At 70.7% G+C, this 56,324-nt stretch carries 50 protein-coding genes (1 of these 50 only partly in view); 22 read left to right on the top strand and 28 right to left on the bottom strand.

The features are described from left to right. The first annotated feature begins 116 nt into the window (after window positions 1-116). Window positions 117-1,691 carry a GMC oxidoreductase gene (locus EAH89_RS08585; RefSeq protein WP_140882388.1) on the top strand — a complete coding sequence of 525 codons (1,575 nt, stop codon included), beginning with the start codon at window positions 117-119 and terminating at the stop codon, window positions 1,689-1,691. Window positions 1,692-1,693: 2 nt separating this feature from the next. Then, window positions 1,694-2,665 (top strand): VOC family protein, encoded by a 972-nt coding sequence (locus EAH89_RS08580; protein ID WP_140882387.1) that lies wholly within the window; start codon window positions 1,694-1,696, stop codon window positions 2,663-2,665. Here EAH89_RS08580 and EAH89_RS08575 read toward each other — a convergent pair. Further along, on the bottom strand, window positions 2,617-3,096 hold the full coding sequence (locus tag EAH89_RS08575; protein WP_140882386.1) for a DoxX family protein: 480 nt from the start codon (window positions 3,094-3,096) through the stop codon (window positions 2,617-2,619). The genes EAH89_RS08580 and EAH89_RS08575 overlap by 49 nt on opposite strands. Window positions 3,097-3,204: 108 nt before the next feature. Here EAH89_RS08575 and EAH89_RS08570 point away from each other — a divergent pair, with 108 nt between their 5' ends. Together EAH89_RS08570 and EAH89_RS08565 are read left to right on the top strand one after the other, a co-directional pair. Then, window positions 3,205-3,654, top strand: a complete 450-nt coding sequence (locus EAH89_RS08570) for a cupin domain-containing protein (RefSeq protein ID WP_140882385.1) — start codon at window positions 3,205-3,207, stop codon at window positions 3,652-3,654. Window positions 3,655-3,656: 2 nt separating this feature from the next. Further along, on the top strand, window positions 3,657-4,562 hold the full coding sequence (locus EAH89_RS08565) for an SMP-30/gluconolactonase/LRE family protein (protein ID WP_140882384.1): 906 nt from the start codon (window positions 3,657-3,659) through the stop codon (window positions 4,560-4,562). Window positions 4,563-4,643: 81 nt separating this feature from the next. Here the strand turns inward: EAH89_RS08565 and EAH89_RS08560 are convergent, their stop codons facing one another. Both EAH89_RS08560 and EAH89_RS08555 read right to left on the bottom strand, forming a co-directional pair. Then, window positions 4,644-5,585 (bottom strand): formylglycine-generating enzyme family protein, encoded by a 942-nt coding sequence (locus EAH89_RS08560; protein ID WP_140882383.1) that lies wholly within the window; start codon window positions 5,583-5,585, stop codon window positions 4,644-4,646. Next, on the bottom strand, window positions 5,582-6,523 hold the full coding sequence (locus EAH89_RS08555; RefSeq protein WP_161993518.1) for a LysR family transcriptional regulator: 942 nt from the start codon (window positions 6,521-6,523) through the stop codon (window positions 5,582-5,584). The genes EAH89_RS08560 and EAH89_RS08555 overlap by 4 nt, the downstream gene beginning before the upstream one ends. Window positions 6,524-6,707: 184 nt before the next feature. Between EAH89_RS08555 and EAH89_RS08550 the strand changes: the two genes are divergently transcribed. The 3 genes from EAH89_RS08550 (at window position 6,708) to EAH89_RS08540 (ending at window position 10,696) form a co-directional block, all read left to right on the top strand. Next, window positions 6,708-8,159, top strand: coding sequence for a sulfatase-like hydrolase/transferase (locus EAH89_RS08550; protein WP_140882381.1), 1,452 nt, complete (start codon window positions 6,708-6,710; stop codon window positions 8,157-8,159). Between the two features lie 11 nt (window positions 8,160-8,170). Continuing rightward, window positions 8,171-9,136, top strand: a complete 966-nt coding sequence (locus EAH89_RS08545; RefSeq protein ID WP_140882380.1) for a Bug family tripartite tricarboxylate transporter substrate binding protein — start codon at window positions 8,171-8,173, stop codon at window positions 9,134-9,136. Window positions 9,137-9,232: 96 nt separating this feature from the next. After that, a complete protein-coding gene (locus EAH89_RS08540) occupies window positions 9,233-10,696 on the top strand; it encodes a sulfatase-like hydrolase/transferase (RefSeq protein WP_140882379.1) in 1,464 nt (487 codons plus the stop codon). Here EAH89_RS08540 and EAH89_RS08535 read toward each other — a convergent pair whose 3' ends face one another. The 4 genes from EAH89_RS08535 to EAH89_RS08520 form a co-directional block, all read right to left on the bottom strand. Beyond that, window positions 10,697-11,566 carry a tripartite tricarboxylate transporter substrate-binding protein gene (locus tag EAH89_RS08535; protein ID WP_161993517.1) on the bottom strand — a complete coding sequence of 290 codons (870 nt, stop codon included), beginning with the start codon at window positions 11,564-11,566 and terminating at the stop codon, window positions 10,697-10,699. Window positions 11,567-12,180: 614 nt separating this feature from the next. Continuing rightward, window positions 12,181-13,041, bottom strand: a complete 861-nt coding sequence (locus EAH89_RS08530; RefSeq protein WP_140882377.1) for a hypothetical protein — start codon at window positions 13,039-13,041, stop codon at window positions 12,181-12,183. A 1,865-nt stretch (window positions 13,042-14,906) separates the two neighbouring features. Beyond that, the gene (locus EAH89_RS08525) at window positions 14,907-15,887 is read right to left on the bottom strand and encodes a Bug family tripartite tricarboxylate transporter substrate binding protein (RefSeq protein ID WP_140882376.1); all 981 of its coding nucleotides are present in this window, start codon (window positions 15,885-15,887) and stop codon (window positions 14,907-14,909) included. A gap of 19 nt (window positions 15,888-15,906) precedes the next feature. Beyond that, window positions 15,907-17,298: an MmgE/PrpD family protein gene (locus EAH89_RS08520; RefSeq protein WP_161993516.1), complete on the bottom strand. Its 1,392-nt coding sequence runs from the start codon at window positions 17,296-17,298 to the stop codon at window positions 15,907-15,909. A gap of 145 nt (window positions 17,299-17,443) precedes the next feature. On the opposite strand from EAH89_RS08520, the gene EAH89_RS08515 reads away from it, so the two are divergent. Both EAH89_RS08515 and EAH89_RS08510 read left to right on the top strand, forming a co-directional pair. Further along, complete coding sequence (locus EAH89_RS08515) at window positions 17,444-18,418, top strand: Bug family tripartite tricarboxylate transporter substrate binding protein (protein ID WP_140882374.1); 975 nt, start codon at window positions 17,444-17,446, stop codon at window positions 18,416-18,418. A 46-nt stretch (window positions 18,419-18,464) separates the two neighbouring features. Continuing rightward, entirely contained in the window at window positions 18,465-19,250 is a 786-nt protein-coding gene (locus EAH89_RS08510; RefSeq protein ID WP_161993515.1) for an SDR family NAD(P)-dependent oxidoreductase, read from the top strand. 5 nt (window positions 19,251-19,255) lie between these two features. Here EAH89_RS08510 and EAH89_RS08505 read toward each other — a convergent pair whose 3' ends face one another. The 3 genes from EAH89_RS08505 to EAH89_RS08495 all read right to left on the bottom strand — a co-directional run bounded on the left by EAH89_RS08505 (window position 19,256) and on the right by EAH89_RS08495 (window position 22,054). Then, entirely contained in the window at window positions 19,256-20,071 is an 816-nt protein-coding gene (locus EAH89_RS08505; RefSeq protein WP_140882372.1) for an IclR family transcriptional regulator, read from the bottom strand. Between the two features lie 65 nt (window positions 20,072-20,136). Beyond that, a complete protein-coding gene (locus EAH89_RS08500; protein ID WP_140882371.1) occupies window positions 20,137-21,054 on the bottom strand; it encodes an NAD(P)-dependent oxidoreductase in 918 nt (305 codons plus the stop codon). Between the two features lie 7 nt (window positions 21,055-21,061). After that, on the bottom strand, window positions 21,062-22,054 hold the full coding sequence (locus EAH89_RS08495; RefSeq protein ID WP_140882370.1) for an aminopeptidase: 993 nt from the start codon (window positions 22,052-22,054) through the stop codon (window positions 21,062-21,064). 318 nt (window positions 22,055-22,372) lie between these two features. Between EAH89_RS08495 and EAH89_RS08490 the strand changes: the two genes are divergently transcribed. From EAH89_RS08490 to EAH89_RS08475, 4 genes are read left to right on the top strand one after another with little or no spacing between them, the layout of a single operon-like run. After that, the gene (locus EAH89_RS08490) at window positions 22,373-23,641 is read left to right on the top strand and encodes an acyl-CoA dehydrogenase family protein (protein WP_140882369.1); all 1,269 of its coding nucleotides are present in this window, start codon (window positions 22,373-22,375) and stop codon (window positions 23,639-23,641) included. Window positions 23,642-23,652: 11 nt separating this feature from the next. Next, window positions 23,653-24,708, top strand: a complete 1,056-nt coding sequence (locus EAH89_RS08485; RefSeq protein ID WP_140882368.1) for an alpha/beta hydrolase — start codon at window positions 23,653-23,655, stop codon at window positions 24,706-24,708. Window positions 24,709-24,760: 52 nt separating this feature from the next. Continuing rightward, window positions 24,761-25,753, top strand: coding sequence for a Bug family tripartite tricarboxylate transporter substrate binding protein (locus EAH89_RS08480; protein ID WP_140882367.1), 993 nt, complete (start codon window positions 24,761-24,763; stop codon window positions 25,751-25,753). Window positions 25,754-25,798: 45 nt separating this feature from the next. Next, window positions 25,799-27,565, top strand: a complete 1,767-nt coding sequence (locus EAH89_RS08475; RefSeq protein ID WP_140882366.1) for an FAD-dependent oxidoreductase — start codon at window positions 25,799-25,801, stop codon at window positions 27,563-27,565. Between the two features lie 18 nt (window positions 27,566-27,583). Here EAH89_RS08475 and EAH89_RS31135 read toward each other — a convergent pair whose 3' ends face one another. Then, window positions 27,584-28,321, bottom strand: a complete 738-nt coding sequence (locus EAH89_RS31135) for an IclR family transcriptional regulator (protein WP_161993514.1) — start codon at window positions 28,319-28,321, stop codon at window positions 27,584-27,586. Between the two features lie 373 nt (window positions 28,322-28,694). Between EAH89_RS31135 and EAH89_RS31130 the strand changes: the two genes are divergently transcribed. Continuing rightward, window positions 28,695-29,579 carry a Bug family tripartite tricarboxylate transporter substrate binding protein gene (locus EAH89_RS31130; protein ID WP_161993513.1) on the top strand — a complete coding sequence of 295 codons (885 nt, stop codon included), beginning with the start codon at window positions 28,695-28,697 and terminating at the stop codon, window positions 29,577-29,579. 129 nt (window positions 29,580-29,708) lie between these two features. Here the strand turns inward: EAH89_RS31130 and EAH89_RS08460 are convergent, their stop codons facing one another. The 3 genes from EAH89_RS08460 to EAH89_RS08450 form a co-directional block, all read right to left on the bottom strand. Beyond that, complete coding sequence (locus EAH89_RS08460) at window positions 29,709-30,716, bottom strand: Bug family tripartite tricarboxylate transporter substrate binding protein (protein WP_161993512.1); 1,008 nt, start codon at window positions 30,714-30,716, stop codon at window positions 29,709-29,711. Window positions 30,717-30,787: 71 nt separating this feature from the next. Then, the gene (locus EAH89_RS08455; RefSeq protein ID WP_140882363.1) at window positions 30,788-31,591 is read right to left on the bottom strand and encodes a class II aldolase/adducin family protein; all 804 of its coding nucleotides are present in this window, start codon (window positions 31,589-31,591) and stop codon (window positions 30,788-30,790) included. 431 nt (window positions 31,592-32,022) lie between these two features. Next, the gene (locus tag EAH89_RS08450; protein WP_140882362.1) at window positions 32,023-33,069 is read right to left on the bottom strand and encodes a LacI family DNA-binding transcriptional regulator; all 1,047 of its coding nucleotides are present in this window, start codon (window positions 33,067-33,069) and stop codon (window positions 32,023-32,025) included. 225 nt (window positions 33,070-33,294) lie between these two features. On the opposite strand from EAH89_RS08450, the gene EAH89_RS08445 reads away from it, so the two are divergent. From EAH89_RS08445 to EAH89_RS08425, 5 genes are all read left to right on the top strand, one after another. After that, window positions 33,295-34,728 carry a sulfatase family protein gene (locus EAH89_RS08445; RefSeq protein WP_140882361.1) on the top strand — a complete coding sequence of 478 codons (1,434 nt, stop codon included), beginning with the start codon at window positions 33,295-33,297 and terminating at the stop codon, window positions 34,726-34,728. Window positions 34,729-34,775: 47 nt separating this feature from the next. Continuing rightward, window positions 34,776-35,690 (top strand): formylglycine-generating enzyme family protein, encoded by a 915-nt coding sequence (locus EAH89_RS08440; RefSeq protein WP_140882360.1) that lies wholly within the window; start codon window positions 34,776-34,778, stop codon window positions 35,688-35,690. Next, window positions 35,687-36,493: an ABC transporter permease gene (locus EAH89_RS08435; RefSeq protein ID WP_140882359.1), complete on the top strand. Its 807-nt coding sequence runs from the start codon at window positions 35,687-35,689 to the stop codon at window positions 36,491-36,493. The genes EAH89_RS08440 and EAH89_RS08435 overlap by 4 nt, the downstream gene beginning before the upstream one ends. After that, on the top strand, window positions 36,490-37,260 hold the full coding sequence (locus EAH89_RS08430; protein ID WP_140882358.1) for an ABC transporter ATP-binding protein: 771 nt from the start codon (window positions 36,490-36,492) through the stop codon (window positions 37,258-37,260). Before EAH89_RS08435 ends, EAH89_RS08430 begins: the two co-directional genes overlap by 4 nt. A gap of 65 nt (window positions 37,261-37,325) precedes the next feature. Beyond that, the gene (locus tag EAH89_RS08425) at window positions 37,326-38,297 is read left to right on the top strand and encodes an aliphatic sulfonate ABC transporter substrate-binding protein (RefSeq protein ID WP_140882357.1); all 972 of its coding nucleotides are present in this window, start codon (window positions 37,326-37,328) and stop codon (window positions 38,295-38,297) included. Between the two features lie 342 nt (window positions 38,298-38,639). Here EAH89_RS08425 and EAH89_RS08420 read toward each other — a convergent pair whose 3' ends face one another. The 3 genes from EAH89_RS08420 to EAH89_RS08410 form a co-directional block, all read right to left on the bottom strand. After that, the gene (locus EAH89_RS08420) at window positions 38,640-39,413 is read right to left on the bottom strand and encodes an SDR family NAD(P)-dependent oxidoreductase (RefSeq protein ID WP_140882356.1); all 774 of its coding nucleotides are present in this window, start codon (window positions 39,411-39,413) and stop codon (window positions 38,640-38,642) included. A 506-nt stretch (window positions 39,414-39,919) separates the two neighbouring features. Then, on the bottom strand, window positions 39,920-40,801 hold the full coding sequence (locus EAH89_RS08415; RefSeq protein ID WP_161993511.1) for a Bug family tripartite tricarboxylate transporter substrate binding protein: 882 nt from the start codon (window positions 40,799-40,801) through the stop codon (window positions 39,920-39,922). 256 nt (window positions 40,802-41,057) lie between these two features. Then, window positions 41,058-41,315: a substrate-binding domain-containing protein gene (locus EAH89_RS08410; protein WP_277753789.1), complete on the bottom strand. Its 258-nt coding sequence runs from the start codon at window positions 41,313-41,315 to the stop codon at window positions 41,058-41,060. A 95-nt stretch (window positions 41,316-41,410) separates the two neighbouring features. Between EAH89_RS08410 and EAH89_RS08405 the strand changes: the two genes are divergently transcribed. Then, window positions 41,411-42,865, top strand: coding sequence for a sulfatase family protein (locus tag EAH89_RS08405; RefSeq protein ID WP_140882353.1), 1,455 nt, complete (start codon window positions 41,411-41,413; stop codon window positions 42,863-42,865). Between the two features lie 103 nt (window positions 42,866-42,968). On the opposite strand, the gene EAH89_RS08400 is transcribed toward EAH89_RS08405, so the two are convergent. From EAH89_RS08400 to EAH89_RS08390, 3 genes are all read right to left on the bottom strand, one after another. Next, window positions 42,969-44,090, bottom strand: a complete 1,122-nt coding sequence (locus tag EAH89_RS08400) for a sensor histidine kinase (RefSeq protein WP_140882352.1) — start codon at window positions 44,088-44,090, stop codon at window positions 42,969-42,971. Between the two features lie 320 nt (window positions 44,091-44,410). After that, window positions 44,411-45,367: a Bug family tripartite tricarboxylate transporter substrate binding protein gene (locus EAH89_RS08395; RefSeq protein WP_140882351.1), complete on the bottom strand. Its 957-nt coding sequence runs from the start codon at window positions 45,365-45,367 to the stop codon at window positions 44,411-44,413. Between the two features lie 35 nt (window positions 45,368-45,402). Beyond that, a complete protein-coding gene (locus EAH89_RS08390; protein WP_161993510.1) occupies window positions 45,403-46,386 on the bottom strand; it encodes a Bug family tripartite tricarboxylate transporter substrate binding protein in 984 nt (327 codons plus the stop codon). A gap of 91 nt (window positions 46,387-46,477) precedes the next feature. Here EAH89_RS08390 and EAH89_RS08385 point away from each other — a divergent pair, with 91 nt between their 5' ends. Further along, window positions 46,478-47,251 (top strand): carboxymuconolactone decarboxylase family protein, encoded by a 774-nt coding sequence (locus EAH89_RS08385; protein ID WP_140882349.1) that lies wholly within the window; start codon window positions 46,478-46,480, stop codon window positions 47,249-47,251. Window positions 47,252-47,265: 14 nt separating this feature from the next. Here EAH89_RS08385 and EAH89_RS08380 read toward each other — a convergent pair whose 3' ends face one another. From EAH89_RS08380 to EAH89_RS08370, 3 genes are read right to left on the bottom strand one after another with little or no spacing between them, the layout of a single operon-like run. Next, the gene (locus EAH89_RS08380) at window positions 47,266-48,069 is read right to left on the bottom strand and encodes an HpcH/HpaI aldolase family protein (RefSeq protein WP_140882348.1); all 804 of its coding nucleotides are present in this window, start codon (window positions 48,067-48,069) and stop codon (window positions 47,266-47,268) included. After that, a complete protein-coding gene (locus EAH89_RS08375) occupies window positions 48,066-48,989 on the bottom strand; it encodes a hypothetical protein (protein ID WP_140882347.1) in 924 nt (307 codons plus the stop codon). The genes EAH89_RS08380 and EAH89_RS08375 overlap by 4 nt, the downstream gene beginning before the upstream one ends. Then, window positions 48,986-49,807: an MBL fold metallo-hydrolase gene (locus EAH89_RS08370; protein WP_140882346.1), complete on the bottom strand. Its 822-nt coding sequence runs from the start codon at window positions 49,805-49,807 to the stop codon at window positions 48,986-48,988. The genes EAH89_RS08375 and EAH89_RS08370 overlap by 4 nt, the downstream gene beginning before the upstream one ends. A gap of 648 nt (window positions 49,808-50,455) precedes the next feature. Between EAH89_RS08370 and EAH89_RS08365 the strand changes: the two genes are divergently transcribed. Further along, on the top strand, window positions 50,456-51,436 hold the full coding sequence (locus EAH89_RS08365) for a tripartite tricarboxylate transporter substrate-binding protein (RefSeq protein ID WP_140882345.1): 981 nt from the start codon (window positions 50,456-50,458) through the stop codon (window positions 51,434-51,436). Between the two features lie 6 nt (window positions 51,437-51,442). Here EAH89_RS08365 and EAH89_RS08360 read toward each other — a convergent pair whose 3' ends face one another. The 5 genes from EAH89_RS08360 to EAH89_RS08340 form a co-directional block, all read right to left on the bottom strand. Beyond that, entirely contained in the window at window positions 51,443-52,189 is a 747-nt protein-coding gene (locus EAH89_RS08360) for an SDR family NAD(P)-dependent oxidoreductase (protein WP_140882344.1), read from the bottom strand. 301 nt (window positions 52,190-52,490) lie between these two features. Further along, window positions 52,491-53,492, bottom strand: coding sequence for a Bug family tripartite tricarboxylate transporter substrate binding protein (locus tag EAH89_RS08355; protein ID WP_140882343.1), 1,002 nt, complete (start codon window positions 53,490-53,492; stop codon window positions 52,491-52,493). Continuing rightward, on the bottom strand, window positions 53,489-54,325 hold the full coding sequence (locus EAH89_RS08350) for a polysaccharide deacetylase family protein (RefSeq protein WP_140882342.1): 837 nt from the start codon (window positions 54,323-54,325) through the stop codon (window positions 53,489-53,491). Before EAH89_RS08350 ends, EAH89_RS08355 begins: the two co-directional genes overlap by 4 nt. A 343-nt stretch (window positions 54,326-54,668) precedes the next feature. After that, entirely contained in the window at window positions 54,669-55,469 is an 801-nt protein-coding gene (locus EAH89_RS08345; protein ID WP_140882341.1) for an SDR family NAD(P)-dependent oxidoreductase, read from the bottom strand. Window positions 55,470-55,505: 36 nt separating this feature from the next. Then, window positions 55,506-56,324, bottom strand: partial view of a Bug family tripartite tricarboxylate transporter substrate binding protein gene (locus tag EAH89_RS08340; protein ID WP_140882340.1) — the 3' portion only. The gene runs 159 nt beyond the window's last position; 819 of the gene's 978 nt are visible here — the last part of the coding sequence; its start codon lies off the right edge, out of view; its stop codon occupies window positions 55,506-55,508.

Genomic DNA, 56,324 nt, shown 5'->3' with positions numbered 1-56,324 from the left:
GCGCTCGCGGCAATCTTGATGAGCCGAACCGCCGCCATCAGTCCTTTTGAGGAGTTTTCAGCGCTGGGGTCGGACGAGGCGGCCTGAACAGGGCTGCTGCGAGAGGGCAGGATTGCATGTCGGACAGCCATTACGATCTCATCGTTATCGGCAGCGGTCCGGGGGGGGCTTCCCTGGCGCACCGCCTGGCTCCGACGGGCAAGCGCATCCTCCTGCTCGAGCGCGGGGACTACCTCCCACGCTCGCGCACAAACTGGGATTCCAAGGCGGTCTTCGTCGACGGGATCTACCAGGCGACGGAAACCTGGTACGGCGCCGATGGCTCCGAGTTCCATCCTGGACTGCACTACTTCGTCGGCGGGAACTCCAAGGTCTACGGCTCCACGCTCATCCGCATGAGGGAGCGGGATTTTGGAGAGATGCAGCACAAGGACGGTGTGTCGCCGGCCTGGCCGCTAGGATACGACGCCTTCGAGCCCTACTATACCGAGGCTGAGGCTCTCTACCACGTGCACGGCCTGCGCGGCGAGGATCCCAACGAGCCCTGGTCCAGCTCGCCCTACGCCTATCCCCCGATCCTTCACGAGCCTCGCATCCAGGAGCTCAGCGACCGCCTGACGGGCCAGGGGCTCCATCCCTTCCATCTACCGCTCGGCATCAAGCTCGACCAGAACCCGGACGGCAGCGCGACGACCTACAGCCCCTGCATCCGTTGCGATGCGTTCGACGGCTTCCCCTGCGCAATCAACGCCAAGGCCGACGCGCAGGTCATCTGCGTCGACCCGGCGCGCGCCGCCCACCCGAACTTCACCCTGCTGACCGGCGCCCTCGTGACGCGGCTGGAGACGGATGCCGGCGGGCGCAGCATCCGGCACGTCCATGTGACGCGAGGCAACCGCCCGGAGGTATACTCTGCCGACATCGTGGTCGTGGCCTGCGGCGCCCTCAGCTCCGCGCTGCTTCTGCTTCGATCGGCGAGCGAGGCGCACCCGCGCGGCCTCGCCAACGGGTCCGACCAGGTCGGGCGCAACTACATGCGGCACAACATGTCCGTGGTCATGGCGCTGATGCGGGAGAGCAATCGCACGGTGTTCCAGAAGACCCTCGGCATCAGCGACTACTACTTCGGGGCTCCGGACTGGGAGTATCCCCTCGGCCTGATCCAGATGTGCGCGACGTCGCACAGCGAGCAGATCCGGGGAGAGGCGCCGCTGCAGCCCCTCATGCACCTGATGCCGGACTGGCCGCTCGAGAAGATGGCGGAGCACTCCATCGACTTCTGGTTGCAGAGCGAGGACCTGCCGCGCCCGGAAAACCGCGTCTTCTACGACGGCGACCGGGTGGTGTTGGACCTGACCGAGAACAACATGGAGGCGGCCCGTCGGCTCCGCGCGAAGCTGCAGGACATGACGGGGTTCATCGGCGCCCTGCCGGTGCTGTTCGACCGCGGCCTCTACCTCGGCAGGAAGATCCCGATCGGCGGTACGGCACACCAGGCCGGCACGCTCCGCTTCGGGACGGACCCCGCCACCTCCGTGCTCGACCTCGACTGCAAGGCGCACGAGCTGGACAACCTCTACGTGGCCGATGCGGGGTTCTTTCCCTCCATCGGCGCGGTGAACCCGACCCTCACGATCATTGCCAACGCCCTCCGCGTCGCGGACCGCATCAAGGAGAGGCTGGGCGCCTGAGCATGCGGCTGGACCTCCTTCTTCTCGCAGGCCTCCTCGGCAGGGCGGCGTGGCGGGCCCGTCCCGCTGCCCGCGTTCGGCGGGTGCTTCGGTTCAACCGCGTGGTGGCGGATCTCGACCGCGCCGAGGCCTTCTACCGCGACGCCCTTGGCTTCCGTCGCGTCGGACGAGGCCCCGCGGACACGCGGGTCGCGCGGCTCCTCGGCATCGCGGCGGCCGAGGGGGAGGAGGTCGTCCTGCAGCTCGGCGCGGAGCGGCTCGCGCTCCTGCGCTTCCGCCAGCCGCCGGCGCCCTACCCCGCGAAGGGGCGGAGCGACGACCCGTGGTTCCAGCACCTCGCGGTCGTGGTGCGCGACATGGGGGAGGCCTTCGAGGTTCTCTCCTCCCGGGCGGCCCGGGCCATTTCGACCGGCGGGCTGCAGCGCCTGCCGCCGTCGAACGGGTCGGTGACGGCCTTCAAGTTCCGCGATCCGGACGGGCATCCGCTGGAGCTGATCCATTTCCCGCCGGGGCAGGGGCGAGGGGTTTGGCAGGATCGCCCGGGCCAGAGCCCCTTCCTGGGCATCGACCACACCGGCCTTGTGACCGGCTCGACCGCCCGCAGCCTGGCCTTCTACCGGCGCCTCGGTTTCCTCGTCGTCGGCCGCTCCAGGAACAGCGGGCCGGCCCAGGAGCGGCTGGACGGGCTTGAGCATCCCGACCTGCGGATCTCCTCCCTCCGTCCGGACAATCCCGATGGGCCGGGCTTGGAGCTGCTGGATTACCGGCCCCCCAGCCGCCGGGCCGCGCGGCTGCCCGCCAATGGCGTCGCCACGGAATGGGTGACCGTCGCTGTGCGCGGCCTGCCCCACGGGACCGCCCTCGGCGGCGGTCGCCGGGCCCTCGCGCTTCGCGACCCGGACGGCCATCGGCTCCTGCTCGTGGATCAGGGCGGGGAGGGGGCGACCTCACCGGCCTTGGGACCGACGACGTAGGTCGAGGCCAGGGGGTCCCGAAGCACCTCCGTCGCGGGCAAGGTGCGCGGCGCCAGGACGACGAGGCCCAGCCCGCCGACCAGGCCGAAGTTCTTCAGGAACTCCCAGAAGTGCTGGAGGCCTTCCCCTTCCTGGAAGCGCCAGAAATCCGGGTAGCGCCAGAATGGATGGTAGAGCAGGGCCGTGACGACGCAGAAGCCGGCGAGCACGAAGGCCGCGAGCCGGTCGTGCCAGCCGAGCACGATGCAGGCGGGCGCGACGATCTCCACGATGATGGCCGCCACCAGCATGAGGGGAGCCAGGACGGTCGATCCAGCCTGCTTCATCGCCGACGGCCAGTTCACGATCTTGTCCAGCGCGCTGAAGGGAAACAGCACCACCAGCATGATCCGCAGGAGCAGGGGCGCGTAGTCGTTGAGCAGCGAGGCCATGCTGAAGCTCCTCACGCGAATGAAAGCCGTGCCGAGGCTCCTGGCATGGAACAAGGGTGGCGGCCGAAGGTTTTAGGGCATGCCGCGGGAGACGCGGGGGAGTTCGGCATGTCGGACCAAACGGGCCCTAGCCCCACTGTTCCCTACTGGCACCTCTGGCGGGATGCGGAGGGTGTCAGCCATCAGCGCCAGTGCGCGCTGACCGCGTTCGAGCTGAAGGGCGTGGGGGACGCGGCGCCGCAGTGGAACAACCGCCACGAGCGTTGCGAATCGACGGTCGTCGTCACCGTGCAGCCGGTGGGCTGGGTGGGCGAGTGGCACGAGAACCCCGCCCCCCAATGGATCGTGGTGCTTTCCGGCCGCTGGTGGATCGAGAGCATGGACGGCACGCGCGTCGAGCAGGGCGCGGGCGAGTTCTCCTTCGGCGAGGACCAGGGCTGCCGCAGCGTGGACGGGCGGAAGGGGCACCGTTCCGGGACGGTGGGCGACCAGCCGGCGGTGCTGATGACCGTCCAGCTCCACATCCCGCCGGTCCTCCGCCCCTGCCACAAGGCTTGAGGATGGACGGCTTCGAGGTGCACGACCCGCGCTTCCTCGGCTACGTGCTGCCCAACGCGCCGCTGGTGAAGCTGGGGGAGGGCTTCGCCTGGCTCGAAGGGCCCGTCTGGTTCGCCGACGCGGACTGCCTCCTCGTCAGCGACCTGCCGAACGACCGGGTGCTCCGCTGGACCGAGAGCGGCGGCCTGTCGACCTTCCGCCATCCCTCCGGCTTCGCCAACGGCCACACCCGCGACCGGCAGGGCCGCCTACTCAGCTGCTCCCACCGCGACCGCTGCGTCACGCGCACGGAGCTGGACGGCAGCTTCACCGTCCTCGCCGAACGCTACGAGGGCAAGCGGCTGAACTCGCCGAACGACATCGTCTGCCATTCCGACGGCGGCATCTGGTTCACCGACCCGCCCTACGGCATCAACACCGACTACGAGGGAGGCAAGCAGGCCTCCGAGCTGCCGCCCGCCCTCTACCGGCTTGATCCCCGGAGCGGCGCGCTGCGGATCATGGCGGCGGATTTCGCGGGGCCCAACGGCCTGTGCTTCTCCCCGGACGAGAAGCGCCTCTACGTCTCGGAGAGCGGCCCGCAATTCGCGCCCGACCCGCCCCGCCACATCCGGGTCTTCGACGTGGCCGGCGACGGCCAGTCGCTCGCCGGTGGAGGCGTGTTCCACGCGGTGTCGCCCGGCTTCGCGGATGGCCTGCGCTGCGACGAGAGCGGCAACGTCTGGAGCAGCGCGGCCGACGGCGTGCACTGCATCGCGCCCGACGGCAACCTCCTCGGGCGCATCAAGGTGCCCTTCACCGTCTCGAACCTTGCCTTCGGCGGTCGCAACCGGGCGCGTCTCTTTCTCTGCGCCTCGCACACCCTCTTCGCCATCTACACGAACGTGCGGGGCGCCCAGCGCCCTTGATCCGGCGCGCTTCCCGCGGCGTCGTCAGGGTTCCGCTTGATGCTTGCTGACCCAAGGGCCGACGCAGAAGCGATCAGGCGCTCAGCCGTTGTAGGCGAGGCGGAATCCCGTATGGCCGGCGGAGGTGTCGGGGGAGCGGCCGGAGCGCGCGGCGATGCGGTAGCGATAGCAGTAGCTGCGGTGGCACAGGTAGGAGCCGCCCTTCATCACGCGCTCGCGTTCCGCCTGGGCCGCCGTGTTCCGCGCCTTGGCGTGACGCGAGAGCGAGCGGACGCGGAAGGGATCCGCGCACCATTCCCAGACATTGCCGCAGGCGTTGAACAGGCCGAAGCCGTTCGGGGCGAAGCTGTCCACGGGCGCCGTGCCGGTAAAGCCGTCCAACCCGGTGTTCTGTTGAGGAAACCGGCCCTGCCAGATGTTGCAGGGGGTGGTCGCGGCGTCATCCGGCTCCGTGTCACCCCAAGGGAAGCGGGCCGCATCGTTCCCGCCCTTGGCGGCGCATTCCCACTCCGCCTCGCTCGGCAGGCGCCCGCCCGCCCAGGCCGCGAAGGCGACGGCGTCGTTCCAGGAGACGTGGACCACCGGGTGGTCCCGGCGGTCCTCCACCGAGGAGCCCGGCCCCTCGGGGCAGGCCCAGGCGGCGCCCTCCACCTTGCGCCACCAGGGCGCGCCCTCCGGCGCCTCGTGTCGCGCGCCCGGCGGCAGGAAGAGGTGGAACACGTAGGACCATCCGAAGCGCTCCGCGTCCGTCCGGTAGCCGGTGGCGGCCGCGAAGGCCGCGAAGCGACGGTTGGTCACCGCGTGCGCGTCGGTGCGGAACGGAGCGAGCACCACGCGACGGGCCGGGCCCTCCCCGTCCATGGCCAACTCCGGCCGGTCCGTTCCGACCGTGATGGGACCGCCGGGGATGGAGAGGACCGTCGCCTCGTCCCAGCCGCCGCCCGGCGCCGCGGGCCGATTGGGGCCGGCGGTCTCCCGCGGATGGTTCGGGGCGCAGCAGGAGGCGGTCGCGGCGGGGCTCATGGCCCATCCTTGCCAGCGGAACGGGCCGCGAGGGAAGGTCTCGCCGGGCCGACCGCGCCCGCGTCCTCCTCCGCCATGGCGTCGCGGACATGCCGCAGGAGCGCCTCGACCAGCTCCCCTCGGCGCTCCTCCGTTCGGGTCGCGGCCGCGTAGCCGAAGCCGAGGCGCGGCTTGAAGGGGCGTGTGACGACCCCGGCCGGCAACGAGGCCCGGGGCAGGCCGTGCGCGATGGCAAGCCCCACGCCGGCCGCGACCAGGGCCGCCGCCAGGGCCGTGCTGTTCGTGGTCGTCACCACGCGCCGCTCCAGGCCCAGCTGCGCGAAGGCGTCGTCCACGCGCTGGCGCATGAGCTTGCCGGCCTGGTGCGCGATGAACCTCTCCCCCGCTAGGTCGGCCGGCGTGAGCGCGCGGCGCTTCGCCAAGCGGTGTCCTTCCGGCAGGAAGCAGACGGCTTCCGCGTCGGCCAGCACGTCCACCTGCAGGCCCGAGGCGCCGAGCGGCAGGGCCAGGAGCCCGAGGTCGTAGCGCGCCGCGAGCAGTCCCTGCACCTGCTCGTCCCGCTCGACCTCGCTGATCTCGACGGCGGCGTCGGGCTCCGAGCGGAGCAGGGCCGCCACCGCCCGCGGCAGGACGCCGTGGGCGATGACCGAAACCGCGGCGGTGCGGACGATGCCGCGCCCGCCCAGCCGAAGCTCGCGCCCGAGGACGGCGAGGCGCTGCAGGCCGCCGAGCGAGGCTTCCGCCTCGGCCAGGTAGATGCGGCCGCGATCGGTGAGCACCAGGCGCCGGCGCTCCCGCGCGAAGACCGCGAAGCCCAGCTCTACCTCCAGGACGGACACAAGCCGGCTCACGGCGGGCTGGGTGAGCCCCAGCCGATCCGCCGCTGCCGTGACCCCGCCCGCGTCCCGCACCGCGAGGGCGGCGCGAAGCCGGTCCACCTCCGGCAAACGGGGCCCGTGTTCCGGTTGGCTTCCCATGCCCCACCCTTATGGATCCATCCGCAATCATCATTTTACAGCATCAGCAATCGCTCACTAGCCTTCCTTTGCCGGCGTTGCTCGAACCGGCCAAATCCGCATCGCCCCTGCACTGGGGCAGGGTCCTGGGGCCCGGAGGAAGCGCATGGCCGATGGTCGCAACCTGCTCGTCATCATGTCGGACGAGCATAACCCGAAGGTCGCGGGCTACGCGGGCCACCCGGTCGTGGCCACGCCGAACCTGGACCGGCTCGCGGCCCGCGGCACGCGGTTCGACGCGGCCTACACGCCGTCGCCCATCTGCGTGCCCGCGCGCGGTGCCTTCGCCACGGGGCAGCCGGTGCATCGCAGCCGCTGCTGGGACAACGCCATCGCCTATGACGGCCGCATGCCGTCCTGGCACAAGGCGCTCCGCGACCGCGGGCACCATGTGGCCTCCATCGGCAAGCTCCACTACGAGGGCCACGCCGACCAGGACTACGGCCTCAGCGAGATGATCCTGCCCATGCAGATCACGGGAGGCACGGGGGACGTGACCCTTCTCATCCGCGACCCGGAGGACGTTCGGGAGGGCGCGGCGCGCAAGCTCCTCGCCCAGTCCGGGCCGGGAGAGAGCGAGTACACGATCTACGACCGCAAGGTGGCCGCCGCCGCCCAGGTCTGGCTGCGCGAGAGCGCGCCGAAGCACACCGACAAGCCCTGGGTCCTCTTCGTCTCCATGGTGGCGCCGCACTTCCCGCTCACCGCGCCGCCCGAGCACTACTACCGCTACGCCGGGCAGGCGCTGCCCCGGCCCAAGCTCTGGGACGCCCCGCTCGAGGAGCGGCTGCCGCATCCGTGGCTGCGCAACTACGGCCGGCGCTCCGACCATTACCAGCATTTCCGCGGCGACGCGGATCTCCAGCGTGCCCTGGCCGGGTATCTCGGCCTGACCTCCTTCATGGATGAGAACGTCGGAAAGATCCTGGCCGCCCTGGAAGAGGCGGGCTTCGCCGACGACACCCGCGTCATCTACACCTCGGATCACGGCGACAACCTCGGCGTGCGCGGGCTCTGGGGCAAGGTGACGATGTACGAGGAGAGCGCGCGCGTTCCGCTGCTGATGGCAGGGCCGGACGTGCCGGCCGGCGCCACGTGCGGGACACCCGTCACGCTCTGCGATGTCTCCGCCACGATCCTCGACGCGGTGGGAGCGTCGGACGCGATCGCGGATCTCGGCCTCCCGGGCACCTCCTTGCTGAGCCTTGCCGGCGAGGCCGCGCAGGACCGCCTGGCCCTGTCGGAGATGCACACCTACTGCCCTGGCGGGGTCTTCATGCTGCGAACGCTGCGGCATAAGTACATCCACTACGTCGGCGGTCCCCCGCAGCTCTTCGATCTGGAGACGGATCCGGAGGAGCTGCACGACCTGGCGGGGGATCCGGCGCACGCCACGCTGCTTGCGAGGATGGAAGCCCGGCTGCGCGGCATGCTGGACCCCGAGACCGTGGATGCCGAGGCCGTCTCCGATCAGGCGCACAAGATTGCCGAACACGGCGGCAAGGAGCGCATCCAGCAGAGGGAGCGGATGGCCTATACCCCACCGCCCGCGGGCTAGGGAGCACGGCCATGCACCGCCGCCGCTTCCTTCTTGCCACCCCGGCTCTCGCCCTCGCCGGACCGGCCGCCGCCGTTATCGCCGACGGCCGCCCGATCAAGCTCGTCGTTGCCTACGCGCCCGGCGGCGGAACGGACCTGATGGCCCGCGCCGTCGCGCAGCACCTGGGCGCGGCGCTGGGGCAGAACGTCGTGGTCGACAACAAGGCGGGCGGCAACGGCACGGTCGGCTCCCTTTCCGTCGCCCAGGCGAGGCCGGATGGGACCACCCTGCTCTTTGCAACGGGCAGCGAGCTCTCGCTGAAGCCGCTCCTCGAGGCTGGCCTTCCCTACGATCCCGCCCGCGACTTCGTGCCGGTCGCGCTGCTCGGGATCACGCCGGTTGCGATCGCGGTGAACCCGGAGGTGCCGGCCCGCAACGTGGCCGAGCTGATCGCGCTTGCGCGGACGAAGCCAGGGGGGATCGACGTCGCCAACTCCGGCCGCGGCGGCATCATGCACCTGACGGCCGCCTACCTGGCGCTGAAGGCAGGGGTGGAGTTCGGCCATGTCTCCTACCGCGGCGCCGCGCCCGCCGTGGCGGACGCGGTGGCCGGGACGGTGGATGCCGTCGTCTCCGGCTTGCCCCCGCTGCTTGCCCAGGCGAAGGAGGGGCGCCTGCGTATCCTGGCCGTCTCCATCCCCCAGCGCAGCGGCGCACTGCCGGAGGTGCCGACCCTGGCGGAGGAGGGCTTCCCGGGCTTCGACATGTCGAACACGGTCGGGCTGGTCGCGCGGCGCGGCTGCCCGCCGGAGATTGTCGCGGCCCTGAACGCGGCCGCCAACCAGGCCATTGAGAAGCCCGATCTGCGCCGCATCTTCCTGGCGAACGGAGCGGAGCCGGTGGGGTCGACGGCCGAACGCTACGCCACCTTCATCCAGGCGGAGCGCGACCGTTTCCGGGAGGTGGTGCAGGCCACGCGGATCACCATGGAGTAGGACCGGTCCTCGAGAATCAGGGCGGCCTGCCGATAGCAGCCCTGCAAACCGGGGGCCGACCTGTCTTATCGTGCCCGAGGTTCAAAGGATCGCTCCATGGCCGAGACCGCGACAAACCTGCTGTTTATTCTGTCGGACGAGCACAACCCGAAGGCGCTGGGTTGCGCCGGGCATCCCTTCCAGCAAACGCCCAACCTTGACGCGCTTGCCGCCCGTGGAACCCGCTTTTCCGCGGCCTCCACTCCGTCGCCGATCTGCGTGCCGGCCCGGGCGGCCCTGGCCACCGGCCAGCCGTTGCACAAGATGGGCCGCTACTTCGACAACGCCGATCCCTACGACGGCGCTGTTCGATCCTGGCATCACGCGCTTCGTGATGCTGGTCATGCCGTCGTCTCGATCGGCAAGCTTCACTTCCGCGGCCTGCCAGGTGACGACCACGGCTTCTCGCAGGAACTGATGCCGATGCACGTCGTGGAAGGGAAAGGCGACCTTCTCTCCCTCATCCGCGATGACACGGCCCCCGTGCGGAACGGCGCGGCCAAGATGGCGAAGACGGCCGGCCCTGGGGAGAGTGACTATACGCGCTACGATCGCGCCATCGCCGAGGCCGCCATCCGCTGGCTTGCGGAGGAGGCTCCCAAGCAGACCCGGCCCTGGTGTCTCTTCGTCAGTTTCGTGACCCCGCACTTTCCCCTGATTGCGCCGCCGGAGCACTTCTCCAAATACCCTCCCGAGGTGGTGGGCACGCCGAAGGCCTACCGACCGGAGGAGCGGCCGGACCATCCGTTCCTGCGCGATATGGCGAACACCATTCCGTACGATCGCTCCGTCGAGAACCGTGACACGCTGTCCCGCATGCTCGCCGGCTATCACGGCCTCGTCTCCTTCATGGACGAGCAGGTTGGCCGCGTCCTGGGCGCGCTCGAGGCGAGCGGGCAGGGGCCTCGCACGCGGGTGCTCTACGCCTCCGACCACGGCGACAACGCCGGTGCCCGTGGACACTGGGGAAAGTCCAACATGTACGAGGAGAGCGTCGGCATTCCGATGATCCTCGCCGGCCCCGGCGTGCCCTCAGAGGCACGTTGCGACACGCCCTGCTCCCTGACCGATGTCTTCGCGACCATGCTTGACGCCACAGGGGTTGCCGAGAGCCCACCGGAAGGGTCCGACAGCCTCCTCCGCCTTGCCGGTGCTGGTGCCACCGACCGTGTGATCCTCTCCGAGTATCACGCCAGCGGCTCTCGCCAGGGAGCCTTCATGCTGCGGACGCGGCGCTGGAAGTATGTGGCTTACCCAACCTACCCAGATCAGCTTTTCGACCTCGAAGCCGACCCGGAGGAGTTGCACGACCTCGGTGCTGATCCCGACCACGCTGCGACTCTGGCTGAATTCGCGACGCTGCTTCGGGGACGTCTCGGCGAGGAACCCGCACGGCTCGACGCTCACGTCAAGGCGCGACAGGCGGAGATCCTTGCTGCCAACGGCGGCCGGGAGCTTGTCGAGGCCCGCGGTGACCTACCCTATTCCCCGCCGCCGGGTGTGAAGGCATCCTGGTCCTGATCAGTCCACCTTCGCGCCGCTGATCCGCACAGCCTCGCCCCAGACTTCCGCCTCGCGTCGGAGGAAAGCAGGGACGGCGGCGGGGCCGAGGCCGATCACGTTGGAGCCGTCGGCGGTCACGCGCGCGCGGAAGCCCTCGTCGGCCAAGGCCTCGCTGATCGCCGTGTCCACCCGGGTGATCACCGCGCCCGGTGTTCCCGCCGGCGCCAGGATCGCGAACCAGGAGACGAGTTCGAAGCTCGACAGCGTGCTGGCCAAGGGCGGCACGTCGGGCAGGGCATGGTTCGGTGCAGCGGAGGTGACGGCCAGTGCTCGCACCCTCCCCGCTCGCACCAGTTCGGTCGCGGTGGAGAGCGTCGGGAAGCCGAAGGCGACCTGGCCGGCCACCACGGCGTTGACGATGTCCGGCGCGCCGCGGAATGGGACATGCGTCGCACCCACCCCGGCCCGCGCCTTGAACAGCTCCGCCGCTAGATGAGCGCCCGAGCCGTTGCCGCCGGAGGCATAGTTCGCATCGCCCTGCCGGAGAGATGCGATCAGCGCCGGCGTGTCCGGAGGTCCGTTGGCGGGAACAATGAGCAGATGTGGCAGCCCGAAGGTCACGTTCACCGGCGCGAAGTCGCGGAGTGGATCATAGCCGAGCCGCCGCGAGGTGAGCGCCGGGTTGATGACAAGCGAGTTGGTTCCGAGCAGCAGGGTGTAGCCGTCCGGGGCGGACCGCGCGGCCGCCTCGAAACCGATGTTCCCACCCGCGCCGGCTCGATTTTCGACCACCATCGGCTGCCCGATCGCCGGTGTCAGCCGTTCGGACAGTTGCCGGGCGAAGACGTCGGGCGCGGAGCCGGGGATGAACGGCACGAGCAGCCGCACCGGGCGGCTTGGCCAGGGGGCACCCTGGGCCCTCGCTGACTGTGCCGAGACTGCAGCCCCGGTCAGCGCGAGCAGTCCGCGACGGCGCATCCCCTCCTCCCTCGCATTCTCCTCGAACGCTAACCTGTCTTACAGTGCTTCGCTACTTAGGTTTGGGCAGGCCGGAAACGCTCGGTCCCGCTCCAGCACACTGGCTCACCGCCTTCGCACGAGCCTTTTCCTGGCGGCGATGCCAAGTCTCGGCCGTTGAGTAACGAGCCCGAAGCGGCACTTGCCACAGGTGACGTCGGTGCAAAGGAGGTCGCGTGCCAGCATGCCATTGTGCTAGGTGGTGAGCGGATAACCACCGCCGAGCACTTTCCACCCTGCGCTTTGTGGATGGTGTTGGCTTAGGCGAGCACCAGCTGTCGAGTTGGTCGAATAAGTCGGCGCCCCAGTGGATCTCGAAGCTGACCATGCGCTCGCCCTCCTCAGGGTTGATACCGACGACCCGCTGGTCACCTTTGATGGGAATTACGAGCCGCTGGTAATTCAGTTCGTGGCCAACACCTTTTTGGTGATGGCGCTGTACTCGGCACATGTCAGCCGTCAGCCTGATGTTTGCACGGCGCTCGTCACAGATGCCAGTCGTGGGCTGGGGCGTGAGAGAGGTTACTTGCTTCGTGGCCGTGGGAATCGGTGGATGCGAGCGCTCCGTCCGATGCTGCGGGAATTTTAAAATCGTTGCTTAAATAGGGGACAAGCGGCTCTTGCCGTTGATTTACGTGTGGCTGCTTCGGCCCATCTCCGACGGAGTCCTGCGCGACGAGGTCGGCGGTCAAGTTGATTGCGATATCACTCCTGCCGTTTTCTGACCTGTCGCCACGTCCCTCAGAAGGCCAGGACGTCCCTGGAGACGTCATCGCAACATCGTCGGAAACGACAAGTGCGAGGGCGTCCGTCTTGTTTACGGGCTGGTTGTCGTGCGCCTTACGGTGGTCGGGATTGGACGGCATGTCGAGCAGTGGTGGGGCTTGCTCCGGGGACGCTGGAGTGGGGCTGTTGTCCACGGCTTTGGCGACTTGGTTTTCGTGCGCTTTACCGTGGTCGAGATTGGACGGCGTGGTGAGCAGTGGCGCCGGTGGCTGCGCGTGCTCTTGAGCGGGGGTGTTGTCCGCGGCCTTGGCTACCTGGTTCTCGTGCGCCTTGCCGTGGTCGGAGGTGGACGGTGTGTCGAGCAGTGGCGATGCGGGCTGCGGGGCCTCTTGAGCAGGGCTGTTGTCGGCGGTTTTGGCGACCTTGTTCTCGTGCGCCTTGCCGTGATCGGAGGCGGACGGCGTGTCGAACAGTGACGGTGCTTGCTGCGAGGGTACTTCATTGGGGCTGTTGTTCGCAGCCTTGGCGACCTGGTTTTCGTGCGCGTTACCGTGATCGGGTGGCGCGTCGAGCAGGGACGACGCGGGCAGCGATGGCGCTTGAGCAGAGCTGTCGTCCACGACCTTGGCAGTCTGGCCAGCGTGTGTCGCATCTCGCTGTGCCGTCACGGACGGGGCACTAACAATTTCAGGTGCTGAGAACTTTAGGTCCATGCTGAAGGCGGCTTGGGAGACAGAGCCTCGGTCGACCTGCCCGGCTTCCCTGGTCGTCACTTCGCCAGTCGCAAGCGCTCCCGCTACCGCCATTGGCCCTTCGCTCGCGTAGATACTTTTCCCGGGGCCGTGTAGTGGCTCAGGCTGCACGCTTGGCGGTACGGTAAAGGACGCAAGGTTCGCTGGAGCACCTTTGCTCTCGTGCCTCACCTCCGTCTCCGTTGGCTCCACAAGCATCGTTCTCTGAGCCGATACTGTTTCAGGCGCGGTCTGCGAAGGTGGTGGAAGGGCTGCTGGCGGTGGACCTGCGCTGCCGTTAGGGGCGGCGTCCGCACGCTCAACGTTCAGGGCTAGCCAAGTCGCCTCAAACTGAACATTTGGCTGATCAACGACGAAGGTCGGCAGCAACGAGACCGCGGGCAATCCGGGTGGCACGCCGAGCAGGTCGGAAGGGAAGGCGCTTCGGATCGAGGTATCGAACGCGAGGGGTTGCGTTTCCAGTCCGCCACTTCCGAACACATGGACGGCCATGAGCTCGCCTGACCATCCATTCGGTACGGCCAGGGTAACGTCGTTAACGCCAACCGGTGATGTGTCTACCCAGCCGTGCGCTGAGGCGGAGAGCATGACGGCGAGGAGGCCGATGCCCCCCAATCCAGCATTCTGGACATCGTGCCACCCGTATTGCGGGACCCTATTGAGAAGCTCTGATGGTGCCGCCGAGCCCGGGAAATCGGAGGCGCCGACACCAGCCAGCGCGCCCTCCAGCAAGGTCCGCGCTGGGCGCGTTGACCCGGGCACCTTGCGCTTCCGCCTGCTCCGGTTCTTCCCTGGTCTCCTTCCTGGCGTCGGCTCGACATCCTCTTCCAGGAATGGCTCATCAAGCTCTGCAAAGTGGACATCCGCCCGTAACATGGCAGGCTCTGGCGGGGAGCTCGAGGGAACGAGCATGACATCAGTCGTGCTGGTCCCGCTGGATCTTACCGACGGGCTGATAATCTCAATGCGCAATGGCAAGCATGAGCCATAATCAGCGGTAGCAACGTCAGCGCCGTTCCAGGCGCTGTCGTAAGAATCCTGCGTAGACACCAGTCACCTCGCTTTTTGCGGGGCACGAACTGCGGCGGCATCGCGGAACAGCCTGTGCGTTTTTGCGACCGGGATGATCCTGCACCGAACTATCCAAAGCCAGCACCAGACAGTACCGCTCGTATCCCACCATCCAACTCGCCTGACGGCATTCATGTTCAGCATCGCTGGGAAGTGATGGATTGTTGCCAAGGCCGATGTGACTCAAGGAATGAAAATGAATCCAGGCTAGGACAGCAGCCGCTTTGTTGCAGCTTACGCGCTCGCCGGTCATTACGGCGGGGGTTCAGCATGATGGGACGACGGCGGCTGAGTAAGTTGGGGTAGGCCGTACCATCCAAGACGGCTGTTTGTGGCCAGGGTCACCCGCGGGCGACACGCTGGTCCCTATCAGCTAACGCGACGTCCAATTGATGCTGCAGGATCATTGTGTCTTCGTGAATTAGACGACGGTGTTGCGATGAGGCGGTACAACGCTGGTCGGTGGACTGCACCTTTGGGTGGATGATCCACTCTCAGTGTCTCATCCGCGACGACAAGCGTGGCCTGGACGTGTCCGAGGCCACGGTCGACGTCGCCATGAGCGCTTCTCCCTCGCAAGGCCGCCTACCGAAGAGCGTTCAGGCGGCCGCTCAGCATGCAGGGTGGGGAGGCGCCACCGGCGGCTTGCCTCGGGCCGCTGCTTACTGCTTCGGCACTCCGGCCGAGGCGGCGATCCCCTCGACGAACCGGATCTGCTCGGGCAGCGCGGCCGCGAAGGCTACCCCGCCCGTGAGCTCCGGGATCAGCCCAGCGCCGAGCATGCGCTCGGTCATGGCCGGCGTGGAGAGCCGCTGCCGCAGCGCGCGCTCGATCGTCAGCGCCGCCCCGTCGGGCGTTCCGGCCGGGGCGAAGACGCCGATCCAGGCGGGAAACTCGAGCCCGGGCATGCCGGCCTCGGCCGCGGTCGGCACGTCGGGAAGGCCGGTGAAGCGCCGCGGCGTCATCACGGCCAGCGCGCGGATCTGACCGGCTCGGACCCCGGGCGCCGCGTTCGAGATGGAGTCGAACATCAGCCCCACCTGCCCGCCCAGCAGGGCCGTCGAGGCTGGCACCGCCCCGTTGAAGGGCACGTGCAGCAGCCGCGTTCCCGTGCGGCCCTGAAAGAGCTCCCCGGCGAGGTGCAGGATGGTGCCCGTGCCGGAGGAGCCGTAGGCGATGGACTCCGGCGCCTGGCGCGCCCGGTCCACCAGCTCGCGCAGCGTCGTCACGGGGAGCGAGGGGTGCGCCACGATCAGCACCGGCCCCTGCGCGACGAGGAGGATGGGGCGGAAGTCCCGGACGGGGTCGTAAGGCATCTCCGCCCGCACCACCGGCGCGATCACCTGGGTGGAGGAGGAGGTGACCAGCAGGGTGTACCCGTCCGGCCTGGCCTTGGCCACGTAGCCTGCCCCGATGGTGCCGCCGGCGCCCGCGCGGTTCTCCACCACGAAGAACTGCCCCAGCTCCTTCTGCAGCTCCTCCGCCGCCAAGCGGGCGACGAGATCAACCGGCGATCCCGGCGGGAAAGGGTTGACCAGGCGGACGCCCCGGGCCGGGTCGGTCTCGGCGGTGGCAGAGCCGGGCTGCCCGCCCAGGAGAAAGGCCGCCACGACGCAGCCGGCCAGTCCTGCGATCCATCGCATCACGCGTGTCCTCCCCTCGTCAGCTTCCCGCCCACTGGCGGAGCGGGTGGGCGTCCGGCGCGTCGGTGCCGGGCCTGCCGCGCGGCGCCGCCTCGGCCGGCGCCAGCCAGGCCGCGACCTCGGGCATCGCCAGCACCTTCGGCAGGAGCGGGAAGGGGCGGCCGAAGCCCTTCTCGAAGACCGCAAGGCAGCCCGCCAGCTTGGCCGCCACCGCCGCCCGTGTGGGAGGGTCCTCCGGCGAGCCGGGGATCGCCCGGCGGGCGAAGCGGGCGACGGGCGCGCCGGCGCTGTCCAGCACCTCCATCGTGACCTCGCCGGCGGTGATGTCGCCGCCGCTGTCCAGCGCCGACGCGTCCGACAGCTCGATGCGGTCCAGCAGCGGCCGGGTCGCGGCCGCGGGCGCCGTCCCGTCGAAGTGGCGAAGGCCGGGAGGGCCGTCCAGGAGGGCGGCGGCGATGGCGTAGGGCCCGGAGAACTTCGCCTCCAGCCCGTTGGCCGGACGGTCGTGGCGCAGCACCTCCAGGCTGCGCCGCGGGGCGAGCACCCTGAAGCGCGTGGCGCCCTCCGCCACGCCGGCGCCGAGTGCCGCCCGGGCGTCGAGGGCGAGGCCAATCAGGCGGTGGCTGGCGTAGCAGCAGGGATAGAGCTTGAGCGCGAGGAGGTCGGGGCGCGACCGGAAGGCGTCCTCGCCCGGATCGGCGGCGCCGTCCGCCGCCCCGTAGAGATCGGCGTAGCCGCCCGGCGCGAAGATGTCCGGGCTGCCCTGGAGGCCGGCGGCGGCCAGCCGGGCGGCGCGCACCCCGGCCGCGGCGGCGAGCCCGGCCTGCGCGGGCTTGGCCATGGTGCCGAAATTCGCCCGCAGCCCGCCCGACTGCGCGGCCGCCAGGGCGAAGGCGGAGGCGAGCTGCCGCTCGTCCAGGCGGCGAAGGCGCCCGGCCGCCGCGGCGGCGGCGAAGGCGCCGATGGTCCCGGTGCCGTGCCAGCCGCGATGGTAGTGGCCGGCCCCGAGCCGCCGGGCCACCGCGAGGGCGGCGGTCAGGCCAGCCGCGAAGGCGGCCAGGATCTCCGCTGGGTCGTCGTGGCGGTCGGCGCGGAGGATGGCGGGCAGGATCACCGCGCTCGGGTGCGTCGCGCTGTCGAGGTAGACGTCGTCGAAATCAAGCGCGTGCGCGGCGATGGCGTCGATCATGACCGCCGCGTCCTCGCCCTCCAGCGCTTCGCCGGACCAGGAGCGGGCGCTACCCCCCCGATAGGCCGACAGCGCCGCCCGGACCGCCGGCTCGCCCCAGCCGGCGGCCGCGACGCCAACCGTGTCGGCGATGGCGCGGCCGAGAAGGTCACGATGGGCCGCGTCGCCCGCCTCGCTGCCCCGAACCGCGGCGGAGAGCCGCGCGATGAAATCCGACGCCACGCCGCCCTCCCGGTGGGCCACCGGTCCGCGATGAGGGGAACCGGCGTGCATTCCTGCTTGCACATCCGCTACCACCATCTACCATGCCGTTCAACAGAAGCATTTTCCGCTGAACGGAAGATGATCGGTGAGGAAAGCGTTCGCCGTGCACCGTCGCACCCTGACCCGGCTCTCCCTGTCCGGCCTCGCCGGCGCCGCGCTCGCCCCGGCCGCCCGGGCGCAGCCGGACTACCCGGCGAAGCCGGTCACCATCGTCGTGCCGTTCCCGCCCGGCGGGGGAACGGACGTGCTGATCCGGCTGATGACCGAGCGCCTCGGGGAGGCGCTCGGCCAGCCCGTGGTCGTGGACAACCGGCCGGGCGCGACGGGCAGCATCGGGAACGACCGCGTCGCGAAGGCGGCGCCGGACGGCTACACGCTGCTGGCGCAGGCCTCCATCATCGGCGTCTTCCCGCACATGCTGCCCGGGCTTCTCTACAACCCGCTGCGGGACTTCGCGGCCATCGGCATGATCGGCGAGACGCCGACGGTCTTCGTCGTGCATCCCGACTTCCCGGCGACCGTGCTCAAGGACCTGGCGGCGCCGTCCCGGCGCAAGCCGCTGACCTTCGGCACCGCCGGGATCGGCTCCCCGCAGCATCTCGGCACGGAGCGCATGGTGCGGGAACTGGGCATCGCCGCCGAGCACGTGCCCTATCGCGGCACCGCGCCGGCCGTCACGGACCTGCTGGGCCGGCAGATCGACTTCGCGGCCTTCAGCCTCAGCTCCGTGCTGCCGCTCATCCGCGAGGGGAAGCTCCGGGCGCTGGCGATCCACCGGGCGCGGCGCTCGGCCCTCGCGCCCGAGATCCCCGCCGCCTCGGAGCAGGGGGTGGACGACGCGGGATCGAGCGTGCGGTTCCTCCTGCTGGCGCCCGCGCGCACGCCCGCGGCGACGATCGCGCGGCTGAACGCGACGCTCAACGCCGTGCTGCGCGTGCCGGAGGTGGCGAAGGGCTTTGCCGACCGCGGCTACGAGGTCATCGCCTCCACGCCGGAGGCGGCGGGGGCCGACGTGGCCGAGCAGGAACGGCTCTGGGCGCCAGTCGTGCGCCAGCTCGGCATCGCGCTGACCGAGTAAGGCGCGCGGCGGGCGGAACATTGGGGGAGGGCGCATGGCACCGGACATGAGCGGGAAGGTCGCGATCGTGACGGGCGGCGCCGGCGGGATCGGCCGCGCCACCGCCGCGCTGTTCCGCCGGCACGGCGCGCGGGTGGCGCTGTTCGACCGGGACGAGGCCGCCCTGGCCGCGGCCGCCCGCGGTGAGATGGGCGACGACGCGGGCACGATCACGGCCGTCGTGGACGTCACCGACGCCGCCGCGGCGGCCGCCGCCTGCGCGCGGGTGGAGGAACGGCTCGGCCGGATCGACATCCTCGTCAACGTGGCCGGCGGCGGCCTGCCGCAGACCCTGGGCGCCATGCCGGCCGCCGACTGGGACCGGATCGTCGCGCTGAACCTGAGCGCGCCGTTCTACCTCATCCAGGCCGTCGCGCCGGCGATGCGGCGCGCCGGGGGAGGGGCCGTGGTGACGGTCTCCTCCCTCGCCGCGCTGCAGATCTCGCTCAACAACGGGGCGAGCTACACCGCCGCCAAGTCGGGCGTGCTCGGCCTCACCCGCCACGCGGCCTTCGAGCTGGCGCGGGACGGCATCCGCGTGAACGCGGTGCTTCCGGGCCCGATCATGACGCCGCAGATGAACGCGAAGATCGACGACGCGACGCGCGCGGCGATCCCGCGCAAGGTGCCGCTCGGGCGCTGGCTGACGCCGGAGGAGGTCGCCGCGCCGATCCTGTTCCTCTGCTCCGACGCGGCCTCGGGCTGCACGGGCACGCATCTCGTGGTGGACGGGGGGCTGCACATCGGCTCGCCCACCGACGCGGCGACCTACTTCGCGCGCCGGGACGGCTGACGGCGTCAGCCGGCGGGCGGCGGGTAGGGACCCTTGTAGCCGAGCGCGCGGCTGAGGAGCCCGGCCTGCTCCGTCAGCAGCGACGCGAGGGACGGTTCCTGCGCGGCCTCGAAGCGCATCTGCGGGATGGTCAGGCACAGGCTTCCGACCACCCGGCCCCCGGTCGCGAGCACCGGCGCGCCGAGGCCGACGGCGCCGGGGATCTTCTCGCCCCAGGAGACGGCGTGTCCCCGGGCGCGGGTGGCCTGCAGGTCGGCCCGCAGCGTCTCGGGCGCGGGCGCCGGGCGGCCGTCGGCCGGCGAGGGCGTGCCGAGGGCGATGGCCGCGTCCCGCTCCGCGTCCGGCAGGAAGGCGAGCACCGAGCGGCCGGTCGCCCCCCAGAGAAGGCTGTGCGCGGCGTAGATGCCGAGCTCGTAGCGCAGGGGATGGGAGGAGTTGATGCCCTCCAGCACGCTGACCTGGTGCGTGGCGGGAAGGTGCACGACGAAGAGGCAGGCCTCGTTGCAGCCGTCTACCACCGCCTGCACGAAGGGGCGCGCGATGGTCTTCAGGCTGGAGCCCGTGGCGATGAGGGAGCTGATCCGGACCAGCTCCCCCCCGACCCCGTAGCGGCGGGAGGCGGGATCGTGCTGGACGATGCCCTCGGCGATCAGGAGCTGCAGCAGGCGGTGGACGGTGCTCGCCGGAAGCCGCAGCCGGTCCGAGATCTGGGTGACGGTCACCTCGCCGCCCGCCTCCGCCAGGACGCGCAGCAGCCGCACGACGCGCGTCACCGTGCCGGTCGATGAGCCAGTCGTCCCTGCGTCGGTCGTGTCGGGCATGCTCGCCGGTCCCCTGGAGGCGCGGAAAGCCACCGTGGATGCGATAGGAGAAAGCCTCCCGGCGTTCAAGTTTCCGGCGGCGCGGACTTGCCCCGCACGGTCACGCCGGCCCAGGCCTCGAAGTGGCGGACGAGCTCGGAGTAGTCCTGGTCCGGCGCGCCCCGCGCGACGCCGTAGTTCCAGAGCGTGGAGACGTGGTCGCCGACGAAGGTGGGCATCCCCAGCGAGCGGCCGAGCTCGCGGTAGAGGTCGATGTCCTTCGTCCCGATCGCCAGCGGCCCGCCGTAGTCGAAGCGGCGCGTGAGCACGGCCCGCGGGAACTTGTCCGCCGTCGCCGAGTTGCGGCCGGTCCCGGCGTTGACGACCTCCAGCAGGAGGTCCGCGTCCAGGCCCGCCTTCACGCCGAGGACGATCGCCTCGCAGGCCGCGAGCATGCCCGCGAAGGAGATGAGGTTGTTCACGAGCTTGGCGACCTGGGCGAGCCCGGGCGCGTCGCCCACCACGAGGACGCGGCGGGCGAGGTCCGGGAGGACGGGATCGAGCCGCGCCCGCGCCGCGGGCGATGCCGCGAGGATGGTGGTGAGGTTGCCCTCCGCCGCCCAGGCCGGGCCGCCGCTCACGGGCATGTCCGCCAGCTCGATGCCCGTGCCCTCCAGGCCGCGGGCGATGGCGGAGACGGTCGGCTGCCCGATGGTGGAGGCCTCGACATAGACCCGGACGTCGGCGCCGAGCGCGACGCCCTCCTCGCCCAGCGCGACCGCCAGGCTTGCCTCGGGCGAGGGCAGGCAGGCGAAGACGATGCTCGCCTGGTCGGCGACCGCGCGGGGCGTGGGCGCCCGCTCGGCCCCGCCCGCGAGGAGCGGGGCAAGCGCCGCCGCGTCGGGGTCGCAGACGACCAGGGCGTGGCCCTTGCCGAGCAGCCGCGCCGCCATGGCGCCGCCCATGTGCCCGCAGCCGATGAAGCCGATCCTCTCCGCTGGCATGGCCGCCTCAGTCGAGAAGGATGCGGCCGCCGCGGGTGAGCACCCGCCCGTCCACGGCGATCTCGGGCGCGCTGATCACCCCCTCCAGCCGGAGGCGGGCGTGGCAGGTGCCGCCGAGGGCGATCGTGTCGCCGATGCCGATATGGGCGGTGCCGTACTTCTTCTTGTCCGTGCGCATGCTGCCCGTCGGCGTCACCTTGGGGTTGAGGCCGATGGCCACCTCGGCGGGCGCGTTCAGGTTGTTGGGGTCCTCGTGCTTGCGGAGGATGCCGTTCCAGATCTCCGCCTCCCGCCCGCCCTCGATGGCGGTGACCATGCCCTTGCGGATGGTGAGCCGGAGCGGCTCCGCGATGCGGCCGACGGAGTGGGCCGTGAGGTCGAAGACCACCGTGCCCTCCCCGGTGCCCTCCACGGGGCAGACATGGGCCTCGCCGTCCGGGAATGCGCAGCCGCCGCCGCCGTCCGGGCGCAGGCGCAGGGGCAGGCCCGCGATAGAGCGGCCGGGGCGCCCCTGGATGCCCGCGGTCAGGTCGGTGCCGTTGTCGCAGCGCACCCGCACCGTCTCGCCCGCGGTGAAGATCGCGGCCAGCTTCCCGCCGAGGGCGTTGATGGCGTGGTAGTCGGCCGAGGCCGGCCCGTCCGGCGCCAGCATCGCCGGCGTCAGCTCCTCCATAAGGATGAAGCGCTGGCCGCGGTCCACCAGCGCGTCGGTGATCGGCGCGTGCGCCATCGCGGTGCTCGTCAGGTAGATGCAGAGGTCCACGTCGTCGCCCAGGGCCGCCCGGCGGATGGGCGCGACGGGGTCGGTGGCGTGCGTCTCGCGCGGGCTCATGATCGTGACGACCGGCTCGATCCCCATCTCCCGCGCGGCGGTGGAGAGGCCCTGCCAGAGGATCGGGTCCATGGCGGTGTCGGTAATGATGAGGATCCGGTCGCCGGCCTTCGCGTTCAGCTCCAGCGGCGTGCGGAGCATCCGCGTGATCTCGGCCAGCTCGGCCATGGGCGTCCTCTCCCCCGCTGACGCGACGCGCGGCGCTTGCCGCGAGCGTCGCATTTTCCGTTCATCGGAAACGCGTTCCAACTCTAGGATGAGCCCGTGCCAAGGGCAAGGCGCGGCAGCACCCGCTGATCGATGGTGGAGGGGCAAGGGATGAACGGGCCCTACCGCGGAGCGGGGAACGCAAGATCGTTGACACCCGGGTGCGCCGATCCCTAGCATCGCGTCAAACAGTGCACTGTATCGCTACACGGACATCCGGGCGATGCCGACAGCACGAGCCCCGCTCACCGCGACGGGCAAGCCCGGAGGAACCGCGCCTTGCAGATCTCCCTCGTCCAAGCGCCTCCTGCGGCCCGCCTCCCCGTGCCGGAGCCGGGGCTGACCGCGCACGAGCTTCTCCAGCGCGCGATCTCGCTGCGCCCGATGCTGCGCGAGCGCCAGGCCGAGCACGAGGAACTCGGCACCTACGCTGACGACGTGCACGAGACCTTCGAGCGGATGGGCTTCTACCGCATCACCCAGCCGCGGATGTTCGGTGGCTACGAGTTCCCGCCCTCGGTCTTCTTCCGCACCATGCTGGAGGTTTCCCGCGGCGATCCCGGCGTCGGCTGGTGCCTGACGCTCGCGGCCTCGCACGCTTTCCTGCTTGCCTCCCACTGGCCCGAGCGGGCGCAGCGGGAGATCTTCGGCCCGGATGGGCACTTCATCGCGCCGCACCGCGCGCAGCCGCTCGGCACCGCGACGGCCGTGCCGGGCGGCTACCGGGTGGAGGGGCGCTGGAACTACTCCTCCGGCGTCCCGCACGCGACGCACTTCATCGGCACGGCCACGCTCCAGGCCGAGGGGGAGGCGCCCGCGCCGGTGCTGGTCGTGGTGCCCCGCGCCGAGTGCACGATCGTGCCGGACTGGGGCGGGGACGAGATCCTGGGCCTGCGCTCCTCGGGCTCCAACACGGTGGTCGTGGAGGGCACGGTCATCCCCGCGCACCACGTCGTGCCGTTCAACGCGCAGTTCTGCCGGCCGGACGAGATGGTGGACGGCACGCCGGGCACGCGGCTGCACGGCAACCCGATGTATCTCGGCCGGATCATGGGGCTCTACCACGCCTCGCTCGTCTCCGTCGTGATCGGCGCGGCCTGGGCGGCGATCGACGAGTACGAGGCGATCATCTCCCGCTTCAAGATGCCGACGGACGCGAGCCTGCTGCGGGCGGACCATCACGACTCCCAGCGCGCGCTCGGCCTCGCCATCGCGCGCGCGGACGCGGCGGAGGCGATCCTCGTCCGCACGCTCGACCGCTACATGGAGCTCTGCGAGCGCTGGGCCGCGGACGGCACGCCGATCAGCGTGGAGGAGAACCTGCGGCTGCGCGGGGTGCTGCAGCAGGCCGGCGCCATGGGGTCCGACGTCGTGGAGCCGCTGATGCGGTCCGCCGGCGCCTTCACGACGAAGAAGGGCAACCGGCTGCAGCGCTACTTCCGGGACGTGACGATGTACCGCACCCACAGCTCGGCCCAGCAGGAGGAGTTCGCGACCTTCGTCGGGCGCGCGCATCTCGGCCGTCCCATCGGCATGCGCGGCCTGTAGGGGAGCGCGCCGTGGACGGCGTGACGCCCCCGCCGCCGCCGGTTCTGGCCAGCGAGGGGTTCTTCTGGGTCGGCGTGCAGCACCAGGCGCTGCCGCACGGGACCGGCGCCGCCGGCCAGATGTACGTGAGATTCCAGGTGCCCGCCGACCGGCGCCACGCCCTTCCCCTGGTGATGGTGCATGGCGGCGGGGGGCAGGGCCTGGACTACCTGGGGACGCCCGACGGGCGCCCGGGCTGGGCCTCCTTCTTCCTGCGCCGGGGCCACGCCGTCTATGTCGTGGACCGCACCGCCCACGGCCGCTCCCCGGCCCATCCCGACCTGCACGGCAAGCCGGGGATGCCGCCCTCCTACGAGGCGATGATCCGCCGCTTCGTGGCGCCCGAGACCGAGCCGGACGCCTACCCGCAGGCCCGGCTGCACAACCAGTGGCCCGGCGGCGCGGCGATCGGCGACCCCGTGCTGGACCAGTTCCTGGCGGGGCAGGGGCCGCCGATCGACGACCTCGCCCGCGTCCACGCGGGCATGCGGCGCGGCGCGGCCGCCCTGCTGGACCGGATCGGCCCGGCCGTCCTCATGACCCATTCCGCCGGCAGCCCCTTTGGCTGGCTGGTCGCCGACGAGCGGCCCGCCCTGGTGCGCGCCATCGTGGCGGTGGAGCCCCAGGGGCCGGCCTTCACCGAGGGGCCGGGCGGGATGCTGAGCTGGGGGCTGACCGCCTCACCCATGACCTACGACCCGCCGGCCGCCGCGCCGGAGGAGCTGGCCCGGGCCTTGCGGCCGGCGCCGAGCCCCGAACTGCGCGACTGCTGGGTGCAGGCTGAGCCCGCACGGCAACTGCCGAACCTCCGGGCGGTGCCCATCGCGGTGGTGACCGCCGAAGCGTCGTGGAAAGCGCAGATCGACCACGGTACCGTGGACTTCCTGCGGCAGGCCGGCGCGACCGTGGAGCACCTCCGGCTGGAGGAGCACGGGCTGCACGGCAACGGGCACATGATGATGCTGGAGCGCAACAGCGACGAGGTGGCCGCGCTGCTGGCCGATTGGATCGAGCGGACGACGAGTTGAGGCGACCGCCAGGGCGGATCAACCGCCCGGCGACCGGTTGGGGAGGGAGAGGATGGTGTTCTCGGTAACGCGCCGGGCCCTGGTGGGCGCGGTTCCGGCCACGGCCCTGGCGGGGCTGGGCCGGCCAGGGGTCGCCGTCGCGCAGAAGCTCGACCGGCCGGCGCGGCTGGTCGTGAACTTCTCGGCCGGCGGCGTGATGGACACGGTCGCGCGCCTCTACGCCGATCGCCTCCGCGGCCTCTACGCCCCGCAGGTCATCGTGGACAACCGGCCGGGCGCCGCCGCGCGGATCGGCGTCGAGCTGGTGAAGGCCGCCCCGCCGGATGGGCTGACCGTGCTCATGACGCCCGAGACGATGATGGTGCTCTACCCCTACATCTACACGCGGACGCTGCGCTACGACCCGACCCGCGACTTCATCCCGGTGACGGGGCTCTCCTCCTTCGGCTTCACCTGGATCGTGGACGCGAACCACCCGGCGAAGACCCTCGCCGAGTTCGTCGATTGGGCGAGGAAGCAGCCGGAGGTGGACTTCGCGACGCCCGCCGCGGGCTCCCTGCCGCACTTCGTCTCCGTCATGATGGCGCGGACGCTCGGCATCCGCCTCAACCACGTGCCCTACCGCGAGATGTCCATGGCCTTTGCCGACCTCAACGGCGGCCGGATCTCGGCCTACATGTCCGTCATCGGGACGGCCGCGGAGCAGCACCGCTCGGGGCGCGTGCGGGCGCTGGCCGTCACCATGCCCGAGCGCGTCTCCACCTTGCCGGACGTGCCGACCTTCGCGGAGCTGGGCCACCCGCAGCTCACCGCCGACGAGTGGTACGGGATCTTCCTTCCCGCGGGCACGCCGGACGGCGTCGTGCGGTCGCTGCACGGCGCGATCGGCGAGGTCGCCTCCACGGCCGAGATGCGCGTGGCCCTGGCGAGGGTCGAGCAGTACCCCGTGAGCACGACGCCCACCGAGTACGCCGCCCGCCTGCGCTCGGAGCGCGAGCGCTGGGGGCCGGTGGTGCGGGAGTCCGGCTACGAGGTGGGGGAATGAGCCCGGCCGCCCCGGCGGCGCGCTCCCAGCGGATCAGAGGTTGGAATGATTGAGACGGACGTGTTGATCATCGGCAGCGGCCCGGCGGGTTCGGCGGCGGCGCTCGCGCTCAGCACCTACGGCATACGCAACGTGCTGGTGACGAAGTACCGCTGGCTGGCCGACACGCCCCGCGCCCACATCACGAACCAGCGCACGATGGAGATCCTGCGCGACCTCGGCGTGGAGGCGGAGGTGACGGCGTTGGCGACGCCGCAGGACTGGATGGGCAACACCGTCTTCTGCACGAGCCTGGCCGGCGAGGAGCTGGGGCGCATCCGCACCTGGGGCACCCACCCGCAGCGCCGCGCGGACTACGACCAGGCGAGCCCTTCGGCCATGTGCGACATGCCGCAGCACCTGATGGAGCCGATCCTGCTCGGCAAGGCCTGCGCCCGCGGCACGCGCGCGCGGTTCGACACCGAGTACCTGTCGCTGACCCAGGACAGCGAGGGCGTGACCGCCCGGGTGCGCGACCGCCTCGACGGGCGCGAGTACGACATCCGCGCGAAGTACCTCATCGGCGCCGATGGCGGACGCTCCAAGGTGGCCGAGGACATCGGCCTGCCGATGGAGGGCCGCATGGGCGTGGCCGGCAGCATGAACATCGTCTTCAAGGCTGACCTGTCCCGCTACGTCGCGCACCGCCCGAGCGTGCTCTACTGGGTGCTGCAGCCGGGATCGAACATCGGCGGCATCGGCATGGGCCTGGTCCGCATGGTGCGGCCATGGAACGAGTGGCTGATCGTCTGGGGCTATGACATCAACCAGCCGCCGCCCGAGGTGGACGACGCCCTGGCGAAGGAGGTGGCGCACAAGCTGATCGGCGACGAGACAGTGCCGATCGAGGTCACCTCCACCTCCGTCTGGACGGTGAACAACATGTTCGCCACGCGCTACGCCGAGGGCCGGGTCTTCTGCATGGGCGACGCCGTGCACCGCCACCCGCCCTCCAACGGGCTCGGCTCCAACACCTCCATCCAGGACGCCTACAATCTCGCCTGGAAGCTCGCCCTCGTGCTCCGCGGCCAGGCCGACCCCTCGCTGCTCGAGAGCTACGACGCCGAGCGGGCGCCAATCGGCCGGCAGATCGTCACCCGCGCCAACCGCAGCATCGAGGAGTTCGGCCCCATCTTCGGGGCGCTCGGCCTGCTCGACGACCGGGGCTTCGCGCAGATGCGCGCCAACATGGAGGCGCGGAAGGCCGCGACCCCAGAGGCCGCCGCCCAGCGCGAGGCGCTGCGCCAGGCCATCGCCCACAAGGACTACGAGTTCAACGCGCACGGCGTGGAGATGAACCAGCGCTACGCCTCGGCCGCCGTGGTGCCGGACGGCACGCCGGAACCGGCCTGGGCGCGCGACCCCGAGCTCTACTACCACCCGACCACCTGGCCCGGCGCGCGGCTGCCGCATGTCTGGCTGTCCCGCGGCGGCCAGCAGGTCTCCACGCTCGACCTCGCGGGCAAGGGCCGCTTCTCCCTCCTGACCGGCATCAACGGCGGCGCCTGGAAGGCCGCCGCGGAGGCGCTGACGCGGGAGACCGGCGTGGACGTCGAGGTCTTCGTCATTGGCCCTGGCCAGGCCTACGAGGATGTCTTCGGCGACTGGGCGACGATCCGGGACGTGACGGAGAGCGGCTGCGTCCTCGTCCGCCCCGACATGCACGTCGCCTGGCGCGCGCCGGATGCGAGCCACCTGGACGCGCTGGGCCACGCGCTTCGCGCCGTTCTCGGGCGCGCGGACGCCGTGCCGGCCAGCCGCGCCGCCGAGTAGCGCGGCCGGGCGCCGGCCTCAGGCCGGCAGCCCGGCGGAGGCCGCGATCGCCGCGCGGCAGCCCAGCAGCTGCTCCCGCAGCTCGCCGAAGCGCGCCTCGAAGCGGGAGGTCGGCAGGAGGATTGAAAGGGCGTAGCGCGTGCCGGCGGCGTCGATCAGCCGCGCGGCGAGGGCGGAGATACCCATCGCCGTGCCCTCCTGGTCCACGGCGAAGCCGGAGCCCGCCGCCTCCTGGATCTCGGCGAGAAGGGCGTCCGGCGCCGTCACCGTGCGCGACGTCCGGGCCTCCAGCGGCTCGTGCAGCAGGGCGCGGATCGATGGCAGGGGCAGGCCGGCGAGCAGGACCTTGCCCTCGGCGCTGCTGTGCAGGGGCCAGGTGGAGCCGATGCTGGCGGTGAGGCGGATCGCCTGGGTCGGCGGCGTGAAGACCGCGATGACGACCACCTTGCCCTCCTGCAGGACCGTCATCGCGGCGGACTCCTGCGTCGCCCAGGCCAGGCGCTCCAGGTGGGGGCGCGCGAGGCTCACGAGGTCGACGCGGATGGAGGCGGCCAGCCGGGCGATCAGCGCCCCCAGGCGCACGCCGCCCTGCAACGGGTCGATGATCGCCAGCCCCTCCGCGCAGAGGGCGTCCACGATCCGCTGGATGGTCGGCCGCGGCAGCCCGGTGATCGCGGCGATCTGGCCGAGGCTGAGGCCGGCCTGCTGGCCCTCCAGCGCGCGCAGCACCGCGGTCGCCCGGGAGATGAGCTGCATGCCCGTTCTCGCCCTCGGCGGGGCAGGGGGCGATGCCGGGCCGGGCTTTCCTGTCATGGCAAGCCGCATCGCAGGCTTCCCGCTCCTTGTGAAGTCCATCCTCCGACGCCGGCCCACTCGCATCGGCGGACCATGCCTTTCGCCCATGGACCGCTTCCAAGCACGCCATGGGGCGCGCACGTCAACGGACGCGTTATCCGACTTCGCCGCTCCCGCGATTGAACGGTCGTGTTTCCGGGGCGCACTCTTCCGGACGGCACGGCACCACGTCGAACTGCAGGGGGAGGAAACGATGCGTCGCAGGAGCTTGGCCCTTGCAACCCTCGGCGCCATCGGAACGGCCACCGCCCTGGGGGCCCAGGAAAGCTGGCCGGTGCGCGTTGTTCGTCTCGTGGTGCCGCAGGCGCCGGGCAGCCCGATCGAGATCCCGACCCGCATCGTCGGCGAGCGCCTCAGCCGGAGCCTGGGCGCGAACTTCATCGTCGAGAACCGGCCGGGTGCCGGTGGCGGGCTGGGCTCGCAATACGTGGCCCAGCAGCCGGCGGACGGATCGGTGTTCCTGGCGACCAGCGCCGGCCTCTCCATCGTGCCCACGCTGCAGCCGGCCCTGAACTTCGATCCGATCCGCGACCTCGATCCCGTCAGCCTGCTGTGCGACGTGCCGTCGGGGCTACTGGTCCGCAACGCCTCCCCCTTCGCCTCGCTTGCCCAGTTGCTCGTCCACGCCAGGGCCAATCCAGGGAGGCTGACCTACGCCTCCGGCGGCGTCGGCTCGGCCAACCACCTCGCCGGGGCGCTGTTCGCCGCCCTGGCCGGGGTGCGGATGACGCATATCCCCTACCGCGGGGTCAGTCAGGCGGTGAACGCCGTCTACGCGGGTGACGTGTCGCTCATCTTCGGCTCCACCCTGGAACTGCTTCAGCACGTGCGCCAGGGCCAGGCCCGGATCCTCGGTGTCACCATGCCGGAGCGGGTCCCGGCCCTTCCCCAGGTGCCCGCGATCGCCGAGCAGGTGCCGGGCTACGCCGCGCCGAACTGGTTCTGCCTGATGGCGCCCAAGGGATTGCCGGACCGCCTGCTGCGTCGCGTCACGGCGGAGCTCGCTGCCCTCCGCGACGCACCCGACCTGCAGGCCCGAATGGCCGACGGCGCCGCGACGGCGCGGCTGGACGGCCCTGGCCCCTTGGCCGCGCGCCTCGCCGAGGAGGTACCGAAATGGCGCAAGCTCGTGGCCGATGCCGGCATCACGCCGGACTGAGCGGTTCCTGGCGTGAACACGCGACGCCACTGGCTGCGCCTGCCACCCGCCCTCCCGGCTTTGGCCTGGAGCGGAAGCGCTCCAACGCGGCAAGCCAGGCCCACCGTCCACCGCCTTGCCCAAGGCGGCTCATTCCGGCTTCAGCCCGGCCACGGCGATCGCCTGACGGGCCTTCGCCATCTCACCTTGCAGGAAGGCCGCGACGCCCGGCGTGGTGAGTTCGGCCGGTGTCGGCGGATCGGCCCCGAAGGAGGCGAGGCGGGACCGCACCTCGGGATCCGCGGCGGCCTCGGCGAGCGCGGCTTGCAAGGCCTGCAACACCGCCTCGGGCGTGCCCGCCGGGGCAAAGAGGCCCACGAAGGAGGCGGCCAGGAAATCCTGAAGACCCTGCTCGATGAAGGTCGCCACCTCCGGCACCTGGGGCGAGCGCGCGGGCGAGGCCACGCCGAGGATGCGCCCGCGCCCGTCCCGCTGCAGGTCCAGCACGCTCGGCAACTCGATCAACAGGCCGTCGACGTTGCCGGCCACGAAGTCTGGCAAGGTGGAGCCGCCGCCGCGATAGGGCACGTGCACGAGGTTCGCCTTGGTGGCCGCCTTGAACAACTCCAGCGGCAGGTGGTTGGCCCCGCCCACGCCGGAGGTGCCGATCGTGACGCCCGACGCCCGCTCCTTCGAGAAGGCGACGAGTTCGGCCAGGTTCCTGACCGGGAGCCCGGGCCGCACGACGATGACCATGGGCACCTGCCCCAGCAGCGCGACGGGCACGAGGTCCGCGATGGGGTCGTAGCGCGGTGCGGCCGTCAGCAGCGGGCCGTTGATGATGGAACCTGGGCTGCCGATCAGGAGGGTGTAGCCGTCGGGGCGGGACCGGATGACGGCCTCGGTGCCGATCGCCCCCGTGGCACCGCTGCGGTTCTCCACCACGATCGGCTGGCCGAGGCGCGACGCGATCCGCGCCGCGAAGAGACGGGCCGTGACGTCGCTGTTGCCGCCAGCGGCAAAGGGCACGATGAAGCGGATGGGCCGGCTGGGCCAGGCGCCGGCAGGGCCTGTCTGCGCTCCAGCGCCATGCGGCAGGAAGGGCAACGCCGCGGCGGCTGCCAGCAGCCCGCGCCGGCCTGCGATGAGCGGGTTCATCATCGTTCCTCCCTTCGGGCGGCGCCCACTCTCCCGGCGAGCCTTGCCGCTTCAATGCGTCGGTGAGGCGGTCACACCCAATAGGGCGGGAAGCCGGACGACTTCGCCTCCGCCTCCAGCAGCCGCAGCATCGCGTGCCATTCCAGCACGCCGTAGGGTCGACGCGCGCCGGGCTGGTAAAGATGCGCGGTGCGTTCCAGCACCTCGGCCGAGGGAAGGGTGAGATCGGCCCGGGCCGCCATCGCATCCACCTGCGCCCGGCAGGACATCTCGAGCTGGTACATGGTGTTGAAGGCCTGCTGGATCGTCGCCCCGCAGGTCAGCAGCCCGTGGTTGCGCATCACCATGGCGTCGTGCGGGCCGAGATCGCGCACGATCCGCTCGCGCTCCGACAGGTCGATCGCCGGCCCCTCGTAGTCATGGTAACCCAGGTGGCCGACGAAGCGAATGGCCGTCTGGTTCAGCGGCAGCAGCCCCTCCTTCATGGCGGCCACCGCCATGCCCGCCCGGGTATGGGTGTGGAGCACCGCCGAGACTTCCGGCCGCGCCTTGTGGATGGCGCCGTGGATCACGTAGCCGGACTTGTTGATCCCGTAGTCGGTGTCCGGCTTCCAGATGATGTTTCCCTCGACATCGATCTTCGCGAGGCTGGTCGCTGTGATCTCCTTGTAGATCAGCCCGTAGAGGTTGATCAGGAGGTGATCGGTGCCGGGAATACGAAGCGTGATGTGGTTGTAGATCATGTCCGTCATGCCGTAGGCCTCGACCAGCCGGTAGCAGGCCGCGAGATCAAGGCGCGCCTGCCACTCCACCTCGCTCACCTGATCGCGGATCGAGGGCCAGTCCGTGCCGAAGCGCGGTGCCGCGTTGTCCATTCCTGCTTGCTCCCCATCCCGGCGCCTGGGCCCGGCGTCTGCTTGATCTTCGGGTGGCATGGCCCATGGGTCCTGCCAAGCTGCCGTCAGCTTCAGCGCGAACTTGCCCGAAAGCAATGTCAACGTGCGGTGGGCGCGGCGCTCAGACGATTCAAAGCCTTCGCCAGGGATGCTCGGCCTGGCGAGGGTGCACCGGCACGGCACACTCATGACCTTGAACCGGAAAACGCAAACGGGTGTGCCGGCTGTACCGCCGCGACGGGCTGAACCCGCCGCGAAGGCAGTCACGACCCCGCGCTGGACGGAACAGGAGGTGGCCACGCGGGCAAACCGGCATCCGTGATCGACTTCGTCTCGGACACGCTGTGAGGCGGCAAGGGAAGGCCTCCCGACCTCACGGTGCGGCAGGGTGATGCATCCAACCCAATCAGCTACAGTAGTCGGTCGGCCGCCCCCGTGCTTGCGCGTTCGATGAGGTCCCAACCAACGGCGAGTTGCCGCGGGGCGCCACCCGCGATCCGCGCAAGGATGGTTTCGGCGGTGAGCCGGCCGATGGCCTCACGGGAGGGTCGGATGGTGGTGAGAGGAGGCGCCATGTAGGCGCTGGCTTCTGAATCGCCGAACCCGACCACGCCACAATCGTTCGGAACGCGGCGTGCCCGGCTGCCGAGGGCACGCAGCACGCCGAAGGCCACCGCGTCGCTATTGCAGGCGACGCCGTCGATGTCGGGGTGCCGATCGAGCAACTCGTGCAGCAGCCGTTCGCCGAGCCGCGGGTCGCCTGGTTCGGGTAGGGTGTGCAGGACGGGCCGCCCGACCTGTGCTCCGGCCGCCATAAATCCCTCGGCCCGCTTGCGCGCCCTGGCGTCCTCGGCGCGAAGACTGCCGAGGAAAGCCAGGCGGCGATAGCCGCGGGCGATGAGGTGCCCGCCCTGCGCACGCCCGATCGCGACATGGTCCATCCCAACAACGGAGTCGATGAAGGCTCCGCCCGCGTCCCACATCTCGACCACCGGCGTTCCCGAGGCGCGTAGGAGCTCCGCCGCGCGCGGGTGATGGTCAAGGCCGATGATCGCCATGGCGGCCGGGCGCCAGCTGAGGAAATCGCGCACGATCTGCAGCTCCTGATCCTGATCGTAGCGCGAGTTCCCGAGCATCACCTGCAGCCCGTGGTCCGCCAGGCCCGTCTGCAACGCGTCCACGACGGCCGCGAACTCGGAGTAGAAAAGAGAGGTGACGACGACCCCGACGACGTTCGAGCGCGTCCGCACAAGGCCGCCGGCAAGGCGGTTGGGAACGTAGTCTGCCTCGTTCAGCGCCGCCTCGATCCGCTTCCGGAGCTCCGGCCGCACCGTCTGCGGTGCGCGCAGGGCGCGCGAGACGGTGTTCAGCGAGACACCCACGCGGCTCGCGACGGAGGCGAGCGTCGCGCGGGGCCGGGCGCCACTGTCCCCTTTGCCCTCGCCGGCTTCGGCCATCGCTGCCCCTTCTCCTAAAAAACTCGGCCAAGGCTAAGGTGGCCGGCCCTGAAAGTGAGCGTTGCGTTAACCTTAACTGTATGGAAGGCTGCGACCCAGCGAGCAAGAACAACATGCGGCGCCGTGAGCGCCGTGGGGAAAGGCGTCCGGCCATGAGCAGGTTGCGGCCGAAGCAGGCGAGCGCACCCGGCAACGGGCGGCCGGCGTGGAACGGCGCGCGCGCTCATGGCTGATAAGCCCAACATCATCCTCATCATGACGGACCAGCAGCGCTACGACTCCATTGCCGCGCTGGGCTTTCCCCATGTGTCGACGCCGAACCTGGACCGGATGGTGGCGGAGGGCGTCACCCTGACGGAGTGCCACATCACCGCGCCGAGCTGCGTGCCGTCGCGGGCGAGCCTCTTCACCGGCTACTATCCCCACACGACCGGCGTGCTCGCCAACGGGCAGGAATGGCAGCACACCTGGGTGGAGCGGCTGCGCGACGCCGGCTACCGCTGCGTCAACGTCGGAAAGATGCACACCATACCCTATGAGTCGGATTCCGGCTTCCACGAGCGCTACGTCGTGGAGAACAAGGACCGCTACATGGAGGGCCGCTGGTACTTCGACGAGTGGGACAAGGCGCTTGCCGCGCACGGCCTCGTCAAGCAGCAGCGGGAGGAGTACCGCAAGCGCCCGGACTACCGGACGCGGCTCGGGGCCTTCGATTGGGAGCTGCCCGAGGCGCTCCACTCCGACGCCTTCGTCGGCAACATGGCGCGGTGGTGGGTCAACACCTACCCGCCCACCGAGCCGCTGTTCCTGCAGGTCGGCTTCCCCGGGCCGCACCCACCCTTCGACCCGCCGGCCCGCTATTCCGAGCCCTACCTCCGCGCGAACGACCTGCCGCTGCCGAGCCCCGCCCGGGCGGAGCTCGACGGCCTGCATCCCGCGCTGAAGGAGAAGCGCCGGCACGACGTCGAGGTCGACCACGACAGCGTCGCCTGGAGCCTCGATCCCACGCCCGACCAGATGCACCGGCTCTGGGCGCATTACCTCGGCAACGTCACGCTCATCGACGAGAAGATCGGCGAGCTGCTCTCGGCGCTGCGGGAGCGCGGCTACCTCGAGGACGCCGTGGTGATCTTCACCTCGGACCACGGGGAATGCCTTGGCGACCACGGGCTGATCCAGAAGTGGTCGATGTACGACGTGGTGACGCGCGTGCCGACCATCCTCTGGTCCACCGCCGGCCGCTTCCCCGGCGGGCGCCGCGTGGAGGGCCAGTGCCAGCTCTTCGACCTCGGGCCGACCATCCTGGAGCTCGCCGGCCTCACCCCGCCCGCGGATTTCGAGGCGCGCAGCCTCCTGCCGGCGCTCGAGGGAAAGGAGTGGACCCCGCGGACCCACGTCTTCTGCGAGCAGGCGGGCGACGTGGCGCTCGGCGGCGTCGAGTTCATCACGGGCGTGCGCAGCGACGGCTGGAAGCTCGTCCACTTCAAGGGATCGGCGGAGGGGCAGCTCTTCGACCTCGCGCGCGACCCCGGCGAGGTCGACAACCTCTGGAACGACCCGGCGCATCTCGACAAGCGCCGCGAGTTGCTGGACGTCATCCGCGAGTGGCTGATCGACTCGAACCTCCGCACGCGCGACCTGCACGCGAGGAGCCGGTGAGCGCCTTGCTGGAAGCGGGCGCGGCAGTGGCTCCTGCCACCGAGGAAATGGCGTGGATTCCGGGTGGGGTCTTCCGGATGGGTTCAGACCGCCACTACCCGGAGGAGGGCCCGGCCCACCGCCTTCGCGTGAGCGGCTTCTGGATGGATCGCACGCCCGTGACGAACCGCCGGTTCGCCGCCTTCGTGCGGGCGACCGGGTACCGGACCGTGGCCGAGCAGGTGCCGGACCCCGCGCTCTACCCCGGCGCCGACCCTGGCATGCTCCAGCCGGGCTCGCTCGTCTTTCGCGCGCCGGGCCGGACCGGGGGCCACGGGTGGCACTTCGTGCCCGGCGCCAGCTGGCACCGGCCGCAGGGGGAGGGGGAGATCGGCGACGACCTCCTCGACCATCCCGTCGTCCAGGTCGCCCATGCCGACGCCGCCGCCTATGCCGCCTGGGCCGGCAAGAGCCTGCCGACGGAAGCGGAGTGGGAGTTCGCCGCGCGCGGCGGGCTCGAGGGGCAGGAATACGCCTGGGGCGACGAGTTCGCGCCCGGCGGGCGGCGCATGGCCCGGACCTGGATGGGGAATTTCCCCGTCATCAGCGCGGGGCCCGACGCCTACGGCACCGCGGCGGTCGGCGGCTACCCCGCCAACGGCTACGGCCTCGTCGACATGATCGGGAATGTCTGGGAGTGGACGGAGGATTTCTGGACCGCCCGCCACCCCGCCGAGGCCGCGAAGCCCTGCTGCATCCCCGCCGATCCGCGGGCGGGCGACGAGGAGGCCAGCCTCGACGGGCATCAGCCCGGGATCCGCATCCCGCGCCGGGTTCTCAAGGGCGGGTCCCATCTCTGCGCCCCGAACCACTGCCGCCGCTACCGGCCGGCGGCGCGCCACCCGCAGATGGTCGACAGCGCCACCACCCATGTCGGCTTCCGCTGCGTCCGGCGCGAGGCGCCGGCGGGAGGGCGGGGATGAGCGCGGCGCCCGACGTCACGCCCGGGGGAGCGGCACCCTCGCGCGCCTCCTGGATGCCGGGCGCCACCATGCTCGCGCTCAACATCCTCGCCGTGCTGCTCGGCCTCGGCGCCTGGGCGCTTGTCACCGCGGAGGGGGTCGTCGGACTGCCCGGGCCGGGCGCGGTGCTCTCCGCGGCCATCACCCTTGCGCGCAACGGCCAGCTCCTCTCCGACGCTCTGGCGAGCCTCGCGCGCGTGCTGACCGGCTTCCTGCTCGGCGTGCTCGTCGCCATCCCCGTCGGATTCCTGATGGGCTGGTACAAGGTCGCGCGCGGCCTGATCGAACCCTATGTGCAGTTCTTCCGCACCATCCCGCCGCTCGCCGTCATCCCGCTCGCGATCGTCACCATGGGGATCGGCGAGACGCCGAAGATCTTCGTCATCTTCCTCGCCGCCTTCCTCTCGAGCGTCGTCGCGACCTTCCAGGGCGTGGTCAGCGTGGACCGCACGCTCATCAACGCCGCGCGCGTGCTAGGGGCGAAGGACGCGACGATCTTCCGCCGCGTGGTCATCCCGGCCTCCACGCCCTTCATCATGGTGGGCGTGCGGATCGGCCTCGGCTCCTCCTGGGCCACCGTGGTCGCGGCGGAGCTGATCGCGGCGCAGTCCGGCCTCGGCTTCCGGATGCAGCAGGCCCAGCTCTACTACGACCTCCCGACGATCTTCGTGAGCCTGATCGCCATCGGCGTGCTCGGGCTTCTGATGGACCGGATCATCATCGCGGCCGACCGCGTCCTGACCGCCTGGCAGGAGAAGGCATGACGCCCCGGATCTCCTTCCAGAACGTCTCGCGCCGCTTCGAGCTCGGCGGCGGCGGGGAGTTCCTCGCTCTCGATCGCTTCTCGCTCGAGGTGGGGGAGGGCGAGTTCATCACGGTCGTCGGCCCTTCCGGATGCGGCAAGTCCACCGCCATGAACATTGCGGCCGGCCTTCTCCGCCCCACCGCCGGGCGCGTGCTGGTGGACGGCGCCGCGGTGGAGGGCCCCGGGCCGGAACGGGGCGTCATCTTCCAGCAATACGCGCTCTTCCCCTGGCTCACGGTGCGCGAGAACGTCGAGTTCGGCCTGCGGGTGGCGGGCATGCCTGGCAAGCGTCGCCGGGAAATCGCGGATCGCTTCATCGGGCTCGTCGGCCTGACGGACTTCGCGGAGGCCCTTCCTAAGACGCTCTCGGGCGGGATGAAGCAGCGCTGCGCCATCGCCCGGGCCTACGCGGTCGATCCCAAGATCCTGCTGATGGACGAGCCCTTCGGCGCCCTGGACGCGCTGACGCGGGTGACGCTGCAGGACCAGCTGCTGCGGACCTGGAGCCAGGAACGGCGCACGGTCATGTTCATCACCCACGACGTCGACGAGGCCGTCTATCTGGGTGGCCGTGTCATCGTCATGGCGGCGCGGCCCGGCCGGCTCTATAAGGTCATTCCGGTCGACCTTCCCTATCCGCGAACCGAGGAGATGCGCCTCTCCACGGCGTTCGCGGCGCTGCGCAACGAGGTCTGGCGCTCCGTCTATCACCCCGAGGCGGCCTGACCTTGCCCGGCCAGAGCACCCGCGCGGGAGGCAGACGAAACGGCACGAACAACGGGAGAGAAACCATGCTGACGCGACGCAACCTGACGACGGCGGCGGGTGCCCTGGCCCTCGCGGCACCGTCCCTCCGCACGGCGCGCGCCGCGGGGAAGCCGGCGACGATCGGCTATATCGCCGACTACCCCAACGCGAGCGTCATCGCCATCGCGAACGACCAGAAGTACTGGGACGCCGAGGGGCTCGCGGCGGACGCGAAGGTCTTCACCAACGGTCCCATCCAGATCCAGGCCATGGGCGCCGGCAGCCTCAACTTCGGCACCATCGGGCCCGGCGCCCTGTGGCTGCCCGCCAGCGGCCGCGCGAAGGTCATCGGCGTCAACGACATCGGCTTCAGCGACCGCGTCATCGCCCAGGGAGGCATCGGCTCCATCGCCGACCTCAAGGGCAAGAAGGTGGGCGTGCCGCAGGGCACCTCGGGCGACATGATCCTGCGCCTCGGCCTGGCGCGCGCCGGCCTCTCCATCTCGGACATCCAACTCGTGCCGATGGACCCGAGCACGGTCGTCGCCGCCTTCTCCTCCCGGCAGATCGACGCCGCCGGCATCTGGTACCCGCTGATCGACGTGATCAAGGCGCGCGTGCCCGACATGAAGGAGCTGGTGGCGAACAGCGACTTCTACCCCGAGACCTCCTTCATCAACGCCTTCGTCGCCAGGAACGAGATCGTTCAACAGGACCCGGACCTGGTGCGGCGCTTCCTGCGCGTGATGAAGAAGTCTCTGGACTATCGCATCGCCAACTTCGAGCGCTCCATCAAGCTGACGACCTCCTTCCTCGGCGCGCCGCCCGCGATCACCGCCAATGTCGCGCGCAGCCGAAAGCTGCTCTCCAGCGCGGAACTCGACCGCTTCACCGAGGACGGCACGGTGAACCGCTGGCTCGAGGGGTTCAACACGATGTTCAAGACCTTCGGCGTCCTGGCCGATCCCCTGCCGGCCGAGAGGTTCTACGAAGCAAAGCTCTTCACCTCGGCCTGATACCGGTTTCTCCTCAGGAAGGGTCGCGCAAGGTCCCGGCTTGCCGCAGCAAGTCGGTTGATGGGGGGGTCATGGCGGCGCCTCTCGGCAAGGGGTAGGCTTAGACGTCACGCCGCCGTCGTCGCTGCTCGAAGAACCACCCTTGCCCTCTCCGTCCGCGCTTCTGGCGGCGACATAGAGGTGATCGCCGATAGTGGGGGCGCCGTGGCTTCCGAGCCGGTGTGGTTGAGCGGATCGCCCAGAGGGGGAAGATTCTACGAAGCTGCGGACGCAGACCGACACGGACCGGGACCAGCAGGGCTGAACGCGCCGACAGTGCCAGCAAGGAACGGCGCGACCCCACTACGTCAGCCCCGCATCGACAACGAACTGCGCCCCCGTGCAGCCCGCCGCTTCGTCCGAAGCGAGGAACAGCGCCACGGCCGCGACATGGCCCGGATCCAGTCGGATTTTAAGCGCTTGGGACGCCATGAACTCGGCCTCCATCTCCGGCGTGCGCCAAAGGGCAAGCTGGCGCTCGGTCATGATGGCGCCCGGGACAATGCAGTTCACCCGTACGCCAGCGTCACCAAGTTCCCGCGCCAGGGTCTTCGTGAGGCCGACCACCGCAGCCTTCGCAGTGGTGTATCCGACCAAGCCAGGCCGCCCCTTTATCCAGGAAGTGGAACTGAACAGGATCACGGAGCCGCGCCCACGCGCCCGCATCCCGCGCACCACGGCCTGGGTGGCGAAGAATTGGTGGTCCAGGTTAATGGCCAGCCGGTCGCGCCAGTAGGCTGGCTCCACCTCATCCATCGCGTGGCGCTGGTCATTCGCGGCGTTGTTCACCAGCACGTCGATGGCGCCATGGGCCCCCTCGATGGCCTGCACCGTGCTGCGAATGGCGGTGACGTCGCGCAGGTCGCAGTGATGGTAGGTCGCGCCCGGCAGCTGCGCGACGAGCGCGCGGCCGGCGTCATCCTGGATGTCGACGACATGCACGGCGCAACCCTGCCCGGCAAAGGCATTCGCCATGGCGCTGCCGATGCCGCTTGCCCCACCGGTTACCAGCACATGCCGACCGCCGAGGCTGCGATAGGTGACAGGAATGTCGGACGCCTGTTCCGGGTTCTTCATCGCGCTCAGCCCTTCCGCATCATCGCCTCAGCGAACACCGCTCGCTTAGCCTCGCTGGCAGCGGCGGGCGCAGTCATCAGGTTCGATCCGCCGTGTAAGGCAGGGCGATCGGCGTTTCGGAACACGCTCGCGAGGCGTCGATCGTCCTTCGCCGCCCGGCAACCGGTTGGCGACCCTGTGTGAACGGTTCTGACCGGCCGGCCGGGGAGGGCACGATCAACCGGATCGAGCGCTCAAGCCAATCGGCGCGCGTTGGCTGTCGCAAGCATCGTACCCTCCATGCCGCAGATCTTAGCGGATAGCCAATTCGTTTGTTCGACACCGCTCGAGATCCTCGCCATAGCGATGCAGAAGGTGCGCCTTCGCTACGATCACAACGACGCGCAGGGCCTCCTCGCCGTCGCGCCCGCAAACCCATCCGGCTTCATCGCTTCGACGAGGGCAGGCTCCTCAAGGACTTGGACCATGCCGACCCAGGATAGGCGCCGGGGCGATGCCTCCGCGCATCAGTTGAGGGTGATGCCGGCGTCCCGGATCACGGCGCCCCAGCGCGCGCGTTCGGCGCGCAGGAAGGCGGTGAACGCCGCCGTGCCGCGGAAGCGCACGTCCGCGCCCTGGGCGGCCAGCGCCTGTCTCACCTCCGGTTCCTGCAGGGCGGCCTCCACGGCTCGCTCTAGCGCCTCGACGATCGCGGGCGGCGTGCCCGTCCGGGTGACGAGGCCTTGCCAGCCATAGACGATGAAGTCCGGCAGCCCGGCCTCGGTCGCCGTCGCCAGATCGGGCAGGATGGAGCGCCGCTGTTCCGCGGTGATGGCGAGCAGCCGGACCTGCCCTGCCTCCACGAGGGGCCGCAGGACGTTGTAGGCATCGATCATCATCTGGATGCGCCCGGTCGCCAGGTCCTGCAAGGCGGGCGCGCTGCCACGGTAGGGGACATGGATGATCTCCGTGCCCGCGCGGCGGTTGAAGAGCTCCAGCGCAAGGTGGGAAGGGCCGCCGGAGCCGCCCGAGCCGGCGTTCAGCTCGCCCGGGCGCGCCTTAGCATGGTCGATGAACTCGCGGAGCGTCCGCACCGGCAGGCGGCTGTGCACGGCGACGACGAGCGGCACCTCCACCACCTGGGCGATCGGAAGGAGGTCGCGGACAGTGTCGAAGCGCAGATGCGGGTAGAGGGCGTTGGTGACGGCGAGGTTGCCGACATTGCCGAAGAAGAGCGTGTTGCCGTCGGCGGGTTCCTGGAACAGCGCTTCCATCGCCAGGTTGCCGTTGGCGCCGCCGCGATTCTCGATGACGAAGGGCTGGCCGAGACGGGCGGCCGCGCGCGGTAGGACGATGCGGCCAACGATGTCCACTCCTCCGCCCGGCGGGAAGCCGATCAGCACGCGCACGGGACGGCTGGGCCAGGTTTCGACGCCTTGGGCCCGAGCCCCGGAACCGAAAGCCGGAGATGCCAAGGAAAGGGCGAGCGTGGCGAGGTGGCGCCGGGTGGACGTCATTCGTTTCCTCTTCCGTCAGCCCAATGTTCGCCAGCGTCCTGCCCACGCGGTCAGGTGGCGGTACCTTGCGTGCTGGCTGGAGGCGAGATGGAGCCAGAATCGTAGCGTTGCAACGAGGCGTGTCAATGCGCGTGAACCCCCGCACCGCTCAGGTGCTGCGGCGCTGCGCCGGCTGGAAGCCGACGTCGACCGTGCGGGAATAGGCCGTCGGCCCTCGCTCGGTCAGACGCTCCTGGAACAACCGCCCGACCTCGCGCCCGATTGTCTCGCCGGGCGGGCGAATGGTCGTCAGCAGCGGCACGCAGGAGGCGCTAAAGCCAGGGTCGTCGAAGTCCACCACCGCCAGCTCGACCGGCACCTCGATACCGCGCCGCTGGCACTCGAAAATCGCGCCCAGCGCCATCAGGTCGTTCGAGCAGGGGAGATTGACCCAATTCGCATCGTAGCGCTACGAAACCGGTTGGGACTGCCGCCCGTCGGCAAGACGAGGAGCATCGCCGCATGGACCGGCCCGCGCGCCCGAACATCCTCTTCATCATCACGGACCAGCAGCGCTTCGACACGATCGCCGCGGCAGGGTTTGACTACATGACGACCCCTCAACTCGACCGGCTGGCGAAGGAGGGCGTCCTTTTCACGCGGATGTACGTCACCGCCCCCTCCTGCGCGCCGTCGCGCGCCAGCCTCTTCACCGGCCTCTATCCCCACACCAACGGCGTGTTCCGCAACGACGAGCGATGGACCCACACCTGGGTGCGGCAGCTGGCGGAGGCCGGCTATCGTTGCGTGAACGTGGGCAAGATGCACACCCACCCCTTTGAAGATTCCTTCGGCTTTCACGAGCGCCACGTCGTGGAGAACAAGGACCGCGCCACGCCCCGGCTGCCCTACTTCCTGGACAGCTGGGACAAGGCCTTCTTCGCGCACGGGCTGGAGAAGCCGAGCCGCCTCACCTACGCCCGCCGGGAGGACTACCGTGAACGGCTCGGCGCCTTCGTGTGGGAATTGCCGGAGCACCTGCATTCCGACAACTTCGTCCCTAACCTCGCCGCGCACTGGATCGACACCTGGCGCGGGACGGGTCCCTTCTTCCTCGAGATCGGCATTCCCGGCCCGCACCCGCCCTACGACCCCACGCCGGACGTGCTGGAAACCTACAAGGGCCGCGATCTGCCAAAGCCGATCGGGGACCGCGCCGACATCGAAGGGCAGCCAAGCGCGCTGCGTAAGCTGCGCGAGCAACATCTAGCGGTGGACCATGACGCGGTGGTGCACCTGGACGAGCCGACGCCGGAGCAGACGCAGCGCCAGCGTGAGCACTACTTCGCGAACGTGACGATGATCGACCGGCAGGTCGGCCACCTGATGGAGGCGTTGGAACGGCGCGGCGTGTTGCAGGACACCGTCATCGTCTTCACCTCGGATCATGGCGACTGCCTCAACGACCATGGCCACAGCCAGAAGTGGACGATGTACGAGCCGTCCGTCCGCGTCCCCGCCATCGTCTGGGCACCGGGCCGGGTGACGGCCGGGCGACGGGTGGACGACCTCGTCTCGCTGTTCGACCTCGGGCCGACCGTCCTGGAGCTCGCGGGGCTAGAGGCGCCGCGCTGGATGGAGGCGCGCTCGCTGCTGCCGTACCTGACGGATGCTCCGACGGAGCCTCGCCCCCATGTCTTCGCCGAGCACGCCGGCGACCGCATTCTCAGCGGTACCGAGTTCATGACGATGATCCGGGACGATCGCTGGAAGCTCGTCCACTTCGTGGACAGCGAGGAGGGCCAGCTTTTCGACATGCAGGCTGATCCGCAGGAGTTGCGAAACCTCTGGGACGACGGGGAGCACGAGCCGGTCCGCCGGGCGCTCATCAACGAGATCCTGAAATGGCGTATTCGCAGCAGCCTCAGGACGCAGGGTTGGACGGAGGCCATCGATCGGGGTCGGCACGCTGGTTGACGTCGCGCTTCACGACGATGCGGTGGCGAGGCTACGCCGGTCGGTGAGCGCAGGACCTAGCGGGACTGCCGAAGAAGTCGGAAGAACGACCCCCGACGCGACGCTACAAAGGTCGCGCGGGCACCTCTCTCTCAATCAGCGGCAAAGCAAGGCGGCAGCGCACACCATCGGGGCTGAGCTCCATCCGCGCTTCCCCGCCGAGCTGGTAGGGGACCGTGCGTTCGATGACCCTTCGCCCGAAGCGGCGGGCCGAAGGGTCGGGTGGCATGGCGACCCCCTGCTCGCGCCATTCGATGACGAGGCGCCTGATCCGCCCTTCATCCTCCAGCCACCAGACCACGGCCAGCTGGCCCGCGGATTGGGCGATGGCGCCGTGCTTGGCGGCGTTCACGGCCAGTTCGTGGAGGGCAAGCGCCAGCGGCTGCACGACCTGCCCCGGCAGGTTTACCTTGGGTCCCGTCACCTCGGCTTTCCCCGCCTCCCCTCCGCCGAGCGCCCGTAGTTCCGCTTCGACAAGGTCGCGGAGCGGGACGGCCCAGGCCCCGGTGCGGGCGAGGAAGCCCTGCACCCGTCCCATGGCGGCGAGGCGCGCTCCGAAATCGTCCCGCTCGGGGGTGGCGGGCAGGCTGTGCTGCGCCATCGTCCTCACCACCGCCAGGAGGTTGCGCGTGCGGTGCTGCACCTCGAGGAGAAGGGTGCACTGCTCACCCTGCAGGCGCCGGAGGTCCTCCACGTCGGCACTCACCCCCACCCACTCGGGTGGACGCTCCTCCTGCACGGGTTCGACGCCGCCTCGCACCTGGTCGCAGCGGCTCTGGTGCAGGCGCCAGGCGCCGTCCGAGGCGCGAAGGATGCGGTGCTCGATCTCGAAGTGCCCGCTCGCTTCCGCCTGGGCCCAGGCCTTGCCGGCGGCCTCCCGGTCATCGGGGTGGATCGCCGCCAGCCATCCCTGGCCGCGGCTCTCCTCCGCCGTCTGGCCGGTGTAGGAGAGCCAGTTGGGTGAGGCCCAGACCCACTGCCCACCGGCCCGCGAACGCCACACAAGGTTCGGAATGGTATCGGCCAGCGCCCGGAAGCGGGCCGCTGCTCGGAGGCCGGTCTCCGCCGCCGCGTCACCGCCAGCGTCCAGGCCTGCCGCGGCGAGGAGCGACCGCAGGCGCGCGTTCTCCGCCTCGAGCACCGCCACGCGGCGTTCAGCCCAGCCCTTCTCCCCGGGGTCGCTCATGCATCTCTGTCCAGAGGTGTGCCTCGGCTCCTGGCCACGGGAAGAAACGCCCTTGCCATGGGCCGGTCCCGCCGTAACGGAACCGGCTCATAACAGTGCCGGTGAGGGATGGAAGTTGCTCCGGGGCGGGAAGGAAAGCCGGTGGTGTCATCGTCGTCGTGGCTCCGGACGGCTTTCGGAAGGCCTCCCGTGAGCCGGCCCCGTTTCGAAGGCCAGGACCGCGGCGCGCAAGGCCCGGACCAACCATCACCGCGGATCACTCGATGGAGGCCGATCAAATCCAGCGGCGGGCTCCGAAGGCGGACGAAGGCGGAAGCGCGTTAATCGCCTTGGATGTTGGCCTCGCGTGCGACCCGGGCCCAGCGGCCCACCTCCGAGGCGACCAGGGCCGCGTAGTCCTGGCGGCTCAGGCTGTTCGGGCCCGCGCCGAAGTCGAGCAGGCGCTCCTGCGCCTCCGGCAGGGCCAGGCCGCTGGCCAGGCTGTCGTGCAGCGCGTCGGCCGCCGCCGCGGGCATGCCCGCGGGCCCGGACAGGCCGAACCAGTTGGTTGCCACGAGGCTCGTCAGGCCGAACTCGCGCACGCTGGGCACCTCCGGCCAGCGCTGGGCGCGCTCGGGCGTCGTGACCGCGAGCATGCGGAGCCGGTCGTTGCGGCCCACATCGGGCACGGCGGCGATCAGCCCGTCGATCTGCCCGCCGAGAATATCCGCCACCGCCGGCGCGGAGCCGCGGTAGGGCGCGTGCAGGATCGTGACGCCCGCCGCCCGGTTCAGCAGCTCCAGCTTGACGTGGCTCGAGGTGCCGATCCCGGTGGAGCCAAAGCGGACGGTGCCGGCGAGCGCGCGGGCGATCAGGTCGGGCAGGGTGCGGATCGGCCCGTCCGCCGCCACGACGATGGCGCTGGGCACGGCGGCGATGAGGCCGATATGCGTGAAGTCCCGCACCGAATCATAGGCGATGTGCCGCGACACCGCCGGCCCGATGGCCTGGGACGCGATGTTCGAGAGCACCACGACATGCCCGTCCGGCGCGGATTTCGCGACAATCTCGCTGCCGATCGCGCCCCCCGCGCCGCCGCGGTTCTCGACCACCACGGGCTGCCCCAGGGCCGGCTCCATCCCGCGCGCGGCCAGGCGGCCCAGGAGGTCCGTGGTGCCGCCGGGGGTGAAGGGCACCACCAGCCGCACCGGCCGGCTCGGGCGCCAGCCGGTCTGGGCCGCGGCTCCGGCCGCGAGCGGGATCGCGGCGGCGACAAGGGCACGGCGGGGGAGGGGCATCGGTGGCGATCCGGCTGGGGTGGCGGGGGGAGGCGTCAGTTCACGGCGATGCCGGCGTCCCGCACCACGCCGCGCCAGCGCGCGAGGTCGGCGGCGACGAGGCTGCCGAGCTCCTCCCGGCTCCCGCCCTCGACCACGAAGCGGATGCGCTCCAGCCGCTCCACGACCTCGGGCTGGCGCAGGGTGGCCGCCGCCGCCTCGTGCAACGCGGCGGCCACCGGGTCGGGCGTGGCGGCCGGGACGAACAGGCCGGTCCAGGACAGCGAGTGCAGGCCGGGCAGGCCCTGCTCCGCCATGGTCGCCACCTCCGGCGCCCAGGCCAGGCGGCGTGGTCCGGCGACGGCGATCATCCGGAGCTGGCCCGAGGCGATCTGGGGCGCGGCGGTGCCGGAATTAACCATGGAGACCGGCACGGTGTTCCCGATCACCGCCGTGATCGCGGCGGCGCCGCCGGCGAAGGGCACGTGCACCGCCTTGCGGCCCGTGCGCAGCAGGAACAGCTCGAAGCCGAGCTGCTCCGAGGAACCGATGCCGGAGGAGGAGAAGGACACCGTCTCGCCCTGATCCGCCATCCACTGCGCCAGCCCGGCCACGTCGTGCACCGGCAGGGCGGGGTTCACCACGATCACGTTCGGCGCGCTCATCGCGAGGATGACGGGCTTGAAGTCCCTCTCGGGATCGAAGCCCGGGCGCTGCATCACCACGGGCTGGATGGTCATCGTGCCGCTGGCGTTCACCAGGATCACCTGCCCGTCCCCCGGCAGGGCGGCCACCGCGCGGGTGCCCACCACGCCGGTGGCGCCCGGCCGGTTCTCGACCACGACGTTCTGCCCCAGGGCGGCCTGCATGCCCGGCTGCAGGGCCCGGGCGCAGAGGTCGGTCGCGCCGCCCGGCGGGAAGGGCACGAGCAGGGTCACGGGCCTGGCCGGCCGCCAGGGGGACTGCGCCCCCGCGCGCCTCCCGGCCAGGCCGGGCAGCGCCGCGGCGGAGAGAAGGGCCAGGGCCTTACGACGACGCATGAGGGCCTCCTTGCGGGAACGCCGCCCGCGCGGCACGGGGAGGGGCGCCCGGCGCGGTTGACCGCCGCGCGGGGGCGAAGGAGCCTGCGGCATGACCGATGGGGACGGCGCGAGCGGAACCGGGGACGGCGGCGAGGGCGCGGCGCGGGTGCGCGAGAGCCTCCTCGCGCTGCGCGACAGCCGCGGCTACGTCCTGCCCCACCGCGGCCTCATGGCGGCCGCCCTGCCGGAGCTGCACGCCGCCTACGGCGCCATGTACCGCGCCCTGACGGTGCAGCAGGGGCACCTGCCCCCGCTCGAGCGGGAATGCGTGTGGCTCGGCATCCTCGTCGCCTGCGACGAGCCGGTCGGCACGCACCACCTGGCCCTCTTCCGGCAGCACGGGGGCGACGACCGGCAGGCGGCCGCGCTGTTCCGGCAGACGGCCTGGGCCATCGGCGCGGAGGCCCACGCCTTCCTGCCGCGGTCCTGGGAGGCCCATTTCCCCGGCCTCGACGCCGCCGCCCTGTTCCGGGAGGGCGCGGCGGCGCTGGGCGCGGACGGGGCTCTTCCGGACAGCACGGCCCGGCTGCTCCGCCTGGCCGTGCTCGCCGCGCGCGGCAACCTCTGGGCGCTGGGCGTGGAGCTGGAGGCGGCCTATGCCGCGGGGCTTGACGAGCGCCGGATGGCCGAGGCCGTGAGCCTGATCATCTGGCCGCGCGGCGTGAACCCCTTCGTGCGCGCGGCCGACACCTGGCTCGCCCTGCTGCGAAGCGGCCGCGTTCGGCCCAGCGCCGCCTTCGCCGCCTGGGCCGAGGCCGGGGAACAGGGTCCCCTCGCGCTGGAGCGCGGCGCGAGGACCGGGGCGCGGGCGCCGGGGGGATAAGGCCGGCGGCGCCATCAGGCGGGGCCCGCGCTCGCGGACAGCGCGCCCTCGAAGAAGGCGCGCCGGTCGCGCGCGCCCCGCATCATCAGGGAGAGGTCGTTCTCCGTCAGGATCATGCGCATGCCCGCGCGCAGGAAGCCGCGCCAGGGCCCCTCGTCCCGCGGGCCGCCCATGCCGGCGAAAAGCCCGTTGCGCGCGGCCGCGGCGCCGGTGCGCTCCACCGCCTCCTGCAATTCGGGCGCGTCGTAGCGCCCGGGCAGGCCAAGGTCCCAGAGAAGGTCGGAGGCGCCGATGAAGAGGCCGTCCACCCCCGGCACCGCCGCGATCGCCTCGACATTCGCGAGCGCCGTCCGGCTCTCGATCATCACGGTGACCACGACCTCCTCGTTGAAGATCGCGCAGGCCTCCGCGAGCCCCGTGCCGTAGCCGAAATGCGCGAGGGTGCCGGGCACGGAAAGCGCGCCGCGCGGGGCGAAGCGCGCGGCGCGCGCCACCGCCTCGGCCTGCGCCGCGGTGTCCACATGGGGCACGACGAGCCCGAGCGCGCCGTTGGTGAGCAGGCCCGCGATCTCGCGCGGGTCGTGGCCGGACGGCCGGGCCATTGGCAGCAGGCCGGCGCGGATGGCCGAGAGCGCGATGTCGTGCGCGAGATGGGGCGAGGCCGGGCTGTGCTCGAAGTCGATCATCACCCAGTGGAAGCCGCAGGCCGCGAGAATGGGACCTGCTTCCGCGCTGCGGGACAGGCGGAGGTTGCTGCCGAGCGCCAGTTCGCCCGCCCGCATCCGGGCGCGGAAGGCCGTCCCGGGGCGGGCGCTCACGCTCTCTCATCCAGCAGCGCGGCGCTGGCCAGGTTCTCCGGGAAGCGCCAGGGGCGGCGCGGGCGGGCCGCGAGGAGGCGCAGCGCCGCGCGGACGCAATCGAAGGCCTCCCGCACGGCCTCGCTCCCCTCGATCACGCAGCCGAAGCCCGGGCAGATACGGTCGATGGCACGGTCCGCCTGGATGCGGTCCAGGTCACGGATGATCGGCTCCGGGTCGATGCCGATCAGCCAGTCCATCTTGGCCGAGAGATAGAGCGCCGCCTCCTCCGCCCGCATCGGCGCCTCGCCCGGCGCGCGCCGGCGCGAGACGCCGGGGGACCAAGCCCCTGCCGGGCGCGCGAGGAAGGCGAAGGCGTCGGAGGTGAAGAGGCTGCGCGTCCGCCCCTCGTAGAACCAGTTCGTGGCGAGGAGGCGCAACTCCACCCGCAGCACCTCGAGCCGCATCCGCCCGACCGGGGTCACCACCCCCGGCGCGATGCGCACCGCGCGCAGCCCCGCGGTCGCTTCGATCCGGGCGGCGGCGTCAGATTCCTCCACGCCCTCGAAGAAGTCGAGCGGGTTGAGCACGCCGGCGTAGAGCACCTCCCGCACGCCGAATTCCCCGAGGATAGCCGGCAGGTTGATCATGCAGTCCTGCTCGCGCCGCGTGGTGATGAGGCGGCGCTCGGCGCTGCCCTCCAGCGTGTGGCGAATCCCCTCGGCGATCAGCGGCCAATGGATGGCGAGCCCCGTGTCGATCATGAGCCAGCTTCCGGAATCGCGCAGGATGTAGCCCTGCACCGGCAGCAGCCCGCGCCCGTCGGGCGGCAGCCAGCTGATCCGGCGCGCCGCCACGTTCAGCCAGCCGCCGACCGCCGTCAGCATGCCCGGCAGGATGTCCGCGAAGCTCTCGGTCTCGTCGCCGGGCGCCGCGCTCATGCGCGCACGGAATCCATGGCGATGCCCTGCTTGAACAGCGGCATGGTGTCCCCGGGCGTGTCCACCACGCAGCCATGCGCGCCGGCGAGCAGGCGGGGGCGGAGCCGCGCGAGCAGCTCGTCCATCTCGAGGAAGCTGGCGTGGCTGTCGGTGAAGCGCGGCCAGTGGAGGGCCTTGTCGTTGAAGTCCTGCATCATGGCGATGTCGGGCGGGGCAATCTCGCTGCTCAGGTGGTCGCACTCCCCCGGGACATGCGCGTGGAAGTAGGCGCAGGCGTCCGAGAGGAAGATGATGCGGTCCTTGGTGTCGAAGCCCCAGAGGGTGTCGGGAAGATCCCGCCAGACTGGCGGCAGGAACAGGAAGTGCCGGTCGCCCAGGTCAAGCGAATCCCCCGGCTCGGCCTGCCGGAAGCGCGGTGCGAGGGAGGGGTGGTAGAGCGGGTAATCCCGCATGTCGCCCACGGCGACAGCTTGCGGGAACGCGCGCATCCAGCGCTCGAGAAGGCCGGAATGGGGCAGCTCGCTGTGCGTGGGAAAGATGTAGTCGAGCGGGCGCCCCTGGAGGAAGTCCTCGACATCCTGCCTCACCGGATCCCAGTGGATCGGGTGCCCGGTGTCGATGAGAATGGTCTTCTCGCTGCCTTTCAGGAGGTAGAGCGAGTAGTGCGCGTGCATGTCGGGAACGCTGCTGGCCAGGCAGCGCCCTGTCCACAGGCAGTCCGGCGTGATTGCGCGCGGCAGCGTGCCGGTCTGGCCGAAGCGAGGCGTGGGCTGTGCCTCGTGGGAAGCGTGGACGTGATCGCGCAGGTTGTTCGTCATTCAACCTCGTTCCTGTAATCGATTCTGGCCGCTGGCCTTCGCCAACCATCACGTTCCATCCGGTGCAACCGGACGTTGCGCGCCCCGTCCGCCGTGCCGCGCGCTTTTGCCGGCCATGCCGAACACTAGACAGGACCCAGCGGGGCTCGCAAGTGTCCGGTTCCATGAACAGGACAGGTGGCGGACTGACGAACCCGACAGGAGAGGGACCGTCCGAGCGCATTCCCGCCTGACCTCCTGGCGTGCCGCGGCCAAGGCCGTGCGCCGCCTGCTCGACCTCCCCAATGGTCTTGGTGCGCGCGAATGGGGCGAGCTAGCGGACAGAACACGGTATCGAAGATCACAGCTGGACCAGTTGCGGAGAAGAAGTAAGCGCCTGCCCGCCGCGCGGCTGCGCATCGTTACCTTGAAGGGCTGGACAGTTGTCGGCATCCACCTGGGAAGGCAACGTCGGCTCTCCGCGCGTATGCCGGGCATTGCCAGTCTGCACCCCATACCGGGCAGCTCGCCGGGCTAACCCGCGCAACACGTCCCCTAACGAGAGCCGCACGGATCTACTTCGACGACACCGCAATACCTCTTTGCACAAGCCGCGACATCCGTAAGGCTCGCAACAGACGACCGATCGGGAGGAAGAGCATGCTCAGGATGGTTCGCCGATGCCTGCTCGGTATCCTGCTTTCGGCTGGCCCCGTCCACGGCGTGGTCGCGCAGGATGCGCCGCCCATCTTCCCCTCCCGTCCCATCTCCATGGTGGTCGGCTTTGCCCCCGGCGGCCCGGCCGACGTGATCGCCCGCCTGATCGCGCCCACCCTGGCCGCCGATCTCGGTCAACCCGTCGCGGTGGAGAATGCTTCCGGCGCCGGCGGCTCGATCGGCCAAGCCCGGGTCGCCGCCGCCCGCCCGGACGGGCACACCATCCTCTTCGGCAGCCTCGCCCAGGCGATCATCCCCACGCTCTACCGGCATCTTTCCTTCGACCCCACGGCCCTCCAGGCGATCGGCATGGTCAACGAGGTGCCGATGTCGATCATCGCGCGGCGCGACTTCCCGGCGGCAACGCTTGCGGACCTCGTGGCGGTGATCCGGCGCGACGGACGGGGCCTGAACCTGGGCAACGCCGGCGTCGGCTCGACCAGCCACCTGTGCTCCCTGCTCTTGGTCTCGGCGGTCGGGACGCCGGTGACGATCGTGCCCTATCGTGGCAACGGACCGATGATGAACGACCTGCTGGGCGGTCGGCTGGATCTGAGCTGCGACCAGACGACGAACAACTCCGAGCAGATCCGGGCGGGAGCGATCCGTGGCTACGCCATCACGGGGGTCGCGCGCACGGCCGCCTTGCCGGAGGTGCCGACGACCGCCGAAGCGGGGCTGCCGCTGGTGACGATGACCGGCTGGAACATGCTGTTCGCTCCGACCGGGACGCCGGGGCCGGTGGTCGAGCGGCTGAACCGTGCGCTGCGGGCGGTGCTGGCCGACGCAACCGTGCCGCGACGCATGCTCGAGCTCGGCAGCACGCCGGCTTCCGGAGAGCGGACCACGCCAGACGGGGCACAGGCCGCCTGGCGCACTGAGACCGCGCGCTGGAGGCCCCTGCTGGAAGCCGCGGGCCAGTACGCGGATTGAGGGCCGCTAGGTCTCCGCGCCGCCGTTCACCTGCAGCATCTGGCCGTTGACGTAGGCACCGCCGTCACCGACCAGCATGCGCACGACCGCCGCCACCTCGTTCGGCGTTCCCATGCGGCCGGCCGGAACCTTCGCGACGTAGCTTTGCCGGTGCGCGTCCGACGAGGGATCATCGCCATCCGAGGCGATCGGGCCCGGCGAAATGGCGTTGACTGTGACGCCCCGGGCGCCGAACTCCTTCGCCAGCGATTTCGTCAGCCCCCAGACGCCGTGCTTTGCCGCGGAAACCGGCGCGCGACCGGAATAGCCGTGAATGGCGTTCATGCCGGTGAAGTTCACGACGCGGCCCCAACCCTGGTGGAGCATGCCGGGCAGGACCGCCTGCGAGAGCCAGACTGCCGCTTCGAGGTCGACCGCCATGACGCGGCGCCAGTCCTCCGCCTCGATCTCCAGGAAGGGCTTCGCCGGGCGCAGCGCGGCGTTGTTCACCAGCACGTCCACCTTCCCGAACCGCGCCAGCGCCTCGGCGGCGATCCGGGCACAATCCTCCCGCTGCCCGACATCGCCCATCGCCACCACGGCTTGCACGCCGAAGGCCCGTGCCTCCGTCGCGACCGCTTCCGCCGCCAAGCGGTTCGCGGAGCCGTTGACAACAACGTCGAAGCCGTCCTCGGCTAATCCAAGGGTGATGGCGCGGCCGATGCCGCGTCCGGCGCCTGTGATCAGCGCTGTCCGCTGGGGTGTCTCACTCATGTTCGGCCTCGTCGTCCATCTGTCCGTTAGGCACGTTATGAGGTGTCATGCCGTCTTCCTACCCTCGGCCCCTCCGCCACGCATCGAAGGATTGCGCCGCGCGTATCAAGCCGTACGCACCAGCTCCATCCACCTGACCTGCAGGCCGCGCGCGATGAGGCGCGCGCCGAGGCGTTCTGGCATGGCATCGCCGCCCCGCCAGGTTCCATGAGGATCCGTTCAACCGCATCGGGCCAACGACCGGCCGCCGCCGCTCCCCTTCCATTGCTATCCCACGCACCCTGGATCTCCCAGGGTCGCATCACTCCGGCTTCACGCCCGTGGCCGCAATCACGCCGGTGTACTTCGTCAGCTCGCGGGCGATGAAGGCCCGGAACTCCTCGGGTGTGTTCGCCAACACGTCGCCGCCCTCCTGCACGATGCGGTCTCTCACCACCGGCTCGGCGATGATGCGGTTGGTCTCCTCGTTCAGGCGCCGCACCACGGGCTCTGGCGTGCCGGCTGGGGCGAACAGGCCGGTCCAGAGGCTGAAGTCGAAGTCGGGCACGCCCCCCTCCTGGACGGTCGGCGTCTCCGGCACGGCCGGGACCCGTTTTGCCGTCGAGACCGCGAGCAACCGCAGCCGGCCTTCCCGCACGTGCGGGATTGCCGCAGGCAGGCCGGAGAAGAAGAAGTCCACGTGCCCGCCCAGAAGGTCTGTCAACGCGGGAGCCGCACCGCGATAGGGCACGTGCACCATCGGCACGCCCCCGCGCAGCGCGAGCGTCTCCGCCCCGAAATGCCCGGGCGTTCCCGTGCCGGAGGAAGCAAAGCTGAGCCGCCCCGGCCGCTTCCGCGCCTCGGCGAAGAGCTCCGCGACGGATCGGATGGGCGAGGCGGCGTTCACCACCAGCCCGAGGGTGGCGTTGGCGACGAGGGCCACAGGCACGAGGTCGGTGACCGGATCGTAGGTGGGGTTCGCGAGGAAACGAGGCGCGATGGCGACCTCCGGCGTCTGGCCGAGCAGGATCGTGTATCCATCGGGCGCGGAACGAGCGACAAACTGCGCGGCGATCGTGCCCGTGGCGCCCGACCGGTTTTCCACCACCACGTTCTGGCCAAGCGGCGCCCGCAGCCGCTCGGCGACAATGCGCGCGAAGACATCGCCCGTGCCCCCGGCGGCGTAGCCGACGACGAACTGGAGGGGGCGGGAGGGATAGCTGGCGCCTTGATTTTGGGCCTGGGCGCGAGCCGACGGCAGGAGCAGCCCGATGGCGCCGAGCGCCATGCGCCGGGAGAGCAAAGCGAGACGGGTATCACTCACGGCCGCGCACTCCCGCTGAGGACCCAGCGCGCAACCTCGTCGTGGCGCGCGAACCACAAGCCTTCCTTGTCGTTCATATGGGTCAAGATGGCATGCAGTGCCGCGGCCATGGGAGGACGGCCGCCGAAATGCGCGTGGACGGTGAGGTTGAGGATCTCTGGTTGGCCGGTGCCGAGCAGGAAGTCGCAGGTGTCGCGGTAGACGTCGAGGAAGTCCCGCGGGCTGCCGCGCAGGACGCGGTTGTCCGTGAAATCGCTGTGCTGCAGCGCCACGACCGGCCCGTGCGGTGTTCCGACGACGTAGGGAAGGTCGGTATCGTTGTAGTCGCCGTGCCAGAGAAATCCGTCCTCCGCCAGGAAGCCGGCCGTGTGCTCGGTGGGCGTCATGCGCGGGCTGGCCCAGCCCACAGGCTTCTGCCCGACCGTCTCCTCGATGATGCCGGAGCAGCGGCGGATCAGCGCCTTCTCCTCCTCGGGCGAGAGATAAGGAAGGAACATATCCTGGGTGTAGGAGTGCCCCGCGATCTCGTGCCCGTTCGCGTGCATGGCGCGAACCAAGTCAGGGGCGCGCTCGATCGCACAGGCGTTCGCCGCCACCGTTGCCTTGATGCCGAAGCCGTCCAGCAGATCGGCCAGGCGGCGTAGCCCGGTCCGCGCGCCGTAGGCCGCCCAGGAGATGCCCTGCAAGTCCGTCACGCCCGCCTTCAGCGGGCTGGCCATCGGTGAGTAGGGCGGCGTCTTGCCCTCCGGCCAAGCCTCGAACATCACGGTGACCATCACGGCCAAACGAGCTCCACTGGGCCAGACGGCGATTGTATCCTGCTTATCCTGCACGCGCTTCCTCCTTCGCCAGGCGGCCAAGCGTTCGCTGACTCGCCTGGTTTTGGGCTGCAATATTGCCGCAGCCGGTAGATTGTCCAACCGATGAATTGGGACCTTCGACGAGGGATGCCGCGCCTACCGGCACGACCTCCCACCGACGAGCTCCGCCGCGCCCACCTCACCTTCAGCGAGAACCGTGCTGCAAGGGTGGAGAAGTTTGAAGCGGGGTCCACCATGAACGGCGCCGTCCGGCAGGCTCGACCAGCCCCGCGCCCGCTGCAATCCGCCAGCGTCCACCCCCGGATGCCGGCAAGTGGACAAAGCCCGCGGGTCTACGCAGGACAGCAAGGGCGCCTCAGTCGCAGCGGACGGACATGCCGCCATCGACCACGATCTCCGTGCCCGTCACGAAGCGTGCCTCGTCGGAGGCAAGGAAGAGGGCCGCGGCCGCCGTGTCGCGCCCGTCGCCGGCAAAGCCGAGCGGGATACGCTTCACGCGCGAGGCGAGCAGGGCCTGCACGTCGCCGCCGGCGCGCTGCCCGGCCAGGCGCGTCTCCACCATCGGCGTGTGCATCTGCCCGGGAACCACGGTGTTCACGCGGATGTGGCGGGCCGCGTACTCCACCGCGACGACGCGGGAGAACTGGATGATGCCCGCCTTGGAGGCCGCGTAGGCCACCTGCGCCGCGCCGGTCCAGCGGAGGCCGGAGGTGGAGGCGGTGTTGACGATGGCGCCGCCGCCCTGCCGCACCATGACGGGAAGGACGTGCTTGCAGGCCAGGAAGACGCTCTTCAGGTTGTAGTCGATCTGGGTGTCCCAGACCTCCTCGCTCATCTCCACCGGGCCGCCCTTGGCGGAGCCGCCGACGTTGTTCACCAGCACGTCGATGCGGCCGTACTCCGCGAGCGCCGCCTGCACCATGGCGGCGATGGAATCGCTGCTCATGACGTCGCACTCGCCCATCGCAAAGCGGCCGCCCTCCTCGCGGATGCGGGCGGCCGTCTCCTCCATCGCGGCAGGGTTCCGGTCCACGCCGTAGACCAGCGCCCCTTCCCGCGCGAAGAGCACGGCGGCCGCGCGGCCATTGCCCCAGCCCGGACCGGCGGACCCCGCGCCGGTGATGACGGCGACCTTGCCCTCGAGACGTCCTGCCATGTCGATTGTCCTGCTGCGTGAGGGAGGCGTCCCGCCTCAATCCATCCGGATGTCCGCGCGGCGGCCCACTTCGCCCCAGCGCGCGCTTTCCTTGACGATGAAGTCGCGGAACTCGGCCTGCGTGCCGCCCACGGGGCGGGCGCCCTGCTCGCCGTAGGACTTCACCAGTTCCGGGTCCTGCAGGGCGCGCGCGGCGGCCTCCTGCAGCAGGGCCTGCACCGGGGCGGGAACCCTGGACGAGGTGACGAGGCCGTACCAGTTGTCCGCCGTCACCGGCACGCCGGCCTCCACCATGGTCGGCGTCTGCGGCAGGAGGGGCGACCGCTCGCCGCTGGCGAGGGCGATGGGGCGCAGCGTGTTGCCCTGCACCTGGGACATCATGGCCGGCATGTCCGCGAACATCATCTGCACCTGGCCGGCGATCAGGTCCGTCACGGCCGGCGCGGCGCCGCGATAGGGCACGTGGATGATGTCGATCCCGGCCGCCGCGCGGAAGGCCTCTCCCGCCAGATGCGGCATGGAGCCGATGCCGGAGGAGCCGTAGTTCACCTTGCCCGGGTTCTTCTTCGCGTAGTCCACCAGCTCCGCCACCGTGCTCACGGGCAGCGAAGGCGGCACGGCCAGCAGTTCCGGCATCAGCGCGACCAGGGTGAGGGGCGCGACGTCCTTCGCCACGTCGAAGGGCATGGGCGCGCCGAGCACGGGGGAGATCGCGATCGCGCCTGCGCTGGTGAGGCAGAGGCTTCGGCCATCCGGCGCGGCCTTCACCACGTTGTCCGTGCCGATCACGCCGCCGGCGCCGGAGCGGTTCTCCACCACCACGTTGCGCTCGAGGATCGCGCCGAGCTTCTGGCC

Origin of the sequence: Muricoccus nepalensis (assembly GCF_006438825.1) — a bacterium.
Taxonomy (GTDB): domain Bacteria; phylum Pseudomonadota; class Alphaproteobacteria; order Acetobacterales; family Acetobacteraceae; genus Roseomonas; species Roseomonas nepalensis.
This window is presented reverse-complemented; position numbering and strand designations above follow the sequence as displayed.

Excerpts from the sequence above, each read along its gene's own strand:
- EAH89_RS08510 (WP_161993515.1), top strand. The coding sequence starts at position 18,465 with ATGAGCGGGAAGGTCGCGATCGTGACGGGCGGCGCCGGCGGGATCGGC.
- EAH89_RS08585 (WP_140882388.1), top strand. The coding sequence starts at position 117 with ATGTCGGACAGCCATTACGATCTCATCGTTATCGGCAGCGGTCCGGGG.
- EAH89_RS08545 (WP_140882380.1), top strand. The coding sequence starts at position 8,171 with ATGCACCGCCGCCGCTTCCTTCTTGCCACCCCGGCTCTCGCCCTCGCC.
- EAH89_RS08405 (WP_140882353.1), top strand. The coding sequence starts at position 41,411 with ATGGACCGGCCCGCGCGCCCGAACATCCTCTTCATCATCACGGACCAG.
- EAH89_RS08345 (WP_140882341.1), bottom strand. The coding sequence starts at position 55,469 with ATGGCAGGACGTCTCGAGGGCAAGGTCGCCGTCATCACCGGCGCGGGG.
- EAH89_RS08390 (WP_161993510.1), bottom strand. The coding sequence starts at position 46,386 with ATGCGTCGTCGTAAGGCCCTGGCCCTTCTCTCCGCCGCGGCGCTGCCC.
- EAH89_RS08425 (WP_140882357.1), top strand. The coding sequence starts at position 37,326 with ATGCTGACGCGACGCAACCTGACGACGGCGGCGGGTGCCCTGGCCCTC.
- EAH89_RS08435 (WP_140882359.1), top strand. The coding sequence starts at position 35,687 with ATGAGCGCGGCGCCCGACGTCACGCCCGGGGGAGCGGCACCCTCGCGC.
- EAH89_RS08460 (WP_161993512.1), bottom strand. The coding sequence starts at position 30,716 with ATGAACCCGCTCATCGCAGGCCGGCGCGGGCTGCTGGCAGCCGCCGCG.
- EAH89_RS08440 (WP_140882360.1), top strand. The coding sequence starts at position 34,776 with ATGGCGTGGATTCCGGGTGGGGTCTTCCGGATGGGTTCAGACCGCCAC.
- EAH89_RS08525 (WP_140882376.1), bottom strand. The coding sequence starts at position 15,887 with ATGCGATGGATCGCAGGACTGGCCGGCTGCGTCGTGGCGGCCTTTCTC.
- EAH89_RS08580 (WP_140882387.1), top strand. The coding sequence starts at position 1,694 with ATGCGGCTGGACCTCCTTCTTCTCGCAGGCCTCCTCGGCAGGGCGGCG.
- EAH89_RS08430 (WP_140882358.1), top strand. The coding sequence starts at position 36,490 with ATGACGCCCCGGATCTCCTTCCAGAACGTCTCGCGCCGCTTCGAGCTC.
- EAH89_RS08395 (WP_140882351.1), bottom strand. The coding sequence starts at position 45,367 with ATGCCCCTCCCCCGCCGTGCCCTTGTCGCCGCCGCGATCCCGCTCGCG.
- EAH89_RS08445 (WP_140882361.1), top strand. The coding sequence starts at position 33,295 with ATGGCTGATAAGCCCAACATCATCCTCATCATGACGGACCAGCAGCGC.
- EAH89_RS08385 (WP_140882349.1), top strand. The coding sequence starts at position 46,478 with ATGACCGATGGGGACGGCGCGAGCGGAACCGGGGACGGCGGCGAGGGC.
- EAH89_RS08455 (WP_140882363.1), bottom strand. The coding sequence starts at position 31,591 with ATGGACAACGCGGCACCGCGCTTCGGCACGGACTGGCCCTCGATCCGC.
- EAH89_RS08505 (WP_140882372.1), bottom strand. The coding sequence starts at position 20,071 with ATGCCCGACACGACCGACGCAGGGACGACTGGCTCATCGACCGGCACG.
- EAH89_RS08575 (WP_140882386.1), bottom strand. The coding sequence starts at position 3,096 with ATGGCCTCGCTGCTCAACGACTACGCGCCCCTGCTCCTGCGGATCATG.
- EAH89_RS08450 (WP_140882362.1), bottom strand. The coding sequence starts at position 33,069 with ATGGCCGAAGCCGGCGAGGGCAAAGGGGACAGTGGCGCCCGGCCCCGC.
- EAH89_RS08495 (WP_140882370.1), bottom strand. The coding sequence starts at position 22,054 with ATGGCCGAGCTGGCCGAGATCACGCGGATGCTCCGCACGCCGCTGGAG.
- EAH89_RS31135 (WP_161993514.1), bottom strand. The coding sequence starts at position 28,321 with ATGCAGCTCATCTCCCGGGCGACCGCGGTGCTGCGCGCGCTGGAGGGC.
- EAH89_RS08550 (WP_140882381.1), top strand. The coding sequence starts at position 6,708 with ATGGCCGATGGTCGCAACCTGCTCGTCATCATGTCGGACGAGCATAAC.
- EAH89_RS08500 (WP_140882371.1), bottom strand. The coding sequence starts at position 21,054 with ATGCCAGCGGAGAGGATCGGCTTCATCGGCTGCGGGCACATGGGCGGC.
- EAH89_RS08375 (WP_140882347.1), bottom strand. The coding sequence starts at position 48,989 with ATGAGCGCGGCGCCCGGCGACGAGACCGAGAGCTTCGCGGACATCCTG.
- EAH89_RS08475 (WP_140882366.1), top strand. The coding sequence starts at position 25,799 with ATGATTGAGACGGACGTGTTGATCATCGGCAGCGGCCCGGCGGGTTCG.
- EAH89_RS08400 (WP_140882352.1), bottom strand. The coding sequence starts at position 44,090 with ATGAGCGACCCCGGGGAGAAGGGCTGGGCTGAACGCCGCGTGGCGGTG.
- EAH89_RS08420 (WP_140882356.1), bottom strand. The coding sequence starts at position 39,413 with ATGAAGAACCCGGAACAGGCGTCCGACATTCCTGTCACCTATCGCAGC.
- EAH89_RS08365 (WP_140882345.1), top strand. The coding sequence starts at position 50,456 with ATGGTTCGCCGATGCCTGCTCGGTATCCTGCTTTCGGCTGGCCCCGTC.
- EAH89_RS08480 (WP_140882367.1), top strand. The coding sequence starts at position 24,761 with ATGGTGTTCTCGGTAACGCGCCGGGCCCTGGTGGGCGCGGTTCCGGCC.
- EAH89_RS08360 (WP_140882344.1), bottom strand. The coding sequence starts at position 52,189 with ATGAGTGAGACACCCCAGCGGACAGCGCTGATCACAGGCGCCGGACGC.
- EAH89_RS08370 (WP_140882346.1), bottom strand. The coding sequence starts at position 49,807 with ATGACGAACAACCTGCGCGATCACGTCCACGCTTCCCACGAGGCACAG.
- EAH89_RS08540 (WP_140882379.1), top strand. The coding sequence starts at position 9,233 with ATGGCCGAGACCGCGACAAACCTGCTGTTTATTCTGTCGGACGAGCAC.
- EAH89_RS08565 (WP_140882384.1), top strand. The coding sequence starts at position 3,657 with ATGGACGGCTTCGAGGTGCACGACCCGCGCTTCCTCGGCTACGTGCTG.
- EAH89_RS08560 (WP_140882383.1), bottom strand. The coding sequence starts at position 5,585 with ATGAGCCCCGCCGCGACCGCCTCCTGCTGCGCCCCGAACCATCCGCGG.
- EAH89_RS08570 (WP_140882385.1), top strand. The coding sequence starts at position 3,205 with ATGTCGGACCAAACGGGCCCTAGCCCCACTGTTCCCTACTGGCACCTC.